This window comes from Serratia oryzae, from assembly GCF_001976145.1.
Lineage (GTDB): Bacteria > Pseudomonadota > Gammaproteobacteria > Enterobacterales > Enterobacteriaceae > Chania > Chania oryzae.
The window spans coordinates 1-57671 of record NZ_MOXD01000012.1 but is presented as its reverse complement, the minus strand read 5'-3'; the positions used below and the strand labels follow the sequence as shown (position 1 = coordinate 57671).

The 57671-nt window shown below is 52.2% G+C and carries 44 protein-coding genes and 1 pseudogene (1 of these 45 running past the window's edge); 13 read left to right on the top strand and 32 right to left on the bottom strand.

The annotated features are described in order from the left end of the window. Positions 1-541, top strand: partial view of an NADP(H)-dependent aldo-keto reductase gene (locus tag BMI79_RS18915; protein WP_076943653.1) — the 3' portion only. It extends 500 nt beyond the left edge of the window; 541 of the gene's 1041 nt are visible here — the last part of the coding sequence; its start codon lies beyond the left edge, outside the window; it ends in the stop codon at positions 539-541. A 148-nt stretch (positions 542-689) separates the two neighbouring features. Here BMI79_RS18915 and lplT read toward each other — a convergent pair whose 3' ends face one another. Then, the gene (gene lplT / locus BMI79_RS18910; RefSeq protein ID WP_076943652.1) at positions 690-1877 is read right to left on the bottom strand and encodes a lysophospholipid transporter LplT; all 1188 of its coding nucleotides are present in this window, start codon (positions 1875-1877) and stop codon (positions 690-692) included. Next, positions 1877-4030 (bottom strand): bifunctional acyl-ACP--phospholipid O-acyltransferase/long-chain-fatty-acid--ACP ligase, encoded by a 2154-nt coding sequence (gene aas / locus BMI79_RS18905; protein WP_076943651.1) that lies wholly within the window; start codon positions 4028-4030, stop codon positions 1877-1879. Before aas ends, lplT begins: the two co-directional genes overlap by 1 nt. Positions 4031-4449: 419 nt before the next feature. Here aas and galR point away from each other — a divergent pair, with 419 nt between their 5' ends. Continuing rightward, positions 4450-5469, top strand: coding sequence for an HTH-type transcriptional regulator GalR (gene galR, locus BMI79_RS18900; RefSeq protein WP_076943730.1), 1020 nt, complete (start codon positions 4450-4452; stop codon positions 5467-5469). Here the strand turns inward: galR and BMI79_RS18895 are convergent. Next, a complete protein-coding gene (locus BMI79_RS18895) occupies positions 5466-5921 on the bottom strand; it encodes a GNAT family N-acetyltransferase (protein ID WP_076943650.1) in 456 nt (151 codons plus the stop codon). The two genes, galR and BMI79_RS18895, sit on opposite strands and share 4 nt — an antisense overlap. Positions 5922-6055: 134 nt before the next feature. On the opposite strand from BMI79_RS18895, the gene BMI79_RS18890 reads away from it, so the two are divergent. After that, entirely contained in the window at positions 6056-7066 is a 1011-nt protein-coding gene (locus tag BMI79_RS18890; RefSeq protein ID WP_076943649.1) for a LacI family DNA-binding transcriptional regulator, read from the top strand. A gap of 6 nt (positions 7067-7072) precedes the next feature. On the opposite strand, the gene lysA is transcribed toward BMI79_RS18890, so the two are convergent. Beyond that, positions 7073-8329, bottom strand: coding sequence for a diaminopimelate decarboxylase (lysA, locus tag BMI79_RS18885; protein ID WP_076943648.1), 1257 nt, complete (start codon positions 8327-8329; stop codon positions 7073-7075). 122 nt (positions 8330-8451) lie between these two features. On the opposite strand from lysA, the gene BMI79_RS18880 reads away from it, so the two are divergent. Continuing rightward, positions 8452-9375, top strand: coding sequence for a LysR family transcriptional regulator (locus BMI79_RS18880; protein WP_076943647.1), 924 nt, complete (start codon positions 8452-8454; stop codon positions 9373-9375). A 51-nt stretch (positions 9376-9426) separates the two neighbouring features. On the opposite strand, the gene BMI79_RS18875 is transcribed toward BMI79_RS18880, so the two are convergent. Beyond that, positions 9427-10335, bottom strand: a complete 909-nt coding sequence (locus tag BMI79_RS18875) for a LysR family transcriptional regulator (RefSeq protein WP_076943646.1) — start codon at positions 10333-10335, stop codon at positions 9427-9429. A 110-nt stretch (positions 10336-10445) separates the two neighbouring features. On the opposite strand from BMI79_RS18875, the gene BMI79_RS18870 reads away from it, so the two are divergent. Both BMI79_RS18870 and BMI79_RS18865 read left to right on the top strand, forming a co-directional pair. Next, complete coding sequence (locus tag BMI79_RS18870) at positions 10446-11330, top strand: MBL fold metallo-hydrolase (RefSeq protein WP_076943645.1); 885 nt, start codon at positions 10446-10448, stop codon at positions 11328-11330. Positions 11331-11352: 22 nt separating this feature from the next. Next, positions 11353-11997: a DsbA family protein gene (locus tag BMI79_RS18865; protein WP_076943644.1), complete on the top strand. Its 645-nt coding sequence runs from the start codon at positions 11353-11355 to the stop codon at positions 11995-11997. 45 nt (positions 11998-12042) lie between these two features. Here BMI79_RS18865 and BMI79_RS18860 read toward each other — a convergent pair whose 3' ends face one another. After that, complete coding sequence (locus BMI79_RS18860) at positions 12043-12744, bottom strand: tetratricopeptide repeat protein (protein ID WP_076943643.1); 702 nt, start codon at positions 12742-12744, stop codon at positions 12043-12045. Between the two features lie 190 nt (positions 12745-12934). Between BMI79_RS18860 and BMI79_RS18855 the strand changes: the two genes are divergently transcribed. After that, on the top strand, positions 12935-14668 hold the full coding sequence (locus tag BMI79_RS18855; RefSeq protein ID WP_076943642.1) for an ABC transporter ATP-binding protein/permease: 1734 nt from the start codon (positions 12935-12937) through the stop codon (positions 14666-14668). A 558-nt stretch (positions 14669-15226) separates the two neighbouring features. Here BMI79_RS18855 and BMI79_RS24055 read toward each other — a convergent pair. Next, positions 15227-15403, bottom strand: coding sequence for a hypothetical protein (locus BMI79_RS24055; protein ID WP_167370527.1), 177 nt, complete (start codon positions 15401-15403; stop codon positions 15227-15229). Between the two features lie 1158 nt (positions 15404-16561). Between BMI79_RS24055 and BMI79_RS18850 the strand changes: the two genes are divergently transcribed. Next, complete coding sequence (locus tag BMI79_RS18850) at positions 16562-17113, top strand: tyrosine-type DNA invertase (protein WP_076943641.1); 552 nt, start codon at positions 16562-16564, stop codon at positions 17111-17113. A gap of 56 nt (positions 17114-17169) precedes the next feature. On the opposite strand, the gene BMI79_RS18845 is transcribed toward BMI79_RS18850, so the two are convergent. The 24 genes from BMI79_RS18845 to BMI79_RS18725 all read right to left on the bottom strand — a co-directional run bounded on the left by BMI79_RS18845 (position 17170) and on the right by BMI79_RS18725 (position 46533). Then, entirely contained in the window at positions 17170-18924 is a 1755-nt protein-coding gene (locus BMI79_RS18845) for an FKBP-type peptidyl-prolyl cis-trans isomerase N-terminal domain-containing protein (protein ID WP_076943640.1), read from the bottom strand. Then, positions 18921-19370: a hypothetical protein gene (locus BMI79_RS23185; protein WP_083704493.1), complete on the bottom strand. Its 450-nt coding sequence runs from the start codon at positions 19368-19370 to the stop codon at positions 18921-18923. Before BMI79_RS23185 ends, BMI79_RS18845 begins: the two co-directional genes overlap by 4 nt. A gap of 3 nt (positions 19371-19373) precedes the next feature. Next, positions 19374-20195: a LuxR C-terminal-related transcriptional regulator gene (locus tag BMI79_RS18835; protein WP_076943639.1), complete on the bottom strand. Its 822-nt coding sequence runs from the start codon at positions 20193-20195 to the stop codon at positions 19374-19376. A 100-nt stretch (positions 20196-20295) separates the two neighbouring features. Beyond that, a complete protein-coding gene (locus BMI79_RS18830; protein WP_076943638.1) occupies positions 20296-20964 on the bottom strand; it encodes a response regulator transcription factor in 669 nt (222 codons plus the stop codon). Between the two features lie 63 nt (positions 20965-21027). Then, entirely contained in the window at positions 21028-21540 is a 513-nt protein-coding gene (locus BMI79_RS18825) for a LuxR C-terminal-related transcriptional regulator (protein WP_241680006.1), read from the bottom strand. Positions 21541-21965: 425 nt separating this feature from the next. Beyond that, a complete protein-coding gene (locus BMI79_RS18820; protein ID WP_076943636.1) occupies positions 21966-22505 on the bottom strand; it encodes a fimbrial protein in 540 nt (179 codons plus the stop codon). Positions 22506-22575: 70 nt separating this feature from the next. Then, positions 22576-23682 carry a fimbrial protein gene (locus tag BMI79_RS18815; RefSeq protein ID WP_076943635.1) on the bottom strand — a complete coding sequence of 369 codons (1107 nt, stop codon included), beginning with the start codon at positions 23680-23682 and terminating at the stop codon, positions 22576-22578. A gap of 12 nt (positions 23683-23694) precedes the next feature. Continuing rightward, positions 23695-26307, bottom strand: coding sequence for a fimbria/pilus outer membrane usher protein (locus BMI79_RS18810; protein WP_076943634.1), 2613 nt, complete (start codon positions 26305-26307; stop codon positions 23695-23697). Between the two features lie 105 nt (positions 26308-26412). Continuing rightward, positions 26413-27087 carry a fimbrial biogenesis chaperone gene (locus BMI79_RS18805; protein ID WP_076943633.1) on the bottom strand — a complete coding sequence of 225 codons (675 nt, stop codon included), beginning with the start codon at positions 27085-27087 and terminating at the stop codon, positions 26413-26415. Positions 27088-27186: 99 nt separating this feature from the next. After that, positions 27187-27717, bottom strand: a complete 531-nt coding sequence (locus BMI79_RS18800) for a fimbrial protein (RefSeq protein WP_076943632.1) — start codon at positions 27715-27717, stop codon at positions 27187-27189. Between the two features lie 495 nt (positions 27718-28212). Next, on the bottom strand, positions 28213-28761 hold the full coding sequence (locus tag BMI79_RS18795) for a tyrosine-type DNA invertase (protein ID WP_076943631.1): 549 nt from the start codon (positions 28759-28761) through the stop codon (positions 28213-28215). A gap of 710 nt (positions 28762-29471) precedes the next feature. Continuing rightward, positions 29472-31169, bottom strand: a complete 1698-nt coding sequence (locus BMI79_RS18785) for a ShlB/FhaC/HecB family hemolysin secretion/activation protein (RefSeq protein WP_083704492.1) — start codon at positions 31167-31169, stop codon at positions 29472-29474. 81 nt (positions 31170-31250) lie between these two features. Next, positions 31251-33872 carry a two-partner secretion domain-containing protein gene (locus BMI79_RS18780; protein ID WP_076943629.1) on the bottom strand — a complete coding sequence of 874 codons (2622 nt, stop codon included), beginning with the start codon at positions 33870-33872 and terminating at the stop codon, positions 31251-31253. Between the two features lie 886 nt (positions 33873-34758). Continuing rightward, complete coding sequence (locus tag BMI79_RS18775; RefSeq protein WP_076943628.1) at positions 34759-35493, bottom strand: SDR family oxidoreductase; 735 nt, start codon at positions 35491-35493, stop codon at positions 34759-34761. Positions 35494-35497: 4 nt separating this feature from the next. Further along, positions 35498-35746, bottom strand: coding sequence for an acyl carrier protein (locus BMI79_RS18770; RefSeq protein WP_076943627.1), 249 nt, complete (start codon positions 35744-35746; stop codon positions 35498-35500). 14 nt (positions 35747-35760) lie between these two features. Continuing rightward, positions 35761-36564 carry a hotdog family protein gene (locus BMI79_RS18765; protein ID WP_425272360.1) on the bottom strand — a complete coding sequence of 268 codons (804 nt, stop codon included), beginning with the start codon at positions 36562-36564 and terminating at the stop codon, positions 35761-35763. A 2-nt stretch (positions 36565-36566) separates the two neighbouring features. Beyond that, positions 36567-37817 carry a beta-ketoacyl-[acyl-carrier-protein] synthase family protein gene (locus BMI79_RS18760; RefSeq protein ID WP_076943625.1) on the bottom strand — a complete coding sequence of 417 codons (1251 nt, stop codon included), beginning with the start codon at positions 37815-37817 and terminating at the stop codon, positions 36567-36569. Then, a complete protein-coding gene (locus BMI79_RS18755; protein ID WP_076943624.1) occupies positions 37810-39213 on the bottom strand; it encodes an efflux transporter outer membrane subunit in 1404 nt (467 codons plus the stop codon). Before BMI79_RS18755 ends, BMI79_RS18760 begins: the two co-directional genes overlap by 8 nt. Beyond that, the gene (locus BMI79_RS18750) at positions 39213-41168 is read right to left on the bottom strand and encodes an ABC transporter permease (protein WP_076943623.1); all 1956 of its coding nucleotides are present in this window, start codon (positions 41166-41168) and stop codon (positions 39213-39215) included. Before BMI79_RS18750 ends, BMI79_RS18755 begins: the two co-directional genes overlap by 1 nt. Further along, the gene (locus tag BMI79_RS18745; protein ID WP_076943727.1) at positions 41161-42333 is read right to left on the bottom strand and encodes an efflux RND transporter periplasmic adaptor subunit; all 1173 of its coding nucleotides are present in this window, start codon (positions 42331-42333) and stop codon (positions 41161-41163) included. Before BMI79_RS18745 ends, BMI79_RS18750 begins: the two co-directional genes overlap by 8 nt. Further along, positions 42333-44480, bottom strand: coding sequence for a peptidase domain-containing ABC transporter (locus BMI79_RS18740; protein WP_076943622.1), 2148 nt, complete (start codon positions 44478-44480; stop codon positions 42333-42335). The genes BMI79_RS18745 and BMI79_RS18740 overlap by 1 nt, the downstream gene beginning before the upstream one ends. Positions 44481-44504: 24 nt before the next feature. After that, a complete protein-coding gene (locus BMI79_RS18735) occupies positions 44505-45452 on the bottom strand; it encodes a lysophospholipid acyltransferase family protein (protein ID WP_076943621.1) in 948 nt (315 codons plus the stop codon). Next, positions 45452-46132, bottom strand: a complete 681-nt coding sequence (locus BMI79_RS18730) for a DsbA family protein (RefSeq protein ID WP_076943620.1) — start codon at positions 46130-46132, stop codon at positions 45452-45454. Before BMI79_RS18730 ends, BMI79_RS18735 begins: the two co-directional genes overlap by 1 nt. A gap of 206 nt (positions 46133-46338) precedes the next feature. Beyond that, on the bottom strand, positions 46339-46533 hold the full coding sequence (locus BMI79_RS18725; protein ID WP_076943619.1) for a DUF4762 family protein: 195 nt from the start codon (positions 46531-46533) through the stop codon (positions 46339-46341). Positions 46534-47701: 1168 nt separating this feature from the next. Between BMI79_RS18725 and BMI79_RS18720 the strand changes: the two genes are divergently transcribed. The 5 genes and pseudogenes from BMI79_RS18720 to BMI79_RS18710 all read left to right on the top strand — a co-directional run bounded on the left by BMI79_RS18720 (position 47702) and on the right by BMI79_RS18710 (position 52838). After that, entirely contained in the window at positions 47702-48787 is a 1086-nt protein-coding gene (locus BMI79_RS18720; RefSeq protein WP_076943618.1) for an efflux RND transporter periplasmic adaptor subunit, read from the top strand. After that, on the top strand, positions 48787-51867 hold the full coding sequence (locus BMI79_RS18715) for an efflux RND transporter permease subunit (RefSeq protein WP_076943617.1): 3081 nt from the start codon (positions 48787-48789) through the stop codon (positions 51865-51867). The genes BMI79_RS18720 and BMI79_RS18715 overlap by 1 nt, the downstream gene beginning before the upstream one ends. 205 nt (positions 51868-52072) lie before the next feature. Further along, positions 52073-52222 (top strand): annotated as a pseudogene (locus BMI79_RS24620) (helix-turn-helix domain-containing protein); the annotation flags it as partial. Then, on the top strand, positions 52198-52320 hold the full coding sequence (locus BMI79_RS24420; protein ID WP_279626682.1) for a hypothetical protein: 123 nt from the start codon (positions 52198-52200) through the stop codon (positions 52318-52320). The pseudogene BMI79_RS24620 and the gene BMI79_RS24420, both read left to right, overlap by 25 nt. Positions 52321-52463: 143 nt before the next feature. Further along, a complete protein-coding gene (locus tag BMI79_RS18710) occupies positions 52464-52838 on the top strand; it encodes a lysozyme inhibitor LprI family protein (RefSeq protein WP_076943616.1) in 375 nt (124 codons plus the stop codon). A 92-nt stretch (positions 52839-52930) separates the two neighbouring features. Here BMI79_RS18710 and BMI79_RS18705 read toward each other — a convergent pair. Beyond that, a partial coding sequence (locus BMI79_RS18705) for an autotransporter outer membrane beta-barrel domain-containing protein (protein WP_083704490.1) occupies positions 52931-57671 on the bottom strand: 4741 nt, incomplete at its 5' end.

The following is a 57671-nucleotide window of genomic DNA, read 5'->3' as shown; positions in this document are numbered from 1 at the left end:
GGTACGCGCGGGTAAAATCCGCTATATCGGCGTCTCGAACGAAACGCCATGGGGGGTGATGCGCTACCTGCAACTGGCGGAAAAGCACGAGTTACCCCGTATTGTCACCATCCAGAACCCCTACAGCCTGCTGAACCGCAGCTTTGAGATTGGCCTGGCCGAGATCAGCCAGCACGAAGGGATTGAGCTGTTGGCGTACTCCAGCCTGGCATTCGGTACGCTGTCTGGTAAATACCTGAACGGTGCCAAACCCGCTGGAGCGCGTAATACCCTGTTCAGCCGCTTCACCCGCTACACTTCCGCGCAAAGCCAGTTGGCGGTTGCCGAATACGTTGCGCTGGCGAAGAAACACGGCCTTGATCCTGCGCAGATGGCGCTGGCATTTGTGCGGCAACAACCGTTCGTTGCCAGTACCCTGCTGGGCGCCACCACATTGGAACAGTTAAAAAGCAATATCGACAGTTTTGATGTTGTCCTGGAAGAAGACGTGTTGCAGGCGCTCGAAGAGATCCACACCCGCTTTACCATTCCTGCACCCTAAATGATTCAGGGGCGCCTACACGCCCAATGGGAGGGGCGGGGTGAGGGAGTTGTAGTGCGGTGATCGTCCCCTCACTCTAACCCTCTCCCCAAGGGAGAGGGAACTGATTAGCCTTAACTGACAAGCATTACGCCTACGTGCCCCCGCTTTATTTGGCGCGGAACTGAGAAACCCACAGCACGGTAATCGCCAAGGCAAACACCACGCCAAAACCAATGCCAACCCCGACCACCGGAACGCCCAGCTTAACCACCAGCGAATACAGGCCAAGCATCAGCAGCATGGCGGTGTTCTCACCCAGATTCTGTACCGCAATGGCATTGCCGGCACCGACCGAACGCTTGCCACGCTCCTGCAACAGCGCATTCAGCGGCACCACAAAGAACCCGCCCAGCACGCCGATGGCCAGTAACAGCACATAGGCATTCAACATGGTGGTCTGTACCGCGAAAAACGCCACCGCGACGCCAATCAATATCCCGGCGGGCATACAGCGCCTGACGGTTTCCAGCGTAACAAAACGCGCCGCCGCGCCAGCGCCGCCCACAATCCCGATGGCCACCATGGCATTGAGCAGCGTTGGCGTCGCGTTATCGGTAATCCCCAAGGCCACCGGCACCCACAGCACCAGCAGGAAACGCAGCGTCACCCCGGCCCCCCAGAACAGACTGGTGCCGATTAAGGAGAAACGCGTCTGACCATCACGCCACAGCACCACACAAGCGTTGAAGAAGTTACTCCCCATTGCACGCGGATGCCAGGAAGTGACCTTATGTGCCGCTGGCAAACGCGGGATATACAGGTTGGCAACCACGGCAGCACCATACACCAATGCACAAACTGCCAATGCGGCCACGATATGCCAGTCTGCCAGCAAGCCTCCGGCGACCGACCCCACCAGGATCGCGGCAATGGTGGAAGCCTCCATCAGGCCGTTGGCCTTCACCAGTTTCTCACCGCTGGTGATTTCCCCCAGAATGCCGTACTTCGCCGGTGAATACGCCGCAGCCCCCACACCAACCAGGCTGTAGCCCAAGAACGGGTTCAGGCCAAAGCAGATCACCAGCGCCCCGGCCAGCTTCAGGCCATTGGCCATCATCATCACCCGCCCTTTGGCGAAGCTGTCGGCCACTTGGCCAACAAACGGGGCAAGAATGATATAGGTCGCCACAAACGCCATTTGCAGTATCGGTTGGCTCCAGTCAGGGTACATCTGCTGTTTAATCAACGCCAAAGTGGCAAACAGCAGGGCATTATCGCCGAACGCCGACAGAAACTGCGCGCAGATCACCGCGATCATGCTGCGCGACAGCAGGGGGGAATCGGTAGCATTCATCAGACATTCTCCGGCTGTTCAGCCATTTTACGCAAGGTAACGAAATCCGGTTTACCGCTGCCAAGCAATGGCAACGCTTTCACCAAGCGAATATCACGCGGTACCGCCAACTCCGGGCTGCCCTGTTCACGCGCCACACGCAGCAAGGCGTCGCGGGTAATGCTGCTGTCGTTGGTGAACAGCACCAATGCCTCACCTTTACTGCTGTCACTCTTCACCGTGGCCGCATGTTGCCCCTCTGGGGCGATGCGCCATGCCAGTTGCTCTACGCTTTCCAGCGAGACCATCTCCCCCGCCAGCTTGGCAAAGCGCTTCACGCGGCCACGGATGGTGCAGTAGCCCTGCTCATCCAGCGTGACGATATCACCGGTATCGTACCAGCCCGGTTGCAATACGCCGTTTTCATCCTCAGCGGCCGGTAGTTCCAGTTCGCCTGGGCGCTCCACGCGCAGATAGCCTTTCATGATGTTCGGGCCTTTCAACTGCAAGCGGCCACCCTGATCGATACCCGGCACCGTCATCAGGCGAGCTTCCATATGCGGCATAATGCGGCCCACGGTGCCAACCTTCGTCGCCATCGGCACGTTGATCGATACCACCGGCGCGCACTCGGTCACCCCATAGCCTTCCAGAATGCGGATACCGTATTTGTCCTGATAGATCTGCTTGGTGCTCTCAGCAAGTTTCTCGGCACCCGCCACCACGTAGCGCAAACGGGCGAAATCATACGGATGGGCGAAACGCGCGTAGTTATTGAGGAAGGTTGCGGTGCCAAACAGCACGGTGCAGTTGCGGTCATACACCAGTTCCGGCACCACGCGGTAATGCAGCGGGCTGGGATAGAGGAAAATCCGGCTGCCGGTCATCAGTGGCGTAATCAACCCCACCGTCAGGCCGAAAGAGTGGAACAGCGGCAGCGAAGACATAAAGCGATCGCGCGGGGTAAAGTCCGCAATGGTGCGGATCTGCTCCACGTTAGCCAGCAGGCTGGCGTGGGAATGCACCACGCCTTTCGGGTTGCCTTCCGAGCCGGAGGTAAACAGGATCAGCGCTGCATCATCCGGCTGCTGCGGCACCATCGCCCGCTGTGGTTGCAACAGATGGCGCAGGATCCACAGTTTATCCACCAGCGTAACGGTATCCTTCAAATCTTCCAGATACACCCAGTTGGCTTCCGGCACCTGCTCGGGCAGATGAGTCAGCTTGCCTTTCTCCAGGAACTGGCGCGAAGTAACGATGGTTTTGATCGTCGCCGCCGTCAGCGCGCTTTTCAGCCCGTTAGCCCCGGCGGTGTAGTTAAGCATCGCCGGTACCCGGCCCCGCAGCGAAGCACCAAAAATCGCCGCCGCAGTAATGGTAGCGTTCGGCAGCAGCATACCGACATGTTCGCCTTGCGCAGTAAAGCGCTGCAGGATACGGCTGACGCCCAACGCCTTTTTAATCAGACCCTGATAGCTGTCTTCTTTGAAAACGATATCTTCAATACAAGGCTTGCTGCGGCCATACCGCTGCTGCGCCGCCAGCAGCGCGCTGAACAGCGTTTGCGGCTCGCGGGTATCCATTCGCGCCTGCATCATGATCTGATGCAGCTTATCACCGGCCATGATCCGGCGTTCCCGTGCGCGTGGCGCCTGCGGCATAGGCAACTGAGTAGGCGGCAAAATATGGATGTTGATCTGCGGGAACCAACGGATTTTGAATACCCCGGCCATACGGCCAAACGGGCTGAACTCCGGGCCATCGATCCGCACTGGCACCACCGTAGCACCCGATTTGGCGGCAATAAACGCCGCACCGTCATAAATCTTCATCAATGAACCGGTCACGGTAATGCGCCCTTCAGGGAACACCACGATCGGCCTGCCCTGTTCCACCATGCGCACCAGCTGCTTGATCGCCATCGGTTTGGTGGGATCTAACGGCACAAAATCGATATACGGCTTCAGCCAGCGCATAAACCAACGTTCGGAGATACTGGAATAGACGGCAAACACCGGTTTGATCGGCAGGAATAACGCCAGCAACGCGCCATCCATAAAAGAAACGTGATTGGGGGTGATCAGCAATTTCTGCTGGTCTAAATACCGGGCGTCGCCTTCAACGCGTACCCGGAACAACCGGCGAAATACCGCGCGTAACATAGAAAAAATCATCCCACTCTCCCTGGGGGTCGATGGCCTTAACTCATTGTAGAGAGAGAGAGGATACTATACGGCAGGCAAAAAAAAACCTACGCATCTGCGTAGGTTGGTGCAATTGAAAATGGCTTCAACATACAGAGCATGTTGATTTCTCACCAATCGATACCTCTGGGACTACTACTCTAAAGGGGAGCCGATTAAGAAACTATCCCTGAATCGCAAGAGTTCTGCTCCAAATGCAACCAGCTGTAAATTTCCCACACCGGCTAGTAATAACTCGCTACAACAGTCACCCTATTGCCGGAATAGCGATAATATAATCAGCATATCTGCAATGGCCGCCACAAGTTACGCATACCAGCGCTTGCAGCCCCGTGTGTTTTCCGCAAAACTGAGGAATGTAAGCGATTACCCAGGAAGTCATGACAGATATGGCCACGATTAAGGATGTTGCCAGGCTGGCGGGTGTTTCCGTCGCCACGGTATCTCGTGTAATAAATAACTCCCCCAAAGCGGGCGAAGCTTCACGCAGCGCGGTGCTGGCGGCGATGGAAGCGCTGCAATACCACCCGAACGCCAACGCCCGAGCGCTGGCTCAACAATCAACAGAAACCCTGGGGCTGATCGTTTCCGACGTCTCGGATCCCTTTTTTGGTGCGATGGTTAAAGCGGTGGAGCAAGTCGCCTATGCTACGCATAACTTTCTGCTGATTGGCAACGGTTACCACGACGCTGAAAAAGAGCGCCAGGCGATTGAGCAACTGGTACGCCATCGCTGTGACGCGCTGGTGGTGCATGCCAAAAAGCTGACCGATGAAGAGCTGGCGGGTTGGATGCGGCAAATTCCGGGTATGGTATTGATCAATCGCACCTTGCCGGAGTTTGTCACGCGCTGCGTGGCACTCGACGATCGCTACGGTGCCTGGTTGGCTACGCGCCACCTAATCCAGCAAGGCCATCAACGCATCGCCATTATCTGTTCTACCCACCAGATTTCCGATGCTGCGGACCGTTTGCAGGGGTATCTGGATGCGCTGGCAGAACATGGCATCGCGGTGGATGAGAAACTGATTGCCTACGGTGAACCGGATGAAATTGGGGGCGAACACGCGATGACCGAACTGCTGGGGCGCGGTAAGAACTTCACCGCCGTCACCTGCTATAACGATCCGATGGCCGCGGGAGCACTTTCGGTGCTGAGTGACAACAGCGTTGAGGTGCCGGGCCAGATATCGCTGATTGGTTTTGATGACGTGCTGATTTCACGCTACCTGCGCCCACGCCTGACCACCATCCGTTATCCGGTCGTCGCCATGGCTACCCAGGCTGCCGAACTGGCATTAGCCCTGGCCAACCATCAACCGCTGCCAGAAATCACTAATATGTTCAGCCCCACGCTGGTGCGCCGCCATTCTGTAGCCAGTATTAATAACGTGTTCGAGCAGAGCTAGCCTAAACGGCGGTGGTATAGATGTACCGGGCGATCCGGGTAATCCAACGCATCGCCAATATACTGCCAGCCATGGCGTTCGTAGTAACCGCTGAATTCGGCATACAGATACAGTTCGCTGAACCCGGCCTGTTGGCTGTAATCCTGCACAAACTGCTGTAACTGCAACCCAAGCCCGTTGCCACGCTGGCTTTCATCGACGTAAAGTGCCGCCAGCCACGGCGTCAGATCCTGGCGGCTGATCAGGTCACAGCGCCATAGCCCCACGGTTCCCACCGGTTTATCATCCAACAGCGCAATAAATGTGATGGGCAGCCCGTCACGGCGCAGGCTGCTTTCGACCACGCTGGCGAAAAATGCCCGGCTGTTGTCGCTGCCAAATGCCTGCCATTGCCAATCGATAACCTGTTGCTGATGTTGCGGATAGTCCGCCAGATGAACAATACGGAGCACTTTCGTTTCCTTTAAAAAATCCCTTCCCCATGCTAGGGCGCAAACCACGGTTAATGCAAGACACAACCCGGCCTAACCCTATGCTAAACTGGGCATTATTTACCGCAGCGAACGTTGAAAGAGGTTAGCCACTGATGATCACCATGTTGGATGTCTCCATTCGCGCGGGGGTTTCTAAAGCCACGGTTTCGCGCGTGTTAAACGGCACCGGACAGGTGAAAAAGAGCACCCGCGATGCGGTATTCAAAGCCATGGATGAGCTGGGCTACCGGCCGAACTTTCTTGCGCAATCGCTGGCGAATAAAAGCTCCAACAGCATCGGCCTGGTGGTGTCCAATTTCGACGGACCTTATTTTGGCCGCCTGCTGCGCCAGGCCGCCAAGCTGATCGAAGCCAGCGGCAAACACCTGATCGTAACCGACGGCCACGATACACCGGAAGATGAACTGCAGGCGGTACAGTTGCTGGCAGATCGCCGCTGTGACGCTATTATCCTGTATACCCGCTTTATGAGCGAAAGCGCGCTGATGGCGCTGCTGGACAACCTGCCGGTTCCAGTGATGATCATTAACCGCGACCTGCCACAGGCCCGTGAACGCTGCGTGTTCTTCGAACAGCAACAAGCCGCCTTCAACGTGGTGGATTATCTGATCCGCCAAGGGCATCGCGACATCGCCTGCATAACCGGCCCGATCGATACCCCCACGGCCCAGGCACGGCTCGCCGGTTATCGTCAGGCATTGGCGCATCATCACATTGGCTTGGTTGATGCACGGGTTACCTACGGCGACAGCAGCGTGCCAGGAGGTTATCACAGTTGCAAGACGCTGCTGCAAACCGGTGCGCCGTTCAGCGCCCTGTTTGCCAGCAACGATGATATGGCGATCGGTGCCATGAAAGCGCTTAACCAGGCGGGTAAACGCCTGCCGCAGGACGTTTCGCTGTTTGGTTTTGACGACGAACCCAGCGCCGCCTACCTGCAACCGGCCCTCTCCACGGTGTATCTGCCGATCGATGCGATGATCGAGGCCGCCATCACGCAGGCTTTTCGCCTGATCAACGGCGAAAGCGTGCAACCACTACCCCCGTTTACCGGCGAACTGAAACTGCGCGAATCCGTGGTTCCGGGGCCCTATGCCAGTTGATCGGCGTTAAATCAGTTCTAAACCGATCAGTTCTTCAATGGTCTGGCGGCGGCGAATCAGACGCGGTTCGCCGTTTTCGAACAGCACCTCCGGCAGCAGTGGGCGGCTATTGTAGTTGGATGACATCGAAGAGCCGTAAGCCCCGGTATCATGGAACACCAGATAATCCCCTACGCTTACCGGTGGCAAAGCACGGGTTTCGATACCGCCACCCGCCTGTTGGGTAAAGACGTCACCAGACTCACACAGTGGCCCGGCGATCACAGTATCACGCAGAGGTTGGCCCGCAGTATCACGGCCATCCGCCGGTAACAGCGAGATATGGTGGTAGCTACCGTACATCGCCGGGCGCATCAGATCGTTAAAACCGGCATCCACCAGCACAAAATGGCGGCTGCCCATGTCTTTCACCGCACGCACTTCGGCCACCAGCACGCCCGCTTCGGCCATCAGGAAACGCCCAGGTTCGATCTCCAGCTTTACCGAATGGCCCAAATGCGCGGCCACGCGCTCGCGTGCGCGGTTCCACAAACCATAATAGTGTTCGGTATCAATCGCCTCTTCCCCATATTGATAAGGGATAGAAAGCCCGCCACCGGCTGAGATCGCGCTGATGTCCTGCCCTAAATCAATCACCTGCTGCACCATAGCGTCACACACGCTTTCCAGATGCTGATAATCAACGCCGGAACCGATATGCATATGCACACCAACCAGTTTCAGGCCGTATTGCTGAATTTGAGCCACCGCCTGCGGCAGATCGGCATACCAGATACCATGCTTGCTGTTCTCACCACCGGTATTGGTCTTTTGGCTGTGGCCATGACCAAAACCGGGGTTAACCCGTAACCAGACGGGATGACCCGCCGAAACCTGACCAAGCTGCTCCAGCATATCGATAGAACCGGCGTTGACCGGGATCTTCAGTTCGCTGATGCGGGCCAGCGTGGCGCGATCGAAGACGTCAGCCGTAAAGACGATCTCTTCCCCACCCGGCACAAAACCGGCCTGCAGCGCACGTTCGACCTCCCCCAATGATACCGAGTCCACTCTCACGCCCTGCGCACGCATCAGGCGCAGAATATGAATATTCGAGCAGGCTTTCTGTGCAAAGCGGATCACGTCAAAGTGACGCAACTGGCTGATACGTTGGCAAATAATCTCAGCATCGTAGGCCCAGACCGGGCAGCCAAAGCGTTGCGGGAGTGCCAGCAGATTAGTGGCGTTCAGTGCGGTAGAGGTGTCGTTTAAAGCGCGTGGCATCGGTGTGTTCCCAAAAGTAAATTTTTCATCATCATGCCGCAAGGAAGTTGATTTGAAAAATATCTATTTCGCCACACTCTATTCATTTATGATATGGCCTTTCTCTCTTTGTAGAACACGCTATGCACGGTATTACCCTGCGCCAGATTGAGATCTTTCATGCGGTGATGACCACCGGTAACCTGACCGAAGCCGCAACGCTGCTGCAAACCTCGCAGCCCACCGTCAGCCGCGAGTTGGCGCGCTTCGAGAAGCGGATCCAACTGCAGCTGTTCGATCGCGTGCGTGGTCGCCTGTACCCAACGGTGCAAGGCCTGCAGCTGTTCGAAGAGGTGCAGCGCTCATACTATGGTCTGGATCGCATCAAGAATGCCGCCGCCGGTATCCGCCAGTTCCAGCAGGCGCAGCTTTCCATCGCCTGCCTGCCGGTGTTTTCTCAATCGCTGCTACCTGCCGTCTGCAAGCCGTTTATCGATCGTTATCCGGAAGTCAGCTTTAGCGTGATCCCACAGGAATCACCGCTGCTGGAGGAGTGGCTGTCGGCACAGCGCCACGATCTGGGGCTGACGGAAAACACCCTGACTCCAGCAGGCACCGAACGGGTCACGCTAATGACCATGAATGAAGTCTGCGTGCTGCCTGCCAAACACCCTTTGCTGGCGAAAGCAGAACTGACGCCGCAGGACTTCAGCGGAGAGAATTTTATCAGCCTGTCGAACACAGACAGCTATCGGCAATTGCTGGATGCCCTTTTCCATGAGCAAGGCATCGAGCGCCGCATGGTGTTGGAAACCCACAGCGCCGCCTCGGTATGTGCGATGGTAAAAGCAGGGGTTGGCGTATCGATCGTCAATCCTTTAACCGCACTGGATTACGCCAATAACGGCGTGCATCTGCGGCCATTCAGCGTGGAAGTTCCGTTCACCGTTAGCCTGATCCGGCCGCTGCACCGCCCCTCTTCAGCACTGGTGACGGCGTTTATGCAGCATTTACAGCAGCAGGCAGAAAAACTCCCGGCTCGTTTAGCCGCAGTGATTAGGCATTAGGCTGTGTCTTTTAATTGAGCGTGATGCCGTGCAATTAAGAAACACCGGCCATCAGCGCAACGTGGAGAGCCAGTCTGGATCGTTCGCAAACCACTCCACCAGAAAATCCAGCATGGTGCGCAGCGTGGCTGGCATCTGGCGGCGCGAGGTGTAAATGCCGTAGATCCCCATAGCTTGCGGCATATAGTCGGGCAAGAGTTCGATCAAATCTCCCGTTGCCAACAACGGAGCCGCCGAATAGTATGGCTGCAGTGAAATACCTGCCCCTTGCACCGTACCCGCCAGCAGCACCACAGACTCATTGGCACTCAGATTACCGCTGACCGCCACCGCCGATTTCACTCCTTGGCGGTCAAAATGCCACAGGCTTTTGCCGAAATAGGAATAGGTCAGGCAGTTATGGGTAGCCAGATCCTGTGGATCGCGCGGTGTACCATGGGCAGCAAGATAAGCAGGAGCAGCACAGACCACCGACGCACAGGTGGACAGTGGCCGCGCGATCAGGTTCGGATCCAGTTCATTGGTGATGCGCAGCGCCAGATCGATACGCTCTTCGACCAGATTGACCGCCTGATTGTTCATTTGCAAATCTACCGCCACCTGAGGATGGCGTTTCAGGTATTGCGCCACGGCCCCTACCAGTGCCGTTTGCCCAAGCGACTGCGAACAGGTAATGCGCAGCAGACCGCGTAAGTCGTCGCCCTGCTGGCTGTCGACCAAATCGATTTCCCCGGCCAACGCCAGCATCTTACGGCAACGCACCAACGTGCGTTCACCCGCATCGGTCAGGCTCAATTTACGCGTGGAGCGGTGCAGCAAACGTGCCCCGGTCCACTGCTCCATCTGTGCCAGATAACGCGTCACCATGGCACGCGACATATCCAACCGTTCTGCGGCCGCGATCATACTGCCACGTTCCACAATGGTGACAAAAACCTCAGCAGCGGTAATGCGATCCATAATTCGCTCGATTTATGCAATTAACAGTTGCTTATTATCCGATTTTTCTCTCGATTTATGCAACGTAATATCTTGGCAACACTAACCGTTCCCCGAAGAGCACCTGCCAAATGTTTAAGAAATCATTACTGAGCATGACCTTAACCGGCGTCGCCGTTTTCAGCGCGTACGCCACTGCCACCAATACGCTGACTCTGGAAGTATACAATCCGGGTGAAAACAGCCTATTCCCGGTTTCTTCTGAAATCATCAGCGGTAAAAATGAAGTGGCGTTGATTGACGCCCAATTCCAGCGTAACGATGCCGAAGCCTTGGTGGAAAAAATCAAAGCAACCGGCAAAAAACTCACCATAGTGTATATCAGCCATTCAGATCCGGATTTCTATTTCGGCCTGGATGTGATCAAGGCTGCATTCCCGCAGGCGAAAATCATCGCTTCACCGGGGACGATCTCCGCGATCAACGCCAACAAAGACGGTAAAATGGCTTACTGGGCCCCCATCCTCAAGGAGAATGCCCCAAAAACGATCGTCGTTCCGCAGCCCTTGCAGGGCGATAGCTTTACTCTCGACGGGCAGAAAGTCGAGGTGAGAGGCCTGAGCGGCCCGACGCCGGATCGCACCTATGTGTGGATACCCGCGTTGCAAGCCGTGGTTGGCGGTGTCGCAGTGGCCGGTAACAATATCCATCCTTGGCTTGCGGATAACCAGAGCGAGGAATCCCGCGTTCATTGGCAGCAAACGCTGGAAAGCATCAAGGTGCTGAAGCCACAGGTGGTGGTGCCGGGGCATTTCCTGCCAGGCGCCGCCCAAACGCTGGAATCAGTAAGCTTTACGCAAAACTACCTGACCACGCTGGAAACCGAATTGCCGAAGGCTAAAAATTCCAGCGAGCTAATCGCTGCCATGGAAAAACATTATCCAGACCTGAAAGATAGTTCCAGCTTGGAACTGAGCGCCAAGGTGTTGAAAGGTGAAATGAAGTGGCCGCAGTAAGCCAGATAGCAGAGATATCATAATGAAAACACTAACATTGCATTACATTTTCGATCCTCTGTGTGGCTGGTGCTATGGTGCCGCTCCGCTGGTGAAGGCCGCGCAGACGGTCCCTGGGCTGAGTATTGCCCTGCACGCTGGAGGGATGATGACCGGCAGTAACCGCCGCAGGATCAGTGAGGAATGGCGTAATTACGTCATGCCGCACGACAAGCGTATTGCCGAGTTGACTGGGCAGATATTCGGTGAAAAATACTTCAACGGACTGCTGTATGACACCACGGCGGTGATGGACTCTATACCGCCGATTACCGCCATTTTGGCTGCCGAACAGCTCGCTGGACGGGGCATTGATATGCTGCACCGCATCCAGGAGGCCCATTATCAAGAAGGGCTGCGCATTGCCGATACGCCGGTTTTAACCACGTTGGCACAAGAGCTGGGCCTGGCATCCGCCGCCTTTATTGCCGAGATGCGCTTCAAGAGCGGGGCGCCGACAGCACAGCATATTGCGCAAAGCCGCGCACTGCTTGCTCAGGTACAAGGCCAGGGCTTCCCGACCTTTGCCTTACGGCGTAGCGATGGGCATCTGAGCCTAGTCTCGATAGGGCATTACCTGGCGGATGTTGCAGGCTGGAAAGAATTTCTAATTAACAGCGTGCATTGAATGTTACTTGCCCTTTCGGTTGAGGAAAGGGCAAGCCTCTGACGGCTATTCCACCCGCACGAACCGCCCTTCGGCGCGCACGTTAAAACCAAATCCGCAGTCACCTTCGGTGTGCACATCCACCGCATCGGCGGCGAACGCCATTGAAACATCGCAGTTCAACGAAGATTCACGTTGACGGTAAACCCCTTTGCCCTGCTCAATGGCCAATTCGCCGCTAAAGTCGCCCATGTTCGGACCATAATAAAGCCCCATCAGCGGCATGTAATAACCAGAAAAATCAATCTGCCAGTGCAGTCCTTTGGGCTGAATCCTCATTTCATTCCATACCCCGCGCCCGGCATATTGCCAATAGACCCCAGCCGGCCCGGCGGCTAGCGGTTTCTGCGCTAAACGTTGCTGTAACAATTTCATATTGTGCTGCGATTTGCTGTCATGGGGTGCCAGCGCCAGATAGGCACGCGCCTTCAGCAATTCCCCCGCATGAATCAGCGACAGAGCCACATTGTTATAGGCAGTGGCGATCGCCTGATCGGTTAGCCCACAAAATTCACTCCATGCCGCCTGATCGCGAAAAATATCGGCGGCTTTCGTATAGTTACCCTGCTGGTAGGCCGCATTCCCCAACGCGGCATAGCTCGCGATCTTCTGGCAGTCGGCGTCCAAATCCGGCTCATCTATCTGTGCCAACGCCTGCACTGTGGTGGCAGAACCACAAACCAGCAACAGGGAGATCAACGCCTTCATGATGGTTCCTTATTGACATTAATAGCTTTTTTCGAGGCCAGTATAACCGCCATGAAGTGACGCTTCATCTCCTCGGCGGCATTCACCCTATTTCAAATAGTTAGCATCGTCAAAACTGCTTACATGTCATAGTTTGTTTGTTACCCTTCGTACGCCCATGCTGATAGGAAACAATACATTCTGGAATATCATGAACAATACCATTTCGCAGAAACATGCCGTTTGGCAATTAATTAAGCCCTTTTGGGTTTCGGAAGAAAAATGGCGTGCCTGGGCGATGCTGATCGCCATCGTGGCTCTGTCGCTAGGGTTGGTCTACATCAGCGTGTTGATTAACCAGTGGAATCAGGTGTTCTACGACGCGCTACAAAATAAGAACTACCCGGTGTTCAAGGAACAACTGTGGCGCTTTACCTATCTGGCGTTGAGCTTCATTGTATTGGCGGTCTATAAGGTCTATCTGACTCAGGGCTTGCAGATGCGCTGGCGACGCTGGATGACGGAAAAATTCATGGGAAAATGGCTGGCTCATCGGGCTTATTACCATACCGAACAGCAGCAGATTATCGATAACCCAGACCAACGTATTTCTGACGATCTCAACGTTCTGACCCAGTATACGCTGTCGCTGTCACTCGGCCTGCTTTCCAGCCTGGTCACTCTGGCTTCGTTTGTCAGCATTCTCTGGCACATCAGTGGGCCAATGACCTTCGCGATCGCTCAACACTCTTTCACCCTGCCTGGCTATATGGTGTGGTTTGCCCTCCTGTATGCAGCTCTGGGTTCACTGGTGATCTGGTGGGTTGGTAAACCGCTGGTCATGCTGGGCTTTAATCAGGAACGTTATGAAGCCAACTTTCGTTTCGGGTTGATCCGCATCCGTGAAAACAACGACGCCATTGCGCTGTATCACGGTGAGCCACGCGAGAAGCAGCAGTTGAGCAATAGCTTTGAAGCGATCCGCAGTAACTGGTGGTCGATTATGCGGATTACCCGGCGGCTGAATATCGCCAGTAACTTCTATGGTCAGTTTGCCATTATTTTTCCTCTGCTGGTGGCGGCCCCACGCTACTTCTCCGGTGCGATCCAGATGGGAGGTCTGATGCAGATCGCCTCCGCATTCGGTCAGGTGCAAGGAGCACTGTCGTGGTTTATCGACGCATTCACCAACCTGGCCAGTTGGAAAGCCTGTGTTAACCGCCTGGCGGGTTTTAACGCAGCAATCGACGAGGTGCATAACCAGACTCGCGGCATTCAACCGCAACCAGAAAGTGCCCAGCCGCTGGTACTAAAGAATCTCAGCATGACGTTGCCTGATGGGCAGCCGCTGCTGAGCGCGGCCACGATCGGGCTGAAGCGGGGTGAACGCGTGCTGATCGTCGGCCCTTCAGGCTGTGGTAAATCCACTCTGCTACGCGCCATTGCCGGCATCTGGCCCTACGGTTCCGGTGAAATCGGCCTGGATCAGAAGTTAAGCCCCCTGTTCCTGCCGCAGCGCAGCTATATTCCGATCGGTACGCTGCGCGAAGCGCTGAGCTATCCGCATCCGGATAAAGACTACAGCGATGAACAACTGTTAAAAGTGCTGGAAAACTGCCGCCTAAAACATTTGCAGTCTCGGCTGGATACCAGTGCCAACTGGAGTCATCGCTTATCTCCGGGTGAGCAACAGCGGTTGGCCTTTGCCCGCGCCATCCTGATTCGCCCAGATATTTTGTTCCTGGATGAAGCCACCAGTGCATTGGATGATGAAACCGAGCAATTGATGTATTGCCTGCTGGTGGATGAGCTGCCGGATGTCACGCTGGTCAGCGTGGCACACCGCAACAGCGTGGCGAAGTATCACCAAACCTGCTGGCGCTTAAGCCGCGACGAGAAAGGGTTGGCGCACATGGCCCTGAGCCCGTTGCCGATACCAAGCTGACCGGTTCTTTTTCCTTCGAGGGAGAAGTCAAAAAACCTCACTACGACCCTCTGCCGCAAAGAGAGGGTCGTCACCATCGGCAACTCCCCCTTCAAATATCCTCTGCAGCTATTTTTTCGCGTTTCCCCTGCATCGTTTACCGTTAGGTGTTAAGCCTTGGTTTAACGCGTTTTGAGCGGAAAAGAGCGAACGGGTTTTCCCTTCCCTAGGTTGTTCTAGTTCATAAAACAATCAATTTACTTAATCGAGCAAACCAACGCCGACATAAGTTACCAAGCCAACAACCACTAAAATGAGAATAACGGCAGCGGTATAAAGGGCAATACGGCGGGGATTATAATAAGGCATGGTGGTTCCTCTTAATTTTATACAAATCAACAATAAGTTTACTGTACTCGCTCTCCTTTGTCGGCCCTTTATCATCGAAAGCTGATTTTGGGGTAACGCTCCGCCAGCGAGTGAAGACCGTTTCCAGAACCTTGTGCAGGTTCGCCATGAGTAAGCGATTATTTTCCTTGCCTGCCCTCGCCCGAAGCAACGCCGATGCTGTGCAGCAGGTTATTCAGACACTGTCAGCCTATCCGCGGAACCTGAGGCTTCATCGTCACACACCTCCAGTTGCCAGAGCTCTTCAATAAAAGCACGCTGTAAGTCGTTTAATTGCCAGGCAGGTGGAAATACTGCTTTCCTTGGCAACTGAGTATCCCTATATGAAGTTTGTGATTTATTATCCATAAGCTCGTTCCTGACTACCCTGTATACAATGAGTGACGACCGCAATCCCAAAAACCCCTTGTTGCACATAGGCCAAACCGGCTTTTTCATCCGTGATATTGCTCACTCAGGTAAAGCGAGCACCAAAATATAAGCTAAACCTATCGCCAAATACCCTGTTATCGTTTTAAACGATAGTGACTTTAGTTTATTCCCACATAAAAATCTCAACAAATTAATTATGCAAAACATTATCCGGGCATTGTACAAAAAAATCCGAAGATAACACCATGAAATAGCTAAATTAAGCCAAGTAACGAATATAAAAATCCAATATCAAAGGTGAATAATGTGGAAGTTTCTCACAAAAAGTAATGAATAGCGCGACACAGTTGATTAAAAAAAAACCACCAAAACCTTAGCGTTCTCCTGTGTTACCCACATTGAGTTATCCACGTCACAAAGTCATCTTTTGTTGAAACCACTTACCAGCCCACTTATCACTGATTAACGAATATACCCTTCATACTTCAAGTTGCTTGGGTGTTGGCTGCACTCTTTCGCCCTGGTCACATAGTTCGCTATGCTCCCAGGGATTCATTCGTTTGCCGCCTGCAAGCAACTCGAATTATTTTGGGTATATCACCTGCCTCGCTCGTCAACGTACTATCCCCGTTATCTGATGCGCCACGTAACAGAATAAAATTTAAGGAATAAATCATCATAAATTTTGCCAACCATCATCACTCTAAAAATTACGATAGCCAATAAAAGTAAAGGAGAACTGCAGAAAATTATAAAATCGCATATTTTGTAATAAACCATCTGATATGAAAATAAAAAAATGAATTATATTTAGATATTTCAGTGGGTATAGCAAGTAGCGCCATTCACAATAATGCTAAGAAAAAGCTCACACTCTTATAAAAAATACAATTATTTCTGTGTATACAGGATATGGTCGATATCAGCGACAAAAAGCGATCACTTTATGAACAGATATGCTATTTTTTTTCACATTAACAAAGCGCAATGCCTTTTAGATGCTCATTTCTGCCAAATTTTAACAGAAAGTTCTTAGAAGCGTGGGGCGTTATTTTAATTGCTGAAGCCAGGTATTAGATGTTTAAATGACCACGCTATAGCAATATTTGCTTTCTATAACTTAGGGAAAAGATAATGAAAAAACGCAAATATCTTAGTCATATTGAAATTGAGAGAATGATCTCTGCAATACCGAATGGATCCAATGGCTGTAGAGATCGCTGCATGCTGTTGATGTGCTTTATTCACGGATTGCGCGTAAGTGAGCTTAGGGGGTTGCGCTTGGAGGATATCGATCTCACCACTAATCGATTGCACGTTTCCCGTTTAAAAAACGGTTTTTCCGTTCAACATCCGATTCAAATACGCGAACGCCTGGCGCTGAATAAATGGCTCGCTCAACGCCCAAGGTATCTGGAATCTGATAGCCCCTGGTTATTCCTTTCGCGTCATGGGGGGCAAATTTCACGACAGCAACTCTATCGTTTAATAAAAGCCTACGGTGAAATGGCCGGCATCAGCGTACAAGTACATCCACACATGCTCCGCCACTCCTGCGGCTATGCACTGGCGGATAAAGGCGTTGATACACGGCTAATTCAAGATTATCTCGGGCATAGAAACATTCAAAACACGGTGATTTACACGGCGAGTAACGTTGAGCGCTTTAGGGTAATACACATTTAACTCACATATGTACTATACCAAATATATCCAGCGCTCAACATTATAAAGATCGTCTATTACCTTGCAGGAGCAACAACATCAGCAGGAGCGACTACGTCTAATATACTTACGTTGTATACCATTGTTGAACCCGGCGGGATGTCGGGTGGTAGGCCTTTATCGCCATAAGCCAAGGCCGGCGGTACTACCATCGTCATGCTGCCGTGATTCTGCAATTGTGACAGCGCGGATCTGAACATCGGTGGGTAGCTGCCCAATGGCTGCGTAATCGACGTGCCAGCAGCCGCCATATCTTTGATCACCTTACCATTAGTCAGGCTTTCTTTTACGACTACAGAGACAATGCTGGCATCGTCAATTTTGCCCTTACCCGCATTGTCAACACGATAGAAATAGCCGGAACTATCTTTCTTCACCTGTTTTTGCTTCTTAAACTGAGCAATATAGCGCGCACCCGCAGCTTCAGTTTCCTGCTGACGTTTCTTCTCATTAGCACTCAACGCGGCCTCGGTAGCATGCAGCGATTTATCGATCTGCTCTTGTGATAGCTTGATCTTGCCAGCAAAAGTATCCTGTACACCTGCCAACGCCAAACGACTATCTACCTTGACCCCTTGTGCCGCTCTCTCTTTCAGCAACGCCAGCATGTCATCGGCCAATGAGCTACCGATGGCATAATCACGAATTTCACTTTCGGTTTTCGGCTCCACCACTGCGTCTTTTTGCGCTTTCTGCAGCGCAGACAACTGTTGTTCCAATGCGCTGTTTTCCAGCATTTTTTCGCTCGCGCTATCCCGCAATGCAGTAAGCTGGCTTTGCAGCTCTTCGCCCTGCTTGCGGCTCTCGTCCAAAGCAGCCTGTAATGCTTGATTGCCTTTGGTTTTCTCACTTTCCGACGCAGCCAATGTTTCTAGCTGCTTTTTCAATGCAGCCACTTGCTGTTCACTTTCCGCCGTTTTCCCCGTCAACAGAGCTAACTGCTGCTGCGCCACTTCGGCCTGTTTCTTGCTCTGAGCTAATTGCGCTTTCAGAGCATTCTGCTCGCTGCTCTTGCCCGCCTGCACCGCTGTCATAGCATCCACTTGCTTTTGCAGCACTGACGCTTTTTGTTCTTTTTCACTGGCTTTTGCCGTTAGCACGGCCAAGGTTTTTTGTAGTTCTTCGTTTTGCTTAAGGCTTTCGTTAAGTTGTGTTTGAAGCGCCTGATTCTCTTTGTTTTTGTCATTCTGCGTGAGTGCTAATACATCTAACTGTTTCTGCAATGACGAACTTTGTTGCTGGCTTTTGTCCAAGGCCTGCTGCAGACGGCTAGCGTCTTGCTTATTCTCTGATTTTGCTGCCGTAGCTGCCGCCAGATCACGTTGCATCTGCTCTGTGACTTGCAGATTTTCTTGCAGGTTTTGCTTCAAGCGGGCAACTTCGGCACGGGCATCAACATCCTGCTGAGCCGTTTGACGCAGCTGTTTCAATGCCTGATCCTGCTGACTCACCGTGGCATTCAACTGATTGATTTTAGCCTGCAGGGCTTTTAACTCGGCAACTGGAGCTGACTGAGGTTCAGTTGCTCGCTTGCTCTGCGTATTATTGCTGGGTTTGGCAGTACTTCTTTTTTGACGAGGCGGCGGAGTCGCTGCATCGAGTTGAGAGGGAGTCAGCAGCAGCAACGCTGGAGCTTCGTCCACTTTACTGGTGATCGCATTCAACGATTCGAGCGTTGTACTCATATCATCTTGCAGCTTATCCGCACCAAAAGCGCTGCCCAAAGGAAGTGCCAACGTAAAAAAAAAGCCATATTTTAGTGCCTGATTCACTTAACACTCTCCCCTCTACGGATCAGCCCATTCAACACATCACGCTCAATTTCAGCACACACCTGATTGGTTTTATATTTATATAAGGCGTCCAGCGTATCCTTGGTCTGTGTATTCACATCCCCCCGAACAGCACTGTAAACCGATGCATTTCTCACCAGGCTGTCAAAATAGGCTTTCTTGGCAGCATAAGCTTTTGGGTTGACCGACTGCAACGAAGCCAGTTCACTCTGACAAAGGCCTAAACGATTTTCTTGCACCGCAGGTTTTTCAATTACGGGTTGAGGTGGTGGTTCAATTGCGGCGGGGGGGGAAACAACCGGTTGCATCTTCGACGAAGGGCTACTGTTTTTACTTTCGCAACCGGCCAATAACAAGCCGCTACTGATGATAAATCCAACCAACAGCCGCCTGCTAGATCTGTTAGTTTTCTGAAGCTGTTCCAAATTCTACTCCTTCCTTGCTGGATAATGACCTGCCGTCACCACCCTGGAGTGGATCACCTTCACCGGAGGGGGTAACCATGTCGGCAATGTTTTTATTTCTCTATCATGGCCGCACATGCGGCCTGAGAGGCTGTCAACCGAGTGATCTGTGTGGCCATGCAGAACCATCTCCAGATACAGGTACTCCAGCATATCTTTCATTGCTACCAGTTCAACACAGTGGGTGATCCCCAACTTGTGCATGGCTTTCCCTTTAAGCGCCATCACCGTTTTTTCGCTGCGCAGCAACAATTTAGCGGTACGCTTTACTGAGTCGCCATCCAGTAGATGCTGTAATACCCTCAGTTCCATCAGACGCAATGTTACCTCATCTGAAACTTTGCTCAAGTTATCCGACAATACATTTTTTATTCTGGCACTGCAGTAAGACGTTCCAAGGCCAATTTGCGCGAAGGCCTCCGCCATTTCCGCCAAAGAATCGTGCTGACTTAGGATGGCATTCACATCCAGTTCAGATAAGCGTCGCAGGAAATAAGGAATGTAGACATCCACTATGACGGCAATTTTCATGCCTGGCCTGGTCTGACGTAATGCCCGAATAAACTGCAACTGTTGTTGCCAATCGGCTTGCTGCCAGCTAAAACCCATAACCAGCATTTCAATATTAGAGGTGACCAACCGTAGCCGGGCTTCGGTAAGAGAGCGCATCCGCCAACACTGCCAGACATTATTTTGTGCTTTCAATTGATGCTCAATGCCGATCGCCATCATCTGGCAAGGGATCAGCAGCGCGACACGTGAGAACGTTGGACTGCGTAGAGTCATAAGAATTCCCTTCCATGAGAATGAGGGCTAACTGCCCGCCAGCATTGCGATGCTTGAGGACCTGATAAGCGAATAGGGATCCCCCCTATTCGCTATTTCATCAGTCACATGCAAACTGCTGGGTGATGTTTTTCCTGAGCGAAAACAGCTCGCTGTCATTCTTGACCTGCAGCTTCCGCATGGCATTACATTTATGTGCGCTGATAGTTTTAATACTGCGATGCTGCAACTCAGCAATTTCGCGCAGGCTCATGCCATTGAACAAGAAGGTCAACACATCGTTCTCGCAACGCGTCAAACTATGCAGACTGGAAACATCATCAGAATCAGCGCGGGCCAGGTAGGAACCAATCAAAGGGCTCAACACACGCTCGCCATTGAATACGCGACTGAAAAACTCACCGACCAGTTTCAGATCATCGCCGCGGGAGACTACGCTGATATTGGCCACATCCAGCAATTTGCCCAGGTCCTCACCTTTCTGACTACGGGTATAGACAATCACTCTCAGCGTGGGCAACTGTGCACACAAACTCAATAACGCTTCACGCCCCTGAGCCGTGGTTTCATTCAGGCCATTTAATTCGGTAATAAGAATATCGACGGGCTGATACAACAACCCTTCGGAAACCGCTGCCATACTGGTTTCCTGCACAATAATCTCACTCGGTACGCTCAGCGTTCCAATAAAACAGGACAGTCCGGTCAATGTGAGCGGGCTGCGATCCATCAGGGCTATGCCGATCGGCTTTTGTGACAAAGGGGCCATATTCTACTCCTGTATGAATGACACGCTCATTCCATCCGGGAATGAGTACCATCTGTATAAACGTTAGCGGGCAAATACCGGGCCGGTTTTTGCCATCCATTTACCCTGCAGATAAAGCTCACCATCACTCTGAAAGCCTAACTTGTGCATAGCATTGCGTTTGTGGGTGCTAACGGTGCGGACATCACGGTGCATCATCAGAGCTGCCGTGGTTACGCTCTTACCGGAAAACAGATAGGCCAGCACATCCAATTCACGGGCCGTTAGCGCCTTTCCGCCAGCGGAATGATTGGCCAGTAGCTGTCTGACTTTATGGCTATAGCTGCGGCGGCCTGCGATCACTTGCTGCACACATTGCGTCAGTGCAATCGCGGGCTCCTGTTTCAGTACCAGCCCCTTGATCCCCGATGCAGTCAACAGTTGCAGCACCCGTGGGTCGTCAAGCGCGGTACAAACAATCATTGAAGTGGTTGGCCAGTGTTCCAGACAAAGTGCAATCAGGCGTAGGCCATCCAATACAGATTCTTCTTCCCCACACAATTCCATGATCAGCAATTTGGCAGGGCGATGGTGCATCAATCCAGGGATTTCTGAAAGATTGCTAACAAGTTGTACTCCATCCGCGAATCCGCACGATTGAGCCAAAATATTACGCATACCGAGAGCAGTGATTGGGCAGGATTCCATTACAATCACATTTTCCCCTTTTTGCCCGTAAGGATGAGGGGAAGGTGCACTCACTCTTTGATAAGTATGAGCCATGGTCATAGTTATTGTCCCTTTCTGCAGGTTACTGGTACTTTACTGCGTCCTTTAAAAACATTGCTCTCCTCCCTTTATTGACCGGGAGTGAAGAGGCTTTCTTCCCTGGTAACTGCTCAAAAAATGAAACTAGGCCACAATGAGAAAAAGCCCCAACCGACAATTTACATAGACACAGGTAAGGACAAATCCGTCATGCGCTGGGGCCATATCTCACGACGTAAAGGTATTCATAATGATTACTGATAGGTAAATGCCACTTGGACGGTGCCAACGATGCTGCCAGGGGTTACGCCACCATTCGCAGAATAAGCACGAGCTCTCAAGGAGAAAGTGGCATCTTTCGTTGTCGACAGTACAGGTGCAACCAGGGTGCTGTTATTACCCAGTCTTGTACTAGTAGCCACATTCTGCAGTTCAATCTGCACTTTATCCGCATCACCTGTGTTTTGGTAAAGCCCCGCTTCTTCAGCAGCCTGAGTACCACTAAACGCTGCAGTGACTGAGGTTGTAGACGTTGGGCAATCCTTCAGATGCAATGCAAATGGCACCCAGTCAGAACCTTTGCCGGCAGTGAGGCTCGCGGCTTGAATATTGGTTCCCAGATCGACGTTTACCACGTTGCCAGCAGAAGCATCAACCGTGCATGGTGATGCCTTAATCGTACCGGTAATGTTGATAGTTGTATTATCTGCGGCTAATGCAGAGTAACTCATACCCGTGCTCACTACTGCCATACAAAGCACCGTACTTTTTAAAACCTGCTTATAATTTCTCATAATGTCCTTATCCTTTAATTAATATCCAACCACAGAAATATCATTACGAAAATCAACGAGTAATAAAAAGCTATTGAATTTCAACCTTAACCGTACCCGTCGCATTAAATACCCCTACAGCGGGTGTATTACCGGTAGTATTCACCGGATATACGTTAATTTCCGCTTGCCCCGTACTATTCAGACTCCCAAGACCTGTCATATTCATAGGTAACGTGCCATTAGACGGTGAAATAATATTACCATTACCATCTTTAATCATTACAGCAATGTCACCGTTAGTCGTTTTCAGTGCATTACTAATCTTCGGATCGGGTTCAGCAGTGAAGGTCAAACTCACCTTAACCCCATCCGAAATATTCCGACATGCTAAAGTCAATTGCCGATTAGTTGGCGTAAAACCATCTGGCATAGCGCCTGCGGTTTTAAATTTGCTTGACATAATATCGCCAAAGTCAATCGTTATTGGTGAGGGACTGATATCACAATTCTGTGGAACAGTTACTGTGCCATTCATTGTGACCGTGGCTGCAATCTGCGGGCTACTCACCCCACTAACCGCAGCAATACGGATATTAGTCAATGCTACAGAGGGTATAGTATGAGTACCAACAAAAGGCTTAATAAAATAAAGATGAATCCTACCTCTAGCACCACTACCGTAATTTTGGGTACAACTATTCTGAACATCAAAACTTCCTGAGAGCCCATTCGTTTGGTTTGCAAATGGAATTGGGAAATAGGCATCAGTACGCCCAGCAATATATACTTCCGCTGCTGCAGCCAAATACTCATCTACTTTGTAGAAACTCATGGCTTTACCGGTAGAACTTGTAGATGAATACACTGCTTGCCCAAGTCCTGAACCTAACTCAGCACTAATAAATGATTCAAAAATTCGCGTTACAAGTGGACATTCACAGATCATGGGATACGTTCCCCCCTCATCTGCCCACACAGGATTACCTTGCAAGTTGGCATTCAGTATGGTCTTGCCAATCACGTTCTGTGTTGGATCATCATATTTCGCATTAAATGTAAAAACGTAGGGTTTAGTACCATTTTGTGGCCTACACTCCCCCATGGCGGCCTGCGCCTGTGGTGCCAGAAAGAGTAACGAACTCAGAACACAGCAAGATAAGGAGAATCTTATTATTGGGCTAAATTTTTTCATCATCAAAACCTTTCTTTATAAACACTGGCCATTCATCAATCGAATACCAGTGTTCTCTTTCTGTTCAACCACAGAATAAGACACCTGGCACTGTTGTGAGGCATCATTACCCCATTTCACATTCAGCTTGCCGCTACCGGACATTCCGGTGAGATAAACCTGTCCGCTATCACCAACAATGCTGGCATTTTGGCCATCGGCGTCTGTCACCGTGGCACCAAACGGCACCGGTGCTCCGCCTTGCATCAACATGGTCATCAATACACGCTGACCAACATTCGGCTTAAATTCAGCACGCACTACCGCACCACGGGTTGGGATCACCGTTTGGCTGGTTAGCGTCATATCTACGTCATCCGGCAGAGTCGTGGTATCCAGCCCGGTGATATTTTTGCGATAGGCAGAGGCATAAGGCACCACCGCATAACCCCGCCAGTCGGTGGTCACCCCGGTTTGGTTAGCAATATTGACACCTTTAGCCCCCGGCGCTTTCACCAATACCACCGTTTCACCCAGTGACTGCGACAAGGTAAGGCCATTTTCATGCAACATGACCCCTCCCTGAACACCGTAGTTGAGTCGCTGCTGGGAACGATCATAACCATAACCCAAGTTCACCTGGCCCAAACCGCCGTTATAGCCAACGCTGGCGTTACCACTCGCCCCCTGCCCTTGGCTGGTGTAGCCTTGACTAATGTTGTAGTTCAGATTACCGCTTGGCAGTGCGGTGCCCCCAAACCCAACCATATTACTGGTCGAACCACGGCGACTGGTGTTCATGTTGTAGGTGGCATAGCTGCTGTTGGTCAGCCATTTGCTTAATGGCACGCTGACGTTTAAGGCAAAGAGTTGGTCAGTGTAATTAGTCCGATCACCATTACTGTTATAGCCGTTTTTGCTGTAGGTATAGTTCAGGCCATAGCTGATACCTCTCCAACTATTGTTGTAGCCCACGCTTGCCGACTGATTGCGACGATCGTTGTTCCAGTAATCCTCACTGATCAGGCTAAGGGAAACAGATCCAGCACCTTCCCACAGGTTCTGACTCAGCGTCAGTTCAGCACGGCTCTTCTTATGGTCAAGGTAAGGGCTGGATCTACCGTTGGTATAGGTGTCCAGCGTTTCCTGCAGCGTATAGAACCCTTCTGTTGAATAACGGTAACTCGCCAAACTGAAGTTGGTCCCACTTTCAACAAAGCTCTTGCCATAGCGGAGGCGATAAGACTGGCCGCTTTCCTTACCCATCTCTTCAGGTTTAGACCAAGCCTGTGTGATGTCAGCAGAAAGCGCGCCGATGACACCCATGTTTTGGCCCCAGCCAATAGCGAGTGACTGGTATTTGCTGGCTGCCTGCACCCCACCATAAATTGTCGCCCCCCACGGCAGGCCGTAAATTCCGGTGCCCTGCGTGAATGGCGTGTTTTCCACATCACTGTTTGATGAACGATATTGACCACTGGTCAGGCTATACTTGAATCGCCCTTCACGCTGTAATACAGGAACAGAAGCGAATGGCACCACCAGCGTCTGCTCACTGCCGTCAGTTTCTTTAATCGACACGTTCAGGTCGCCGCTACCTGCTGTAGGGTAAAGATCCTTGATCTCAAACGCCCCTGGTGCGACATAACTTTGATAAATGATAAAACCGTTCTGACGGATGGTGACTTGCGCGTTGCTACGAGCAATACCGCGCACTACCGGTGAGTAACCTTTCATGCTGTCTGGCAGCATATCGTCATCAGAAGCCAACTGACCACCGCGGAACGGTACACTATCAAATACGTCACTCGGTGAGCTACTTTCCCCCAGAACCAGTTGACTCTTCAGTGCAATAATATCGCGCTGCAAATAGGTATTAATGGAATTCCAGTGATTATCACCATTAGCATCACGGTTCCAGGTAGAATAGTTGCGCAAGCGCCATGCACCGAGGTTTGCACCAGAACGGAGGTTAAGGAAATAGGTACTGGTGTTATCGTTGATATTATTGGTGTTGCCTGTACCATCAATACCGTTATTAACAATATTGTTGTTATTGTTGCTATTGCGGCTCCAGTTGTTAGCCCCGGTGAAGTTATAGTTCACCAATAACGCAGGCACACCCTGATCCCACTTATCCGGTGAAACATAATCACGTGCAGCAAGATTTAACGCAGCCTGAGGAATACTCAGGTCAAGGCGCTGCTGATTAAAACGGAAGGTAGCCGAAGCCTGCGGAATAGCCTGAGCTAAATTAGCGCACTGCCCAGATGCCTTGAGCGCAGGAAAAGAGTCAACCTTCACGCCCATCGATTCAAGCATGCCACTGCTTAGGCAGGGTTGCAGGCTATTCTTGCCTGTCGCATCTTTCTGCAACGAAAAATCAAGATCGTGAGTGTCGACCATCTGGCCATTCAAATAAACATCAACCCGGTATCTACCTGGAGCCTGAGTACTCCCATCTTCAAAAACCGTTAGGTCAGCCCCACGTTGAGACGGGTTATCAAGTTCCAACAATGCCGGGTTAAAGAAATCGCGCGCCTGTGCACCACCGGAAAGCCCCATTAACATTGCGACCTGACATGAAATCAACAAAGCCAGGGGGGTACGGTTAAATCCACGAGAGCCTAAACGCTTCGGGTTATTCATCCATTTAACTCCATTTATCAGCAGTGCCAGTAGATTCCGGCCAGCCGCGTCCTTTCCCCGTTACTACCTGTACAGGGATTGATTTTAGTTATCTTGACGTGTGCTTTATAAATTCCCGGTGAAGGGGTTACTGGTGCCACCGTAATCGTTAATAATTTCCCAGCTCAAAGCACCACCACTAACTCCCGCAGGCAGCTCAAAGCGAGCACTGGACTGCGGTGCAACCATAGAGGCATTTTTAATTTGGTTACCGTTTACTTTAACCTTGAAGAAGGTAACGTAGTACGGTGAAGAGTTGGTAACCTGAACTGCGTTGCCACTGCGTTGCCACGTTAATGCTTTAGCAGCTTCTTCCAGTGAACCCGGCAAGCCCTGAGGACGGTAGATCAGCTTAATGCGGGTTTTAATCGCAATTTGCAACGTATTGTCTTTTTTCTCAGCTGACGGAATAGACTTAATGTTCAGCCAATATAAGGATTCTTTATTTGTGGGCAGGTTACCTCCAGCGCGAACTACACGCAGAATATTATCTTGCCCGCCATCCAAGCGGAACAAAGGCGGAGTAATAATAAATGGGGCTTTAGAAGTATCACCGTCTTGAGAGTCTACCCAAGATTGAATCAGATAAGGGACTTTGTCAGGGTTACTGATGCCTAAAGAGGATTCTTTTTTTGCGCCATCGTAAATCAGACGGGTTCCGCCAACAATAACTCCCGCCTGAGCTTGCAAGCCAAACGCCAATAATAGCACTGCGACCGTCGCGCTCCGCCAAACTTTCATTTCTTATTACCCACCTAAACCATTGAGAGAAAAGCCAGGGGCGGCATCCCCCCCCTGACCAGGCTTTATACTGCCGTTATGAAATCAGGCAGACAAAACTTATTGATAAACAATGGTAAAGTTGCTAACTGCGTTAGCTGCACCTGGGGTTACGGAGGCTGCAGTTGAAATATAGCTTGCAACGAAGCTCAAAGTATTTGTAGCAGTGCCTGGCTGCAACGTCTGCGGAGTAGAGTCCTGATACAGGTTGATCACTTTGTTGTTACCATCAGCGATCTGAATGCCAACACCCTTAGCAGTAGTAGCAGCGGTAGGGTCAGTTAACTGAAGAATAGAGTTATTATTTGGTACCTGGTTGCCATCAAAACGAACGCTAGCAGCAGAAACGGTATCCGGGCAGTTGCTCAGTACAAGAGAAAAGCCTTTAGAACCAGATACTGAACCAGCAGATGGGAAAGAAGATGCAGCAATCTTACCCAGATCAACGGTTTGGTTTTTGGTCGAAGTGGAGATATCGCAACCCTGTGGAATGATAGTACCGGTGAAGTTAACCTGACCATCTGCAGCAAACACACTGGTGGTAAACGCGGAGGCAGCTAACATGGCAACGGCGACAAGATTCTTGTTCATACTACTTTTCCTTTAAAATAATGCACTTCTCGCGCACTTGTTTATTTCTGACATAATCCTATGTCATTCCTTTTTATTTAGTTCATTGCCTGGAAACTACCTACGTCAATAGGTATTGAGCAGCGTTAACCTTTCCAGCCAAACGATTCATTTTGAACTAAAGTGACTCCTTTAGTTTAAAACTCCAAAGTATATTATTTTTAATCAAACTAAAAAAATAATAGTCTTAAATATCTCCTTATACAGAATTAAATTCTGGATAAAAAACAATCTTCTTTTGTGTGGGGATTTTGTCTTGTAAATATTGAGAAAAAACTTAGATCTTTCTAAGCATTTCTTAATCGCGGGAATTGATTTAAATTATTGTTTTTTATTGATTTTTATCTGGGCAGCAAAATATTGGATCGTTATTGTTGACATTATTTTGGGGCATCCTTAGAGTATGTTGCAATTTAGTTCAAAGTGACTCATTAGACATATTTAATTACTTGCTAGTTACCATACTTCCTTGAACCTTTTGGCGTTACTTGCTGTGTATAACACAGTATTCTGAATGTTCCTATGGCCAAGAAAATCCTGAATCAAGCGCGTGTCTATTCCTCTATCTGCCAGTGCAAAGCCACAGCCATGACGAAGCATGTGTGGGTGAGCATTTACTTCTAAATTTGCTGCCTCACTGTAATTACGAATTAACCAATAGATTCGCTGACGTGATAAACGCGAGCCTCGGTTAGAGAGAAACAACCATTCACTATCAGCCCCTCGGTAATACTTTCTTTTTGCCATCCAGCGTTGTAAGCATTTCCTCTCACGGACATACAAGGGGTGAATGGTAGAAAAACCATTTTTCAATCGATGAATATAGATATTCCCCCCTTCAAGATCGATATCAGACAGCCGCCAACTGTTAATCTCACTCACTCGACACCCATGGATAAAACACATCCAAATCAGACAATAATCGCGTTCAGGATTCTTACCCCTCAGGGTTGCCTCAAGCAGCCTCTCCACCTCAGAAGGTGTTAAATGCTTACGACTGGTCATAGTACCTCGTTAATCTTCACAAAGAAAAATGTGGATTGCTTTTTCCTTTGTCATTTCCACAATAACATTCAGGAGTATTAACTCCTGCCTCCGGATAACATCCTGAATCCTGGGTAGAGTATAGCCGATAAGCTTAAAGGCAACAGCCAAGATATTAACCTGCTTAAAATACCAACATGCAAACTTAAGCATTACTCATGTGGAAAAGAGATAAAAAAATCCAAATAAAAAATTAGCAAGTTAACTATTTTTCACACGCAACGCTTAAAAAAATAAGGAAGTGTAAATATATATAAATAGAAAAAGCACATTGGTATAAATACTTACCTATCTTACGCAACTCAAAGATACTATTATTATCTGCCAAATCATCCATAATTGAATAAAATCACCATAAAAATAAAAATCAAGATGATTCCATAAAAAATAACAGAATACTCCTTAAGATTTATAGAGATAATCTCTGCATCTTTAAAATTAGCGGGAATTCCTTAGAATCATGGCACCCAAATCAGTTCAGATTGGCTATTGTGTCAATCAACGGGAAGTAGGGCGCTGAGTAAAATGCTGTCTCTGTGAAGGGGAACTTCAGTGTTATTGATGGTTGTTATGAAGCCGTATGTTATGCGAGATAGATTTCATGCATTGAATAGACGCTATTGCCTCAACACCCATTTGATTTCTTAGGGCGTTGAGGCTAGTTATCTGTACTAAAACCCCTGTGATACTTGTAGCCACATTTGCGGCTGGCCATCCCGTTGACTGTCACTGTCATCGGGGTGATTCACCCGCCACGCCAGTTGCAGCGAAACCTGGCGTTTATCACCAAACCAGCTGGCACCGGTTCCCAGCGCGCCGCGCCGCTGGTGGTTTTTATCCATCGTCCATGGCGACTTACTGGTTTTCACTCCACCGTAATCAAAGAAGGTTTTCCACTGCCAGGCCGGGGTTATCGCGTAACGCAATTCCAGATTGGTCAGCCACCCCCGATCGCCACTGGTGTTACCAGAAGCGTAGGCACGCACGCCGTTGACGCCCCCCAGCGAAAATTGCTCTGAGGAGTCGAGGTTTTTCGACGCCAATTGACCACTGAACTGACCATAGACACTCCAGCGTTCGCTGAGCATCTGTAGGCGTAGTGCGGTCAGATTAAACTTGCTGAAGTTGCCCGCAGTGCGCGCGGTTTTGCTGTCGTTCTGTGCGGTGAGCGGATCGGTAATCTCCAGATGGCCGTTGCTGACGCTGGCAGAAACAAAGCTCAGGCCTCCGCCGCCAAAGCTATCCTGGCCGTTGGCGCTGAGGCTGGCCGTCCACAACTGGCTGTTTTTATGGCTTTTGCTGTCGAATAAATCGATGTCATCCCGCAGCCGTTTGTCATCAAACTGCAGCTGGCTGCTGAGAGTCAAGGTTCGGCTTCTGTACAAGGGTTGAGAAACATAAGCACTGGTGGTGCGGGCATTACCGTGTGCGTCCAAGTCGGCAAAGTCTTTGCCCAGTGAGTAATCCATATTGGAGTAGGAAGCGCCTACGCGAGTAAACCAGCGATTAACCGGAGCATCGTACGACAGAAAGTAATAATACTGCCGCGCATCGCTGGCCAAACCGCGCAGGCGCAGGCGATCTCCCAAGCCCAACGGACTGTTAACCGAGACATCGGCATTCAGGCGGTTTTTGCCGGTATATTTGCCGCCATAGTTATCCAGATCGAGGCTGCCGCTAAACAAAGGGGCGGGTTTGGCCTCCACCAGCAGATCGGCGGCTCCGGCTTTTTTGCTGGTGAGCAGCGTCGAGCGGGCCTGCACGCCGGGGGTATCGTTCAGCAACAGTAGGGTTTGCTGCAGTTGACCGGCGTTGATAGCGGCATCTGGCGTAATCCGGCCAATCAGGCGCTTCAAGGTAGCATCAGAAAGGCGCGAACTGTTGTCGGTTTTGATCTCGCCATAGTGCGCTTCCAGTATCGCGATCTTGACCACGCCATTCTCAATCTCTTGCTCCGGCAGATAGGCGCGGTTCAGCACATAGCCACGCTGTTGGTAATAGGTGGTGATACGCTGCGCCGCTTCATAAAGTTGTGGCAACGTGAGTTCACGGCCGGTGTATTCCTGCAATTGCGCCAACAGAATCGCATTGGGAAACAGGGTATTGCCGCTCAAAGTAAAGGTGTTCACCTTGACCGTCGGCTGTTCAGCGCTGGCGGGCTGAGCCGGTGCTGGCGTGGGCGGAGTGGGTAAACCCAGATCTGGAGCAGTTGAAGGTGCCAGAGTTGGCCGACGGGTATCAATCTCACGTAGGCTTTGCCCAGCATCTGGAATAGTTGGCGTAGCTGCCTTTACATTGCTGAATCCCAGTAATAGGGGGAGCAAGGGCCAGATATTGTGTGGCCGGGAGTCTTTTTTATTGTTTGTCATTATATTGTCAAATCAGGTGACGCTGGATAGCCAGCTATAGGCAATAAAAAGCCTGGCTTGCGCCAGGCTGAATTTTGGTTGTTACAGGCCGCAGTATGACTGCCCAGTACAGGCTTTGCCGTTTACGGTGCCGTAGCCGTAGGAGTTCGTAATAACACTTTTTTCACCGGGACTAGGTAAACTGTGCCAGCCGTTGCCTAAATCCAGAAAATCGAGGCCACCAATCAGCGTACCTATGTCCTTATCTCCCTTTACGGTTCCATAGGCTTTAGAGTTGGTAATGGTGCTGACAAAACTTGTCCCAGTCAAACCACCAACGCTGCTGCCTCCCGTCACATTGCCGGTTGCATAAGCATTTTTGAGATCTGAACGTGAGAGTACCCCGGTCAACCCACCGACGCTAATGCTACCCGCGTTACCTGTCACATTGCCTGTGGCATAAACATCGCTGAGTTCAGAACCGATAGCATTACCAATCAACCCACCCACATTTTTAGTGCCCTGCACACTACCTGATGCATGAGCATTACTAATTACCTTCCAAGAAGATTCGCCAATCAACCCACCAACCCCGTTGTTACCGCTCACGTTCCCGGTTGCATAAATATCGCTGATTATAGTTTTGTAAAAAGAGTTATTGGCATAACCGATCAACCCACCTGTCGCCCATCCGGTACCAGTAACATCACCAGTTGCATAAGAATTGCGGATACTTACTGCCCCTTCACCAATCATGCCGATTAAGCCTCCCACATAGTCGCCGCTGCCATTAACAGTGACAGTTGCATAGGAATTGTTGATATAGCTGGAAAGGGGGGGTTCGTTACTAGGGGCCATTGAACCATAGGCTAGGCCGACCAAACCGCCGACTCTACCACTACTACTCGTTACCGTTCCTGTGACAGAGACATTGTTGATATCTGCGTTACCAATGAGGCCAAATAACCCACCAGTCCAGCCCCAACCACGATCGGATAATGTATTAATATTAACATTTTCCGCATAAACATCGTGAATACGGCTTCTCATAAAGTAACTACCAGTCAAGCCTGCCAGAGCCCCTACCATAATCTGCCCATCGCCCCCAGCAAAGTCATTGGTACTCACCTTGGTATCAATCAACCCGAGGTTACGGACTTCTCCAAACAGGGCGCTAAATAAACCAACATACGCCTGATCAGGTCTATTGAACGACCTTATATTGAGTTGGTTAATGGTATTGCCCAAACCGGACAACACACCGTTAAAAGAGCTTGACTCATAACTCCCTATCGGCCTAAACCCTTCCCCCTGCGCCGTTGAACTGGCATCGATGGTATTGCCCAGCACATAGTAGCCCGCCAGATCGTTTTCCATCGCCTGTAGCTGGGCCACATTCTGGATCACGGTATAGCTTTGGCCATTATTGCTGAAGCTGGCACCCTGGCCGGAAAGGGTAACGCTTTTCCCTTTAGCCAGCAGATAGTCGCCGCCTTCAATAAAGGCTACGCCCGCATTTTTGCCGGTGGCTTTCAGGTTGGCATTCAGCACGATGTTATCCTGCGCCGCCAACAACAGCTGGTTGGCCGTGCTCCAGCTGATATCGTTGGCCAGCGTGAGATCGCTGCTGTTACTGATCAATTCCACATTGCTGGTGCGCAGGCTGTTGGTGACAGCACGGGCCGAGACTTTATTGCTGCTGGTGCTGTCATTGACGTTCAGCTTATCGGCAGCCACGGTCCAAGTGCCGGTCTGGCCGCCAAAACCACGGGTATCAACGCTAGCACTGGCGCTGACGTTGACTGACTGGCCGCTGGTTTCGATATTGCCACCGTTACCTTGGTCTGTGCTGGCATCCAGAATGCCATCCACGTTGACCAGCCCCTGCTGCCCACCGCTCAGGACGATCTTGCCCGATCTATTGCTCAGGGTTTGCGCCTGAATGGTGCCAGTATTATTCACCACGGTCTGCAACACGTTGCTATTGGCATAGGCGGCACTCATCACTACTTGGCCGCCATCGGCTTGGATAAAACCGCTGTTTTCCGCCAGCGCATTGGCCGCCGCGCCGGTGACCTGAATATTTACCAGCCCATCACCGCCAAAGTCCAGGGTGGTGGCTTTACCGGCTGCCAGCTTCACGCTGCCAAGATTTGCCTGAATATTCCCCTGGTTGCTGACCTGGCCGCCCAATAACACCACCGCACCGCCGTCTTTGGCGGTGATAGTGCCTTGGTTGACCACGCTGGCTGGGCTGTTACCGCCGCTGAAATTGTACTTGCCGAGAGAGAAGTTGGTGGTGGTCAAATCCTGAGTAGATGCCACCAGCCCGCCGACGTTCACTTGCGCATTGCTGCCAAACAGCACGCCATTCGGGTTGACCAGGAATACCCGGCCATTGGCGTTCAATTGCCCCATCACTTTGGAGCCTTCGGTGCCCACCACCCGGTTTAATGCAATCGAGTTACTGCTCGGCTGTTGAAAATTGACCTTGTTGCCTTCGGCGATATTAAAGCTCTGCCATTCAATCGCCAGCTTGTCACTGCTCTGGTTGATTTGCATTTGCTGGTTGGTGGGCTGGCTGATGGTACCGGTGCCAAACTTCACCGCACCACTGGCAGGAAGATCGGCCGCGTAGCTGGAACCAAACGCCAGGCTGCCCAGAATAGCAAGCGTGAGGCGGTTTAATGAGGTATTGCCTATCGAGCTAATTATTTTACTCATGAATAACATCTCCATCCAAGGAAATAGGAACAATTTGGATTAAATTAATTTTAACTCTGGATAATAAACGGCGAATTAAATACCTGCTACAGAAGCCGTTCTTTGATATGAAAAAAGCAGGCAAAAACAATCTAATAGAACTCCTTTGCAATGTCTATTTTTTTAACCCTGCGCCCACCTCCCCTGCCTATAAATAATGGCGCCCAGGTAATTAATTATAACCAGCATCAATGAAACCATAGTAATCGCCACTATATTTCTGCAGGTGACTCAGCAGGATTTTAAATATATTATGCTTTAATTAACCCAATCCTAATCGACATTACTCTGCATAAAAAAACAACAAAAATCCACTGGCATGATAAAAACACAATAAAATCAATAAATAAAAAACAAAGCAGCGAAAATTCAATTTACTGACAAATAACGTTTAACTCAAAAAATCAAAGTATAAATATCGAAAAAACAAGGCAAGAACAATCCCAATGAAAACGACAACCCATAAAAAAAGACAAATTAAAAATAACAATAAAAACCAATTCATTATGAACAACCATTAATGCATTAACAATAGTTTACGGGATTAAGCTTGTTTATAAACAAGAAAAATCCCGCAATTAAAAAACTTTCATTCATCAGTGAAAAATATCAATGCGGCCATGCTTACCCATAGCAAGATATTGGCAGTGAGCACCGCAGAATTTGTTGGCTATCGGAATAGACGAGATTAAAAAAGAAGAGAGGGACGGTGAGATCCCCCCAATACAGCAATAGGCGAGTCATACTTCGAGCTGTATGGGTGTTGGCTGCATTGCTCGTCCCATCGGGAATGCTGCAGCCACCTGCATACAACTCGAATTATTTAGAACCTGAGTAAAACACGATCTCAGACGGTTAAACCGCCATCAAGCACCAGGGTTTGCCCGGTCATATAACGGCTGTCATCACCAATCATAAACACCGCCGCGCGAGCCACCTCATTGGCTTTACCCAAACGACGCAGTGGAATTTGCTTGCGCAGCGCTTTCAATGCCTCGGCGGGGATCGCATCCGTCATGTCGCTTTCAATAATACCCGGCAGCAGGCAATTGACCCTGATACCAAAGCGTGCCACTTCCAGCGCCAACGATTTGCCCATGCCAATCATCGCCGCCTTGGTGGCAGCATAGGCCGTTTGCCCAATGTTGCCTTTGATACCCGAGACAGAAGACATTAAGACCAATGCCCCCTCCCCCTGCGCCAACATGGCTGGCAACAGTTGCCGGTTCCAATAGAATATGGCGTTCAGGTTGGTATCTATCACCTGCCGCCAGTTGTCGCCGTTTTGCTGAATATGCAAACCATCCAGCGTAATACCCGCATTATGGATCACCGCAAAAGGCGCGCCCAAACGCGCCAGCAGCTCGGGAGCAACCCGATTAACGGCCTCTTCATCACTGCCATCACAGACGCAACTTTCTACCCAGCCGGGTAAACCGGCGCAGGCTTCAATCACCTCAGCACTCTGCGCCTGGCTACTGCGGCAGGTAAATACCACATTCCACTGTTTGGCCAACTCTTCCACCAGCGCACGGCCAATGCCCCGGCTGCCGCCGGTAACCAATACCCATTGTTTAGTCATAGCGTTAGTCTTGCTGCTCTACCAAATATTGACACAGTTCGCCCAGCGTCATTTCCGGCTTATCGATAAACATTTCAGCGGTGAGCGTCACACCAAACTCACGCTTGGCCAACACCATCAATTCAACATAGTCCAGGCTATCCAGCTTCAGTTGGTGCAGAGGCATTTCTGGCGATAAATCGGACATCTCCAGATCTTTCGCATCACAAATCATTTCGCAAACGGTGCTGTAAACCTGTTCGTACTTTTCCATTTTTATATCCTTATTTAATTACCGGCCAACGGCCATGTTTTCAATGTGACTGCGGTCGTTATCAGCGGCTGCTGTTGCACTCTGGCCTGGATCTCGGTGCGTAATACAAAACCGCTTTCTCGATTGCCCACGATTAACATCGGCTGAATGGCATAATCCAAATGATCCACCAGGTGAAAATGCGCATCTGGGCTCAATAATTTCGCGCTGAAGTGGGTTTCATGATGCGTCTGCACTACCGGGATCTGGGCAAACACCTCGATCAGCGTTGCCGCAGCCAGCTCTGGCAATGTCTCTGTCACCATCGCCAAGGTTTCGGGTGACTTCACTACCAGTTGGAACAGCAACGCATCGAAGAACCCCCAGGTTTGAGCAGCGTCTGCCGCATCCCCTGGGAATTGCTGACTAAGCGCCATCACCTCTGCCAACGCTAACCGATGTTCCTGCCCACCGTTCACCTGCACCAACGGCTGAGCCGCCGTCAACTTACTGCTGAAACAGATTTCCTGTGTGGCACTGTCAAGCAACTTGCCGGTGACCTGCGACCCCTTCTCCGTAATCTGTAACTGGTAGGGGGTATGGCAAAGCACCGGGTGACGCAGACGCGTGCTGAAGCTATAAAAATCTTCCTTTGGCGTTGCCGCAAGCAGCGCAGCGCTCAGGTGCCGTTTCATATCCAGCATGGCGCGCATGCCGTGGACGCTTAACTGCTCAGCCCCCATGTTGCGCACGTACTGCAGGTCAAAATGGATCGGGTTGTAATCCCCGGAAAAGGCCGCCCACTCTTCTGCATCACGCACGCTATAGTTGAGGATCATGCTCATGCCTGCCCGATCACTAGGGCGGCATTGGCACCGCCAAAACCAAAACTCAGATTCAACGTATTCTGCAACTTAGCCGGGCGATGTCCTTCGCTGATGTAATCCAGATCGCAGGCCGGATCGGGATTGTTCAGGTGGCAAGTGGCTGGCATCAGCTGATGCTGTAATGCCTGCAGGCAAATGATGGACTCAAAACTGCCTGCGGCAGCGATCAGGTGCCCAGAGTAGGATTTGGTGCTGGAAAGCGGTGTGGAATAAGCCGCTTCACCTAATGCGAGCTTGATCGCTTCGGTTTCGTTCAGATCGTTAAGCGGCGTTGAGGTGCCATGCGCATTGATGTAGTCAATCTCGGTAGCCGCCAAGCCAGCCTGTTTCAACGCATACTGAATGGTTTTTACTCTGGCAATCTTGTCGTCAGCAGGTGCAGTGAAATCGAAGGCGTCAGAATAGTTACCATACCCTTTGATCTCACCCAGAATGGTCGCACCGCGCGCCAATGCCGCTTCACGCTCTTCCAGGCACAGTACGGCTGCACCTTCAGACAGCACGAAACCGTTACGATCAAGGCTGAATGGGCAGCAGGCCTTTTTGATATCTTCCTGTTCACGTGCCAACGCACGCAAGACATCAATGTTCCAAACCGTAAGGTCAGCACGTAAAGACTCACCAGCCCCGGCCAGCATCATGGAAGCCCGCCCGCTGCGGATCACTTCAAAGGCATCGCCAATGGCGATAGTACCCGTGGCGCAGGCTGCAATCGGGGAGTTTTGGTAACCACGTAGGCCCCAGTAAAGGCTACAGGCCGCCGTGGCGACGTTCGGCATACTCAGGAAACAGCCAAACGGCGATCCCAACCCGGTACTGAGGTAAGAATCATAATTCACGATCGTTTCATCCTGGCCGGCCCAGCCGCTGCCGATGATGGTGCCACAATCCAGCAGATCGTAATAATCCGCCGGGCTCGCGCTGTTAAACGCCATCTCCATCGCTTCACGTGCGGCCCCCAGCACCAGGCGGGCAAAGCGTGGCAGGCGGCGGCGGATCGCGGCGGGGATCCCTTTCAGGTTAGGCTCGTCATCAATCAGCCCCATGAAACATGACTGGATCCCGGCCTGGGATTTATCGATATGACGGTAACCGACCTGATAGTCCATCATTGCCGCCCAACTTTGCGCCGCATTCATCCCCATGGGAGTCACTGCGCCATATCCGGTAACCACTACACGACGTGGCAACGCGTTACTATTCATGATTTATTCCTTTCCTATCATTGTCTTTTTCCACGCCGCCGCCCAATGCCAACCACAGCGTCATGGTGGCGTTGAGGTAGTTGTACTGCAGTTGCGACAGATTGATTTTGCTGTTCAGCAGGGCATCTTCAGCATCCAGGAGTGCCTGGAAGGAAATAGCTCCCGCTTCATATTGGCTTTTCGCCAACGCCCAACGCTGCTCAGCAAGCTGCAGATTCTGTTGCTGATTAGCGCGCTGTTGTTGATAACTCAGGCGCTGCGTCATGGCGTTATCCACATCCGACAGGGCGTTGTAGACCTTGCTACGAAACGTGATCGCCGCCTGCTGCACGTCCAGATCCGATTTCTCGATGGTCAACTGCACCGTATTCCACTGCACAAACGGCAGTGCGGCATTAGTGCCCAGCGTTCGGTACGGGTTACTGAACCACTGCTGGAAGATAGCGCTGCCCGCGCCCAGCGTGGCACTCAGCGACAGCGTCGGGTAGAAGCTCAGGCGTTCAACGTCGGAACCGGCCAAGGTCGCACGCAAACGAGCCTCGGCAGCTTGAACGTCTGGGCGGCGGGAGATCACGTCCAGCGGCAGCATCTGGGCGATCGGGACGTTTTGCGTGACATCCAATGACGCCCGCTCAGGCTGACGATCGTTCGGTGAACGGTTGAACAGGATCGCCATGGCGTTGCGTGCCGCTTCGCGCTGTTGCAGCAGGTTCTGGTATTGGTTTTGACGATCGAGCAGCAACTGCTGCGCCTGTAACAGCTCGATCTGCCCGGCGCTACCGGCCGCATAGCGTGACTGCACGATCTCCAGCGTTTGCTTGCCAATCTCCAGGCCCGCCTGCTGATGCACTATCTGCTGATTAACGTTGGCAATCTGCCAGTAAAGCTGTGCGGTGGTACCAATCAGCGTTAACGCCGTGTTCTGCCGGTCCTGTTCTGATGCTTTGACCAGCCATTCGGCCTGTTCACGCGCACGTGCCAGTTTCCCCCACAGATCCAGCTCATAACTCAGGCCAACCGAAGCACTGTAAGCCTCCACAGGCTCCCGGTTTTCCCGCAGATTCTTGGTGTTGCTGGCACCGCCATTTACCGCAACATTCGGCGTCAGGTTGGTGTTGGTCAACCCGGCGGCCAAGCGCGCCTGCCGCAGTTGCAAACCGGCGATCGCCAGATCGTTGTTGCTGGTCAGCACCCGGCCGATCAGCATCGAGAGCTGCGGATCGTTGAAGTTATCCCACCAGTGATCGGTGTGCTTAAGAAAACCCGAACCGGTGTCTTGCACCCGCCACTGCTTTGGTACCGACAACATTGGCTGTTGATAATCACTTTTCACTAAGGAGCCGCAGCCGGTCAGCAAGAGTGAGATCGTTATGGCTAGAGAAATTTTATTCATCATTACTCGCGCGCCAGCGCCTCCGTCGGGTGAAGACGCGCCGCGTTGCGCGCAGGGAAAAAGCCGAACCCCAGGCCGATCAGCGCAGAAAATCCGCAGGCGAGCACGATGGGTGGCCAGGTGAAAATCATGGTGAATTGCTGCGTAACCTGGGCAAAAATCAATCCGGCGATCCCGGAACCAATGATGCCAATCATCCCGCCCAGCGAGCAGATCACCATGGCTTCAATCAGGAACTGACGCATAATGTCAGCCGGGCGCGCGCCAACGGAAAGACGAATACCGATCTCATGAGTCCGCTCGGTAACCGAAACCAGCATGATGTTCATCACGCCGACCCCGCCCACCAGCAGCGAGATGCCCGCAATGGCGGTAATCAGCAGCGACATTGAATCCGACGCTTTGCGCATGGTCTCAGTCATCTGATCGTTGGTCTGAGTGAAGAAATCACGCTGACCATGCGCCTGCTCCAGCAAGCGTTCCACGTCAGTTTGTGCTTCACTCAGCGAGAAACCGTCACGTAAACGCAGGGTGATCGATTCAAGCGGCATATTGCCAGACATACGTTCCAATAATGAGGTGTAGGGCATCCACGCCCCCAGCATCATACCGCTGAATTTGCCCCCTTTAGGTTCAGCGACGCCGCCAACCCGATAGGGTGCGCCGGCAAGCTGAATAATCTCCCCTTCCGGCTGTTCATTTTTTGCAAACAGCGTTGAGCGCAATTCGGGATCGATGATGACCACCGGCTCCCGTTCATCGAGATCCTGCTGGGTAAAGCTGTTACCGGAAAGAAAGCGCAGGCCACGCACGCGGAAATAGGCGTCACTGATGCCGGAGAGCGATACATACACCTCTTTACCCCCGCGCACGGCCATCACGGTGTTGCTGATCACCGGGGAAACGCTGTCAACATAGGGCTGACGCGCCAACAGCTCAACGTCCGAGAGCTTCAGAGAGCGGGCAAAATCAGGGCGGGGTTTATCCCAACCCAAACCAGGGCGGATCTCCAGCGTGCTGGTACCAAGTTGGCTGATTTGTTCCAGAATACTTTGCCGGGCACCTTCGCCGACGGCCATGGACGATACGACAGAAGAAATGCCGATAATAATGCCCAGCATCGACAAAAAGGCCCGCACCCGGTGCCCAAGCAGCGCCCGCCAAGCCATCTTGACCGCCTCTTTGACGCTCTGCCAGAACAGCGCACGCCCAGTGGCTGCGGCCACCGGCATCGCCGGTTTGGCGTCCTGTGGCGGTACGGCTTCGTTGTGCCTGTCGGCAATAATTTCACCATCGCTGATTTCAATAATCCGTTGCGCCTGATTGGCAACGTCGCGATCGTGGGTAACGATAATAATGGTGTGGCCGGAATGATGCAGCGAATGCAGGATCCCCATCAGTTCCTGACCACTGGCCTTATCAAGCGCACCGGTCGGCTCATCGGCCAGAATGATTTCAGCCCCATTCATCAGCGCACGGGCAATACTGACGCGTTGCTGTTGCCCACCTGAAAGCTGTGCCGGTTTGTACTCCATGCGCTGTTGCAGTCCGAGCCGGGTCAGCAGGTACTCCGCACGCGTCTGCCGCTCTGCGGAGGGCATCGCCGTGTACAGTGCCGGAATAGCTACGTTTTCAGCGGCGCTCAGGTAAGGCATCAGGTGATAACGCTGAAAAATAAATCCGATGTACTGGCTTCTTAATTGCGCCAGTTGCTCACTGCTGGCCAACTGCGTTGAGATACCCTTGATGCGCATCTCACCTTCTGTCGGCTTGTCCAGGCAGCCAATGATGTTCATCAGCGTGGATTTTCCCGAACCAGAAGCGCCGATGATCGCCACCATTTCGCCACATTGGATAGTCAGAGAAATATTCTTCAGTACCGCGACCGTCTGTAACCCGGAGACAAAGTGGCGTGAGATGCCGCGCAGCTCAATCAATGGAGAGCGCTGATCAGCCATGACCTGTGCCCCCGACTGAGTGTTGCGGTAATACCACGCGCTCACCCACTTTCAGCCCTTCTTTAACTTCCACAAACTGGCTGTCGTTGGCTCCTACGCGGATCCAGCGTGACACCGGTTGATCCCCTTCCATCACCTGTACCTGGTAACGATCTTTATCCTGCTGCGCACCCAACGCGGCAACCGGTATGCGCAAGGCATTTTTCGCCTGCTCGGTAATGATAAATACCTGCGCAGTCATTGAGGTACGCAATAGGCGCTCAGGATTAGCAATAGCAAAAACGCCATTGTAATAGACCGCTGAAGGCTGCTGATTCGTCGATGTCGATAAATTGTTTTCCTGCAAAGCATCGTTTGGTGCTTCCTGAATCGAGCCCATGACGCTGTCATAACGCTGTTTGGGATCGGCCACCACGTAAAACCACAGCGGCTGTCCAACGCGTACTTTGAGGATATCGGTTTCAGAAATGCGGGTGTGGACCGTCATGGTATCGAGATTCGCCAGCACCAGAATGGTCGGCACGGTTTGCGATGACACGATGGTCTGCCCTTCCTTGGTGACAATCCCCAGCACTTCACCGTCGATAGGGGCCACAATACGGGTGAAACCCAGGTTGGCTTTAGCCGTTTCCAGTGCCATCTCAGCCTGCACAATCTGTGCTTCGTTAACTTTTAACTGTGCTACCTGCGTCTGGTACAAAGCCTGCGCCTTTTCCAGATCGCTTTTAACACCAGACCTGTCACGATCCAGCCGCAGTTGGCGATTAAGCTCTTGCTGATACTGACGCAGCGTTGCCTGCGTGACCTGTTTCTGTGCCTGAGCGCTTTGCAGTGCCGCTTCTGATTTACGTAATTCATTCTGTTGTAACGTAGGATCGATCTCCGCCAGCAACTGCCCGCGGGTAACGCGATCGCCCTGTTTCACATACAGCTTGGTCAACTGCCCGTTAACCTGTGCACCGACGCTCACCTGCAGTGCCGGTTTCAGGACGCCGGTAGCTAGCACGGTCTTCTCTATATCACCTTGTGTCACCACCGCGGTATTGAGTACCTGAGTCTGCTTAGGTGCGCTGAAATACCAAATCGCCGCGCCGACCAGCGCCGCAGCCACCAGCAGGCCCATCAACAACAGCATCCGCATTTTTATTTGACTTGGCGTTTTCATCAGCACACCGCCGCCGTCAGAGTAGGTTGAGGCTCAAACTCCGCAGAAACAGGCTCCATACGCCCGCTGGACATACGGTAAACACGATCGAACATCGGCAGTACACTTTCACTGTGGGTAACGGTGATCAGCGTTTTATGATATTCGCGACAGTGCGCTAGCAGGGTGGTCATCACCCGATGTGCCGTGTCTTCATCCAGATTGGCGGTAGGTTCATCTAACACCAGAACCGGACAATCGCTATACATCGCGCGAGCCAACAGCAGGCGCTGACGCTGGCCTAATGACAGCCCAGCATGGCTTTCACGGATCAGGGCATTCAGGCCACCCGGCAGTTTCTCCACCACCGGGGTCAGGTTCAAGCCCTTGAGAGAATGCTCAATCCGCCGCAGTTTATGTTCATCAAACCCCTCATCAAACAGCGTGATGTTCTGCAACACCGAAGCATTGAACAGAATGTCCTCCTGACTCTGCAGGAAGAACAGGGAATAGACCTGGCGATAATCGACCGGCTTGCCATCCACAATCACCTCACCTTGCTGCGGAGCCATCAGGCCAGTCATCACTTTCAGCAGGGTACTTTTGCCTGCACCAGATTCACCGACTATGGCAATGCTTTGGCCGGGTTTCAGCGACAGCGAGAGATCCTGCAACACCGGCTGTTGGGCATCATAGGCAAAAGCAATATTGTGATAACGCAACTGCGCGGTGAACGCTGGGCTCGGTGCAGGAATAGCATCATCCGCTTCATTGCGCTCTGGCAACGGCGGGAAAAGGTCACGTGCACGGGTGTCGATCACATGAAGCTGGTTTTTCTGCAGAATGGCATAGAAGATTTTGGTGATGTACGAAGTAAAAATCTCACGCACAAAGCTATAGGCAAAGAACTCACCCAGCGTAATCGAGCCGTTTTTCAGCAGCGGTAATGCCAGGAACATAAAGCAAACCATCTCCAGGCTGCCAATCATCTGATACAGGCTGCTTTTCACCTGCTCATAAACCTTCTGCTGCTGACGGCAGGTAAACAATGACAGGGCATACTTGGCAAATAGGCTCTTGCGCTGGCTATCCAGGCCGGCCGATTTGATGGTGGAAAACCCCTGGATACTTTCCAGAATAAAATCGCTCTGCTCGGCCGTTTTGACCTGCATCTGCTGCGTGTAGAAACGATCGCGATAGATTGCCCAGACGCTGACCAACCCCATCAGCGTAACGCCAATCCCCGACACCATCGCTAGCAGCGGGCTCATGTAACACATCACCGCCAGTGCGATCGCGCCAATGATCCAGTCGGTACGCAGGCCGTTATCCAACTCAATCTTGATCCCCGAGGCCATTTGCCAGTTGGCAAAACGGCTGAATACCTCACCCGGCGCACGTTTATCGAAAAAGTTCAGCGAATTACTCAGTAAACGCGAGAAACCCGCCACGCTGTTCACCACCACAAAGCGTTTGATAAACCGCTCGGTGATCCAGCGCACGGCAAATGCCAGCGTGGTCGACACCACAAACGCCAGCAGGAAGTAGAAATACGGGAAATCAGTTTCACCCGCCGAGGAGAACACTTTATTAATGGCGCTACTGACCATCGTCGGCATAATGAACAGGGTTAGTGAAATCAGAAACGCCAGCACCATTAGGCGGTAAATACCAGGGATACTTGCGGTTTCTTTCAGGCTCATGCACTCCATGGCGCGCGAGCCCTTGCTGCGCTTCACGTTGGCCAGTGCCTGGGGATCGGCCTGCGTTTCGCCATCCAATACCAACGCATAGCCGCTGATTTCCCGTTTTAAAGACTCTATCGGCAGCAATTGCTGACCAATCGCCGGGTTCATTACGCAGACGTAATTCCCTTTACGATAAGCCAGCAATACATAGTGGCTGGCACCGTAATGCAGAATGGCTGGCAGCGGTAACTCGGCCAGTTCATCATGTTCAAAGGCCACCGGATAAGCAGGCATCGCCAATTCAGACATAATGGTACACAGCGTGGCCAACGAAGTGCCATGTTGTGAAGCAGGATAGCGTTCACGCAAACTTTCCAGCGGCGCACTAATACCCTGCGTCTCGGCCATCATGGAGATACAGGCCAACCCACATTCATTCGTTTCGCCTTGAAAAACCAGCGTCGGGATTATCTTTTCCATGATCTGACTTCTTAAATTTCCAGGTTATTCATTGATAAAAAATAACGAATGTGAGTGCCAAAGCAGCCAGTCTTCCGGGTGCCGGGTGATGGACGCTTCAATAATTTCGGGCAACTCCGCTTTCAGTTTGCGGGCTGGTACTGGCGGATAAATATGAATTTTTATTTCTTTGTCATAATACAAATAATAAAAAACCACCTGAGCCGACAGCGCTCTAGCAATTCGGATCACCCCGCTGTGCACATTGGCTGGGCGATCAAATAATCTACAGTGTAATTTTGCGGTCTCGGCCTTACTGGCGTTTACGGTGTAATCCGGAGTAATATCCGGAAATATCATAATATTGCGCTGGTGTTCGGTGGCTTCCATAATTGCCGTCATTAAATTGCCAGCAATCGCACGATTATCATCATGAATAGAGCAGTAAGAGAGATCGACCCCCCCGCGCTGCCGAAATTTTTCGTTATAAATCTCGATGCTGGCAGACACTATCACCGTCGCTTTACCAGGATATGCCGCTCCCCCCACCAACCCCGCCAACATATCGGAAACCATATGCAACGGAGCCAACACCACGGGTGAACCAGACTGATGCAAAGGTTCAACCACCGCGTTAAGCTCGGCTTTACAGCGCTCTAGCTGAGCCATCACCTGTGAATTCTGGCCAAAGGTTGCCGCCAGTTCCAACAGGCGACGGCGCTGGCTGATTTTGACAAAATCGACCTGGCGATCGTCATCAATCAAAGATCTTTTATTGGCAGCGGCCACAAAGGCACGCTGTCGCTCACCCCTATTACTCAACTTGAGCCAGCGGCCTACGGCCGCTAGCCCGAGTAATAGACGATAATCGCCATACCGCAGCATCCAACAAATCACCCTACCGCGTGCACGGCGGATTGGATTGAAACTCCGCGCTATTGTTGTGAGAGAATTTCTCCACGCCAAATAAAACCACACGGCAAATAAGCGCATTATTGCTCCAGCGGCTTGTCATGTTGTAACAACGACAGCAGTTTATCGATAAATTCAGGGAATTCTCGATCCTGTTGCGCTAACCATTTCTTATTAACGATAAAGGTCGGCGTAGCATTAATTTTGTAATATTTTGACACTTCGGTCATATAATTCAGCATGTCTTTCACTTGCTGAGACTGGCTGGCTTTTGTATAGGCAATCAGATCAATACCATTGTCCTGTAACCAACGATCGCGACTCTGTGTGTTGCTCAGGTCAATTTTATCTTTGATAACGGCTTTATACGCGCTTTCACGGTATTTCGGCTCAATACCCATCACGGTCAGCGTCGCAAACAGTGGTGCTGAATGTGAAAATGCCCCCATTTGATCGCCATTAACGTGCAGGCGGATTAATTTGGAACCCTGCGGCATACGCGCTTCCAACTTATCCACGTTTTCTTCGTTAATTGAACAGTAATGGCAAGCATAAGAGAATAACTCGATGATGCTGTTATCGTCCTTTATTGGACTGTTTTGTACCTCTTGAGCGCTCACTGCCTGCAGGCTAGTCTGCTCTGCACCATCACCCGAACTCTGATTAAGAATAAAATAATGGAAATAAGCGGTTGTTATCAGAGAGGATATAACAATCACAAAAAGGGTGTAAGCGATGAGATACAAGGGTTTCTTGAACATAAACAATACGTCCTAAAAAGGCATATTAATTAGCTCTTATAACAGGAGGGACAATCATTGTCTTTTTAGCACGTTTGCGCTGCTTATAATGCCAGCAGCAATCACATCCCTGTCCATTTAAAAGCACCATATTTAAAACAGGCTGATGCGAAAAATCTTATCGCATCAGCACTGAAGTTATATCCTAAAATTTAGGAAATATGATCTTATGGAACAATCACACCACAGTTAGAGAAGTTGGTCTGCTCAGTGGTAGAGCTGATTTCTTTACCATTTTTGTCAACACAGGTAGTTACTGCGTTGCAAACGGTAGCTGATTGTTTAACGTAACGAACAGTACAAGTCGTCTCGCAAGTACCGCCAACGATTGAATTAGCTTCGAACAAATTAATCTTTTTCACAACATCATCCTTATATAAAAGTGAAATAAAACCAACCCTAGCATTGTTCCTCTTAACGATAGAACAAATCTACGCTTGATATAAAGGCACGAAAGTCATGCCTTTATTAAAGCGTAGTATTGAGGTGATTTATTTACGTTCCATTTGTATGGGCGCCAAGGATAGCGTGACGCCAGAAGCAGATCAATATAATTTTTTCAAAGAAAACATGATATTTATAAAAGGTTTAATGACTCTTTGCAGGATATTTCTTAGAAATTCTTAGGTTAGAAGTAATGAAATAAAATAAAACCTTATTAGCCAAGATAGGCATTAAAAAATACCAGCAGGATATTTCTCATAAATAAAATCCACCTACAGTGTTCTCACTATAGTATTAAAGGAAAACTACAGGGTGCCAGTGGGTACTTTTCTGGAAATAGGGCCACTTAACATACGACTGCTACCCGGTATGGGGAAAACCTGTCTGTTGATTGACGAATCCAAACAGCTAAGGCGATCGTTCCCCCCCTATTTTATAGGCATTTTACTCAAGAAAGTTCCTGATCTTTTAGTGACTTCAACCATTTTCTCATTTTAAACTCGATAAACAGGGCCACAAATGTGTCACGCGTGCCCGCAAGGTATCTGTTGGCCCAAAACGACGGCATTTGGACGAAGAGTTAGAGTGCATTCACTTGCCATGAAGATAATTTCATCGCAATTGCCACAGGCACACTAAACTTATGAAAGCTGCGAGTGATTGATACTGAAGGAAACGATTGCAACCTTGTGCACAACTCAAGGACGATTGAACTAACAGATTTCTTCTGCGCACGGCGTAGTTATGGCCTACTCTCGTAAGAGTCATGTTCAACATAAAGAGGAGGATGAAGCTGGCATTGTTGTTAACCGTATGTGCATGAGAAGACGGAGTGATGGTTGTGTGATCCGTCCATCGTGTGGGTTCCCTGACTATCGTAGTGGTGTTGTGCCTTTTTGAAAGCTTAGCTCGTTGCCTGTTACCCCATCCGAACAGATGCCACGAGTCGTTTATATTCTCGCCAACTGGTGCGTGAATAAGGGCCGGAGTAGGCCCAGACGAGCGATAAACCGCAGCGCATAAGCGTATGCCGGCAAATGCGTTAAATCATCGCTCCCTTAAAATCTGATCCGAAGAGATTGCATCGTGAATATAAAACTTGTTGCCGTTCTGCTTTTCACACTTTCCCTTTCCGCCTGTGACAGAGGGACTCCTGAAAATAACGAAAGCGCGCGTCCGGTCAGCATTTTTGATGTTATGAACACGGCCCAACAAGGCGAGCGAATCTTTCCCGCCAGGATCGTAGCTGGTGATAAAACCTATTTGGCCTTTAAACGCCCTGGCCAGTTGCAACAGTTGCTGGTGCGTGAAGGTGAACGCGTCAGTAAAGGGCAACTGATTGCTGAACTCAACAGCAATGACGCTCGGTTGCGCCTCAGAGATCGCCAGGCAACCTTCGATTTGGCACAAACACAGTTCAATCGTTTCGCCACGCTGAGCGCACGCAACGTGATCCCGCGTGCCGAGCTTGATGTGCAACGGGCCGCACGTGATTCCGCCCAGGCCGCGCTGAAGCTTGCTCAGGAAGAGTTGAGCGATATGCAAATCCGCGCCCCCTTCGCGGGCATCATTGCGTCTGTAGATGCGCGTAACTATCAGGTGGTCCCGGCAGGCCAGCCTATCGCCGTCTTGAACGCACTGGATTCGCTGGATGTTATTTTCAGCATTCCCGAGAACTTATTCATCATCATTGATGCAGACAACGCCAAGTACCAACCTCGAGTCGTCCTGAATAATTTACCGGGCCGTGAATTCACCGCTCAGTATAAAGAACACACCACCAACACCACGTCAGGCTCGTTGACCTATCAAATGACACTGAGCATGGCACGCCCACAAGACCTGCCGATGCTCTCCGGCATGAGCGGTAGCGTAAAAATAAACCTCGGTAACCTGGCTAACGCCACGCAGGCCAATAATATTGTGGTGCCCGTAGAGGCGGTATTTGATCCGGATAATACACCGCGTAATCAGCCCCACGTCTGGGTAGTAAAAGAAAAGGATGGGAAGCTGTTCGTGGAATCCCGCCGGGTGGAAACCGGGCAATTAACCGCCAATGGTATCCAGATCGTTTCCGGTCTGGCCGATGGTGAACGGATCGTAGCAGCCGGTACCCGTGAGTTGCGCCCTAATCAAGAAGTGCGCGCCTGGGTCCGTGAGCGAGGTCTGTGATGAAACTGACAGAGAACTTCATCAACAACGGCACCCGTATCTGGTTGGCGATCCTGCTGCTGGGCATTGGCGGCGTGATCGCTTTTCTCAACATCGGCAGGCTGGAAGATCCGGCATTTACCATTAAAACGGCAGTGGTGGTCACTCGCTACGAAGGGGCCTCCGCACAGCAGGTAGAAGAGGAGGTAACCCTGCCGCTGGAAAACGCCATCCAGGAATTGCCCTACATCGATAACGTGACCTCGATCTCGAGCGTCGGCCTGTCGCAGATCACCGTCAATATTCGCGCTGAATATGGCGCGGCGGAACTGCCACAAATCTGGGACGTGCTGCGTCGGCGTATCAACGATGCCACACTGCGTTTGCCTCCTGGCTCCAGCCCGCCGATCGTCAATGATGATTTCGGGGATGTGTACGGCTACTTCTTCTCGCTGTCTGGGGAAGGTTACAGCAACCAGGAACTGCGTAACTTCGCTGAACTGTTGCGCCGTGAACTGGTGGTGGTGCCCGGCGTCGGGAAAGTCGGCATTGTCGGTATCGTGCCGGAAGAAGTGCAGATCGAAATCTCCCGCGCCCAGATGACCGCCGCCAATATTATCCCGCAGCGGTTGTTCGATCTGCTGAGCCGGCAAAACGTGGTGTCCAATGCGGGGGCGCTGCTGGTCGGCAGTGAGTCGATCAGGCTGCACCCGACCGGGGAGTTTTCCAACGTGCAGGAATTAGGCAACCTGCTGATCAGCGAACCGGGCAGTGCCAAGAGCGTGTACCTGCGTGATATCGCCACCATCACCCAGGGCTTTACGCATTCCCCCAACAATATCTATCGCGCCAACGGCAAACCTGCGCTGTCCATCGGCGTCTCTTTTGCGCCGAACGTCAACGTGATCGTAGTGGGGGAAGCGGTTAAAGCCCGTTTGGCCCAGTTGGAAGCCGAACGCCCCGCAGGGATGGACATCAGCGTCTTCTACGATCAGTCTCATGAGGTGGAAGGAGCGGTAAACGGCTTTATCATGAACTTCCTGCTGGCCCTGCTGATCGTAGTCGGCACCCTTCTGGTCTTCATGGGGGTGCGCAGCGGCCTGGTGATCGCCGCGTCGCTGGCGCTGAACGTGCTTGGCACGCTGTTGATCATGAAACTGTTCAACATCGAACTACAGCGGGTGTCGCTTGGGGCGCTGGTGATCGCCCTGAGTATGTTGGTGGATAACGCCATCGTGATTGTCGAAGGCGTGCTGGTAGGGCGGCAACAGGGGGAAAGCACCCTGAAAGCGATTGGTAATGTGGTGAAACGCACCATGTTCCCGTTGCTGGGTGCCACCATCATTGCCATCCTGGCGTTTGCTCCGATCGGGTTGTCCAACGACGCCACCGGGGAATACTGTAAGTCACTGTTCCAGGTGCTGCTGATCTCACTGATGCTGAGTTGGTTCACCGCGCTGACCCTGACGCCGGTGTTCACCAAATGGGCGTTTGAAAAGCAGAAAATCGCCGAACCGAAAGAAGGTGAGTCGGCCAAAAGCCCTTACGATGGCTGGTTGTTCCGCGTCTATCGCAGCCTGCTGAGCAAACTGCTGAGCCAACGAACCGTGACTCTGACTGTGCTGGCGGCGCTGATGGTGGCGTCGGTGATCGGCTTTGGCAGCGTGCGCCAGAGCTTCTTCCCACCGTCCAATACGCCGATCTTCTTTGTCGACATCTGGCTGCCGTACGGCACCGACATCGCCTACACCGAGAAGATCGCCGCGCAGATCGAGCAGCATATCAAGGAGCAACCGAGCGTCAGCGATACCATGGTCACCGTGGGCCAGGGCGCCATGCGCTTTATGCTCACTTATAACGCACAGCGGCAATACTCCAACTATGCGCAGGTGATGGTACGAGCCAAACAGCTCAACCAGATCCCGGAGATGATCGGCCAAATCGAAACCTACGTGCGCGATAATTACCCGCAGGTTAACGCCCAGGCCAAACGCATCATGTTCGGTCCGTCCAACAACAGCTCGATCGAGGCACGCTTTATTGGGCCGGATCCGAACGTGCTACGCACGCTCGCAGCCAAGGCAGAGAAAGTGGCCAGTTCAGATCCGAATGCCGATGGCGTGATGCACGACTGGCAGGAACGCAGCAAGGTGATCCGCCCGCAGTTCTCCGACTACCTTGGCCGTGAGCTGGGAGTGGATAAACGCGAAATCGACAGCGCATTGCGTATGAGCTTTGGCGGCGTCACCGTGGGGCTGTACCGCGATGGCACCCGGCTGATGCCGATTGTGCTGAGAACGCCGGATTCCGAACGCTTGAATGCCGAACGGCTGAACGACGTGATGATCTGGAGCCAGGCACGCCAGGCGTTTATCCCGATCGATAACGTGGTCAGCGGCTTCAAGACCGAGTGGGAAGATCCGTTAATCATGCGTTTGGATCGCAAACGTACTCTGACCGTGCAGGCAGATCCAAGCACCCAGAGCGGTGAAACCTCTGCAGAACTGCTGCAACGCATCAAACCGGGGATTGACGCGATCCCGCTGCCGCGCGGCTATGAGCTGGAATGGGGCGGTGACTATGAAAGTACCAAAGAGGCACAGGCCGGGCTGTTCACCAGCCTGCCGATCGCCTTTGTGATCATGTTCATTATCACCGTGCTGATGTTCAGCTCACTGAAAAACGCCGTGGCGATTTGGCTCACCATCCCACTGGCGCTGATCGGGGTCACGTTAGGCTTCCTGCTCACCGGTATTCCGTTTGGCTTTATGGCGCTGATCGGCCTGCTGAGCTTAAGCGGTATGCTGATCCGTAACGGGATCGTGCTGGTGGAAGAGATCGGCCTGCAACGCCGGGAGAAACCGATGCTGGAGGCGATTATCGATGCAGCCACCTCGCGTTTACGCCCGATCCTGCTGACCGCCTTTACCACCGTGCTCGGCCTGGCACCGCTGCTGAGCGATGCCTTCTTCCAGAGTATGGCGGTAGTCATTATGTTCGGCCTAGGCTTTGCCACGGTGCTGACGCTGCTGGTGTTGCCGGTCATCTACAGCTGTATGAATTCCGACAAAAGCAAGGTGACGGCGGAAACCGAAGCCTGATTTCCCCTTCTTTTTCCCCAAGCCCTCTTTAAGCCATAAAGAGGGCTCAGACTGCTGACAAAGCCCGTTATTAGGGGGAGCGAGCCGAAGGGGTCGGCGTAAGCCGCCGACAAATTTGCCGGGAGCACATTTGAACGCTGCTTGCAGCGGCCCCGGAGGGGCGAGTAACAAAGCCAACTCACATGCAACTTGTAGTATGAAGGGTATAACCAGAGTCAATAAAGCGCGGCAATTATTGAAAGACACCTCTTATCCTATTACCGATAGTTAGCCATATTTGCGGTTTTAGGGAACCCAAACCTAATTATCGCCTTCAAAAAATACTGCAACATGACGCCAACAGAATATCGTATGCACCCTCTGCCCGACATGAACCTTACCTATCATGCCATGCAGAAAATGGAGGATATTCACCGTATTCCGTTGAGTGAGCGCTTATTGCACAGCAACTGAAAGCCTTATCAGATTAACATGACCCATGCTGGCTGCGGAATGTAACCTCTGCGACAAACTTTAAGAGCAAAACATTAAGCTGTGCCCTACAACTATTTTTTGTACAATCCGACGCATTTCCAACACGAAAGGAGAGGTGCAACGTGATCAAACAAACAATCTTGGGATGCTCATTGCTGTTGGCTTCTGCCGCCGCGCTGGCCGGTGGCTGTGATAACCCGCGTAACGCCTATGACAGAACCTACTGTGCGTCACTGGAAATGGTTCAGTTAGATCAGGAATTGAACGTGGAATACAAGAAAGTGATGGGCCTGCTGAATCAGCAGCAAAAACAGACGCTGAAACAATCGCAGATTCAGTGGCTGCAAAACCGGGATCAGGAATGCAGCGACGGCCCGCGTCTGTTCCTTGATTGCTCAAACAAGACCATGCAAAGCCGGATTAACTTTCTGAAAAGCGTGGAGCGTGAGTGCAAAAGTACCGGTTGTGACAGCAATAAGCTGGCTCAACAACAATAATCCGGCCTAGTGCCTTAGCCGGCAAATCATTATCCCTGTTAACCGCGGGCTGCCCGCTTAGGCAGCCCGCGCTCATCAACATCTCACCAGGCTTAGAAGCTGTATTTCACCCCCAGCATCGCCGCCTTGTCATCATACCCTTTCTGCCCTATCTGCTGGGTCAGGTTGCCCCACACGCTCAGGTTGTTACTGAGCTTGCCTTCAGCCCCCACTTTCACTTCGATCAGATGACGGCTGCCGGTTTGCTGTACTCCCAGGCCATCTGAACTTACGCCCGGCAGGCGGGTGTTATGGATCCAGTTCAGATCCAGATAGGTGGTCAGAATACGTGACTTGTCTTTCCCCATCAGCGTGTCGTTCGACAGCTTGGCCCCCAGACGGGTCTGCAGGTTGTTGTTGCCATCCTGCTGCACCAGAGAGCCGTTGTTTTGCAGGTCGCTCATCTTCGCCCCGTTCAGCGTCAACTGCGCCTGCGGTGTGATATAGGTATTATTCTCCTCACCCTGATAAATTTCAATCGGATAGCCGCCTTCCAGCGAGGTGCTGACGCCGCGCAGATGGTAATTACCGCTGTCGTAGGCACTGCTGCTGACGGAGGCATTGAACCATTCGTACTGCAGCCAGCCATGCACATACGGGCTATGGCGTTCACTAGCATTCGCATACCAGGTGCCGTACACCCCGACCGTATACCCGGTCAGGCTATTGTCGGATTTGTAGCTGGTTTCCCCCGAATCGGTGGTGCCGGTTGCGCGCCCGTAGCCAGCCATCACCCCTAACCCGAAGCGATCCTGCCCGGTAAACTGCGTATCCCACACTTCGCCTCCCAACTGTGCCACATAGCGATTGCTTGAGTTGGACAGTTGGCCGGACGCATCCTCAAATTTGTTGCGTGACCCCACCTGACGCAGCCACAGACTGGAGCGCGTCTCGGTGCCGCTCACATCACCGCTGTCGCGGCTATCCCCGGCGTGTAAATCCTCCAACCGGGTGTTGAACAACGTGTTGGCGGCGGCAATGTTGGCGATAAAGGCCCCGGATTCCGGGTTGTAGGTCACCACCTTGTCCTGATAGTTGGAGCGCAGATACCAGTTGCCGTCTGTCGTGTCTGTCGGTGTCCCCTGGTAGAGGAAGTATTCCAACACCCCTGCCTGGGCACGGCCGTTCAGGGTAAAGACCCCGTTCGAAGCCCCACCGACGTTAATCACCTGGATCCCGTTGATGTTCTTCGCCCCTTCTCCGCCAATATTGCTGACGCTGACCGTACTGGTGCCGGAGGTATTGCCCGTCACCACCAGCCGGTCAGTGGCCGCATTGTCCCCGGCCAGTACGGTATTCAGGGCGACGTTACCGCCGTTGCCCACGTAGTTGCCGTTGATGATGAAATCACTGTAGCTGCCCCCGGTAGCGGCACGCCCGACCACCAGGTTCCCGGCGTTGGACACGTTGCCGATCACCTGACCATCACCGCCAAAGGTGCCGTTGGCCTGCACCGTCACGTCGCTGGTCAGCGTGGCGCTGCCCACCGAGGCAGACGCCGTCGGTAACGCCAGGGCAAAGGCCATTGGTGCGGCCTGCTGCACGGGCGCATCCACCGGTGGTGTACCCACCAGCAGCGTACCCGACTGCACCGTTGTCATACCAGCACTCACCGGGCTGTTACCAATGAGGACGGTTCCGCTTCCCTGTTTCATCAGGCTGCCACTGCCGCTGATCGGCGTAGTCAGATCCCAGTAGCCGGCGGTATTGAGCACCAGGCTGCCCGCATTGAGGACCGACGCAGCCCCGAAGTTATCGCCCTGGGTCGCCGTCAGGGTGGTGCCCGTCTGGGTGGTGAAGGTGCCCACATAGGCACTGTTATTCCCCCCTAGGGTGACCGAGGCCCCATCGCTCAGCACGGTATTGCCGCTGCCCTGCAACGCGTTGACCAGGGTGGCTGCTGACAGTCCACCTGCTGCGCCATCCAGTTGCAGCGTACCGTTCACCACCACATCACCGGTGCCTAACCCTTGGGCCTGCGTGACGTCCGCCGTCGCACCGCTGTCGAGGGTGGTGGTTCCGCTGAAACCGGTGTTGTTATGATTGACCGCCAGCGTCCCGCTGCTCAGTACCAAATCGCCTGTGCCAACCAACGCACCGTCAACCACACCGCCTTCACTCACCGTCAGGGTGCCACCGCCCAGCTCCAGTTGGCTGTCGACGGCGCTGTTCAACGCCCCTACGGTTTGCGTGTGTCCGTGGATATCTACCGCCGCACCGCTGCTGATGGCCAGCTCCGAGGTGTTCCCCAAGGCCGAATCCGCATTCAGTTGCAACGTGCCCGCCCGCACCCACGTGGCCCCGGTGTAGTCATTCTGGGTGCCAGAGAGCACGATGATCGCGCCCGGATCCGCCTCGGTGATCGCCAGATCCCCGCTACCGGTGATTTGCGCAAAGAGTTCGTTACCCGACATGCCGTTAAAGCTCGCGGTTCCCACCAGTTCCAGCGCCTCATCGCCCGATGTCAGCAGATCCATGCTCTTCAGGCTGTAGTTCACGTACAACCCATCACGCTGATCGCCAGTGGTCAGACCAAAACCAAAGGTCCCCATCGCCGCCACCACGCTGCTGTTCGGGTTGGTGATGCCTTCAAAATAGTCCTGGATGATCGGCGCATTGCTGCCGTCTGTCAGGGTCAGTTCACGCCCGGTGCCGGTCGCAGCCCCCTTCACCAGATCCACCACAATCGCCCCGGTATCCAGTGCCAGCGTACTGATCCCCTCCAGGCTCGGAGAGACGTTCGGCGGCAGGTTAACACTGACCGTGCCGCCCCCGGTGGTGTCGATGCTGTTGGCTGCAACGGTACCGCCCGAGGTTAACAACCCGCTGTTATCAATGATGTTGCTGAAAATCAGCGTCCCGCCGTTCATCTCCAGCGCGCCGATATCCTGTACCCCGTCCCCCACCGACGTGCGGCTGTTGGCTTCCAGATTCAATACCGTGTTACTGTTGCTCGTGGTGTTGTTGTTCGACAACTGGAACTGGGTGTTCTGCAGATTGACCCGCCCGATGAACCCGGCCCCCACGTTACTGCCAAAGCTGAACAGGTTATTGTTGGTATTGATATTCAACACCCCAGCGCCCAACAGGCGGTTATCAAAGGTGAAATCACCGTTGTTGCTGATGTTCAGGGTGTCGCTGGCGCTCACAATATCCACCGTGGCGGCAGGGTTGAACCAATCAATGCTGTCCAGGTTCAGGACTGAACCGCCGTTGATACTCACCGTGCCGATAAAGGCCGAGGCATTGGCATTGTTCAGCAACACGTTGCTGCCGTTAGACAGCGACCAGGTGCCTTCCCCGCCTAGTTGGTTGCTCAGCGTGCCGGTTAACCCGGCAAACACCAGTTGGCTGCCGCCATCAACCGTGACCGACGCGGTGCCCAAATTGGCGTTCTGACTGACGCTCAGCGCACTGTTGCCGGTAATGCCGAACTGGCCTGCAAAGCCGCTGTTATTACCGGACAGTGACAGAGTGGCCCCGTTATTCACGGTCACCGTCGAATTAGCCACACCGCTCAGGGTATTGGCCACATCCCCGCTCAACCCGCTGAATATCAGTTGTGAGGTGGCATCGGCCAGATTGACGCGGGCCGCCGAGGTGCCCAGGTTATTGGCCGCGCTGACCGTCAGAGCGCCGCCCGCATTGATAGCGTGGGTGCCGCTGAAGGCGTTGCTGCCGCTCAGGGTCACCGCCGCATCGGTATTGATGGTCCCAGCCCCGCTCAACACGTTGGCGAGAGTGTCTGCGGCGTTCAGATTCAACGTACCGCCGACATCCACCGCGCTGGTGCCCAACGCATTCGCCGCACCGGCGGTAATAGCAGCACCTGACGTAATATGGGTCGCCGCCGACAGACCGCCGTTGGCCGCGCTCAGCACTAAATCTCCGCCGTTCACGTTCAGCGTGCCTGCCCCGGTCAAGCCGCCAGGGGCGGCCGACGTGCCACCTGACGACAGGTTCAGCGTACCGCCTGCCAGATCAAGCACACCGGTGTTGGTCAGCAGTCCGCTGGTCAGCACGCCCGTATTGAGCGTGACGGTGCCCTGGTTGGTCAGCGTACCTACCGTCTGGTTGAAGGTGTTACTGTTGAGGCTGGCACCGCTGGCCACCGTCAGCAATGAGGTGGCACCAAAGGCATTGTTACTCCCCAGCAGCACATCGCCGCCGCTTATCGTGGTGCTACCGGTGTAGTTGTTCTGGCTATTGGTAACGGTCAACGCACCGTTGGTAGCATCAAACACGATGCCGCCCACCCCGGTCAGTTGCGCAGTCAGATTTTTGTTGGAATCCGGGCTGGTATCGGTGGCAATAACCAGCGCGTTGGGGCTGTCCTGAAGCAGATTGAGCATGCTCAAGCCATAGTTCAGGTACAGGCCCGTCGCGTTCAGGTTGTTGGTATTGGACAACAGGTAGCTGTAGGTCGCATCCGCCACATGCACTGCGTTCTGATCAATCCCCGACACCACCCCCTGGCCCGGTGTGACCACCACACCGTTAATCATCAGCGTCAGAGTATCGGCCCCGCTGGCGGTCGTCGCGCTGATCAACTGCATCGCCGACGCCCCGCGGTTCTGATCCAGGATCGACAGGTTCGGTGGCACCACCGGCAGGACATTATCCCAGGAACCCGCGCCCACCACATTGATGGTGCCGCCGTTGGCGGTCAGGGTCTGAGCTGTAATGGTGCTCTCGGCGCTAGACAGTGGCGCACCGCCGGTAAAGTTCAGCGTACCGCCGTCGAGCGTCAGGGCGCGCAGCGTTTCGGTGCCCGGCGTTCCAGCTACCCCCACC

Excerpts from the sequence above, each read along its gene's own strand:
- lplT (WP_076943652.1), bottom strand. The coding sequence starts at position 1,877 with ATGAATGCTACCGATTCCCCCCTGCTGTCGCGCAGCATGATCGCGGTG.
- aas (WP_076943651.1), bottom strand. The coding sequence starts at position 4,030 with ATGATTTTTTCTATGTTACGCGCGGTATTTCGCCGGTTGTTCCGGGTA.
- galR (WP_076943730.1), top strand. The coding sequence starts at position 4,450 with ATGGCCACGATTAAGGATGTTGCCAGGCTGGCGGGTGTTTCCGTCGCC.
- BMI79_RS18890 (WP_076943649.1), top strand. The coding sequence starts at position 6,056 with ATGATCACCATGTTGGATGTCTCCATTCGCGCGGGGGTTTCTAAAGCC.
- lysA (WP_076943648.1), bottom strand. The coding sequence starts at position 8,329 with ATGCCACGCGCTTTAAACGACACCTCTACCGCACTGAACGCCACTAAT.
- BMI79_RS18880 (WP_076943647.1), top strand. The coding sequence starts at position 8,452 with ATGCACGGTATTACCCTGCGCCAGATTGAGATCTTTCATGCGGTGATG.
- BMI79_RS18875 (WP_076943646.1), bottom strand. The coding sequence starts at position 10,335 with ATGGATCGCATTACCGCTGCTGAGGTTTTTGTCACCATTGTGGAACGT.
- BMI79_RS18870 (WP_076943645.1), top strand. The coding sequence starts at position 10,446 with ATGTTTAAGAAATCATTACTGAGCATGACCTTAACCGGCGTCGCCGTT.
- BMI79_RS18865 (WP_076943644.1), top strand. The coding sequence starts at position 11,353 with ATGAAAACACTAACATTGCATTACATTTTCGATCCTCTGTGTGGCTGG.
- BMI79_RS18860 (WP_076943643.1), bottom strand. The coding sequence starts at position 12,744 with ATGAAGGCGTTGATCTCCCTGTTGCTGGTTTGTGGTTCTGCCACCACA.
- BMI79_RS18855 (WP_076943642.1), top strand. The coding sequence starts at position 12,935 with ATGAACAATACCATTTCGCAGAAACATGCCGTTTGGCAATTAATTAAG.
- BMI79_RS24055 (WP_167370527.1), bottom strand. The coding sequence starts at position 15,403 with ATGGATAATAAATCACAAACTTCATATAGGGATACTCAGTTGCCAAGG.
- BMI79_RS18850 (WP_076943641.1), top strand. The coding sequence starts at position 16,562 with ATGAAAAAACGCAAATATCTTAGTCATATTGAAATTGAGAGAATGATC.
- BMI79_RS18835 (WP_076943639.1), bottom strand. The coding sequence starts at position 20,195 with ATGACTCTACGCAGTCCAACGTTCTCACGTGTCGCGCTGCTGATCCCT.
- BMI79_RS18830 (WP_076943638.1), bottom strand. The coding sequence starts at position 20,964 with ATGGCCCCTTTGTCACAAAAGCCGATCGGCATAGCCCTGATGGATCGC.
- BMI79_RS18825 (WP_241680006.1), bottom strand. The coding sequence starts at position 21,540 with ATGCACCATCGCCCTGCCAAATTGCTGATCATGGAATTGTGTGGGGAA.
- BMI79_RS18820 (WP_076943636.1), bottom strand. The coding sequence starts at position 22,505 with ATGAGAAATTATAAGCAGGTTTTAAAAAGTACGGTGCTTTGTATGGCA.
- BMI79_RS18815 (WP_076943635.1), bottom strand. The coding sequence starts at position 23,682 with ATGATGAAAAAATTTAGCCCAATAATAAGATTCTCCTTATCTTGCTGT.
- BMI79_RS18810 (WP_076943634.1), bottom strand. The coding sequence starts at position 26,307 with ATGAATAACCCGAAGCGTTTAGGCTCTCGTGGATTTAACCGTACCCCC.
- BMI79_RS18805 (WP_076943633.1), bottom strand. The coding sequence starts at position 27,087 with ATGAAAGTTTGGCGGAGCGCGACGGTCGCAGTGCTATTATTGGCGTTT.
- BMI79_RS18800 (WP_076943632.1), bottom strand. The coding sequence starts at position 27,717 with ATGAACAAGAATCTTGTCGCCGTTGCCATGTTAGCTGCCTCCGCGTTT.
- BMI79_RS18795 (WP_076943631.1), bottom strand. The coding sequence starts at position 28,761 with ATGACCAGTCGTAAGCATTTAACACCTTCTGAGGTGGAGAGGCTGCTT.
- BMI79_RS18785 (WP_083704492.1), bottom strand. The coding sequence starts at position 31,169 with ATGACAAACAATAAAAAAGACTCCCGGCCACACAATATCTGGCCCTTG.
- BMI79_RS18780 (WP_076943629.1), bottom strand. The coding sequence starts at position 33,872 with ATGAGTAAAATAATTAGCTCGATAGGCAATACCTCATTAAACCGCCTC.
- BMI79_RS18775 (WP_076943628.1), bottom strand. The coding sequence starts at position 35,493 with ATGACTAAACAATGGGTATTGGTTACCGGCGGCAGCCGGGGCATTGGC.
- BMI79_RS18770 (WP_076943627.1), bottom strand. The coding sequence starts at position 35,746 with ATGGAAAAGTACGAACAGGTTTACAGCACCGTTTGCGAAATGATTTGT.
- BMI79_RS18765 (WP_425272360.1), bottom strand. The coding sequence starts at position 36,564 with ATGATCCTCAACTATAGCGTGCGTGATGCAGAAGAGTGGGCGGCCTTT.
- BMI79_RS18760 (WP_076943625.1), bottom strand. The coding sequence starts at position 37,817 with ATGAATAGTAACGCGTTGCCACGTCGTGTAGTGGTTACCGGATATGGC.
- BMI79_RS18755 (WP_076943624.1), bottom strand. The coding sequence starts at position 39,213 with ATGATGAATAAAATTTCTCTAGCCATAACGATCTCACTCTTGCTGACC.
- BMI79_RS18750 (WP_076943623.1), bottom strand. The coding sequence starts at position 41,168 with ATGGCTGATCAGCGCTCTCCATTGATTGAGCTGCGCGGCATCTCACGC.
- BMI79_RS18745 (WP_076943727.1), bottom strand. The coding sequence starts at position 42,333 with ATGAAAACGCCAAGTCAAATAAAAATGCGGATGCTGTTGTTGATGGGC.
- BMI79_RS18740 (WP_076943622.1), bottom strand. The coding sequence starts at position 44,480 with ATGGAAAAGATAATCCCGACGCTGGTTTTTCAAGGCGAAACGAATGAA.
- BMI79_RS18735 (WP_076943621.1), bottom strand. The coding sequence starts at position 45,452 with ATGCGCTTATTTGCCGTGTGGTTTTATTTGGCGTGGAGAAATTCTCTC.
- BMI79_RS18730 (WP_076943620.1), bottom strand. The coding sequence starts at position 46,132 with ATGTTCAAGAAACCCTTGTATCTCATCGCTTACACCCTTTTTGTGATT.
- BMI79_RS18715 (WP_076943617.1), top strand. The coding sequence starts at position 48,787 with ATGAAACTGACAGAGAACTTCATCAACAACGGCACCCGTATCTGGTTG.
- BMI79_RS24420 (WP_279626682.1), top strand. The coding sequence starts at position 52,198 with ATGACGCCAACAGAATATCGTATGCACCCTCTGCCCGACATGAACCTT.